This is a genomic window from Bacteroides sp. 1_1_30, assembly GCF_020982715.1.
GTDB lineage: Bacteria > Bacteroidota > Bacteroidia > Bacteroidales > Bacteroidaceae > Bacteroides > Bacteroides xylanisolvens.
The window spans coordinates 1-57,671 of sequence record NZ_JAJKHN010000042.1 but is presented as its reverse complement, the minus strand read 5'-3'; the positions used below and the strand labels follow the sequence as shown (position 1 = coordinate 57,671).

The 57,671-nt window shown below is 40.6% G+C and carries 44 protein-coding genes (1 of these 44 running past the window's edge); 16 read left to right on the top strand and 28 right to left on the bottom strand.

The features are described 5' to 3' along the window. The 11 genes from LPH68_RS13880 to LPH68_RS13830 all read right to left on the bottom strand — a co-directional run. A protein-coding gene (locus LPH68_RS13880) for a ClC family H(+)/Cl(-) exchange transporter (protein ID WP_118194740.1) crosses the window boundary here: on the bottom strand, window positions 1–1,493 show its 5' portion. 79 nt of this gene lie to the left of the window's left edge; the window shows 1,493 of its 1,572 coding nt (coding positions 1–1,493); the start codon lies at window positions 1,491–1,493; the stop codon falls past the left edge of the window. Between the two features lie 173 nt (window positions 1,494–1,666). After that, window positions 1,667–3,985, bottom strand: a complete 2,319-nt coding sequence (locus tag LPH68_RS13875; protein ID WP_225450368.1) for a glycoside hydrolase family 3 N-terminal domain-containing protein — start codon at window positions 3,983–3,985, stop codon at window positions 1,667–1,669. Further along, on the bottom strand, window positions 3,975–5,558 hold the full coding sequence (locus LPH68_RS13870) for a sulfatase (RefSeq protein WP_118194738.1): 1,584 nt from the start codon (window positions 5,556–5,558) through the stop codon (window positions 3,975–3,977). The genes LPH68_RS13875 and LPH68_RS13870 overlap by 11 nt, the downstream gene beginning before the upstream one ends. A gap of 34 nt (window positions 5,559–5,592) precedes the next feature. Next, window positions 5,593–7,080 (bottom strand): sulfatase, encoded by a 1,488-nt coding sequence (locus tag LPH68_RS13865; protein ID WP_118194736.1) that lies wholly within the window; start codon window positions 7,078–7,080, stop codon window positions 5,593–5,595. An 11-nt stretch (window positions 7,081–7,091) separates the two neighbouring features. Further along, on the bottom strand, window positions 7,092–8,756 hold the full coding sequence (locus LPH68_RS13860; RefSeq protein ID WP_134985106.1) for a RagB/SusD family nutrient uptake outer membrane protein: 1,665 nt from the start codon (window positions 8,754–8,756) through the stop codon (window positions 7,092–7,094). Window positions 8,757–8,782: 26 nt separating this feature from the next. After that, a complete protein-coding gene (locus tag LPH68_RS13855; RefSeq protein ID WP_134985107.1) occupies window positions 8,783–11,902 on the bottom strand; it encodes a TonB-dependent receptor in 3,120 nt (1,039 codons plus the stop codon). Window positions 11,903–11,914: 12 nt separating this feature from the next. Then, complete coding sequence (locus LPH68_RS13850) at window positions 11,915–13,075, bottom strand: endo-1,4-beta-xylanase (protein ID WP_192918773.1); 1,161 nt, start codon at window positions 13,073–13,075, stop codon at window positions 11,915–11,917. A gap of 402 nt (window positions 13,076–13,477) precedes the next feature. After that, the gene (locus LPH68_RS13845; protein ID WP_134985110.1) at window positions 13,478–14,977 is read right to left on the bottom strand and encodes a sulfatase; all 1,500 of its coding nucleotides are present in this window, start codon (window positions 14,975–14,977) and stop codon (window positions 13,478–13,480) included. Between the two features lie 10 nt (window positions 14,978–14,987). Continuing rightward, a complete protein-coding gene (locus LPH68_RS13840) occupies window positions 14,988–16,490 on the bottom strand; it encodes a sulfatase (protein ID WP_151936493.1) in 1,503 nt (500 codons plus the stop codon). A gap of 31 nt (window positions 16,491–16,521) precedes the next feature. Beyond that, window positions 16,522–18,120 carry a sulfatase gene (locus LPH68_RS13835; RefSeq protein WP_134985111.1) on the bottom strand — a complete coding sequence of 533 codons (1,599 nt, stop codon included), beginning with the start codon at window positions 18,118–18,120 and terminating at the stop codon, window positions 16,522–16,524. Between the two features lie 36 nt (window positions 18,121–18,156). Further along, window positions 18,157–19,776 carry a sulfatase gene (locus tag LPH68_RS13830; RefSeq protein ID WP_225450365.1) on the bottom strand — a complete coding sequence of 540 codons (1,620 nt, stop codon included), beginning with the start codon at window positions 19,774–19,776 and terminating at the stop codon, window positions 18,157–18,159. A 190-nt stretch (window positions 19,777–19,966) separates the two neighbouring features. On the opposite strand from LPH68_RS13830, the gene LPH68_RS13825 reads away from it, so the two are divergent. Then, window positions 19,967–23,908 carry a two-component regulator propeller domain-containing protein gene (locus tag LPH68_RS13825; RefSeq protein ID WP_151936494.1) on the top strand — a complete coding sequence of 1,314 codons (3,942 nt, stop codon included), beginning with the start codon at window positions 19,967–19,969 and terminating at the stop codon, window positions 23,906–23,908. On the opposite strand, the gene LPH68_RS13820 is transcribed toward LPH68_RS13825, so the two are convergent. The 9 genes from LPH68_RS13820 to LPH68_RS13780 all read right to left on the bottom strand — a co-directional run bounded on the left by LPH68_RS13820 (window position 23,877) and on the right by LPH68_RS13780 (window position 32,985). Continuing rightward, window positions 23,877–26,627 (bottom strand): TonB-dependent receptor, encoded by a 2,751-nt coding sequence (locus LPH68_RS13820; protein ID WP_151923228.1) that lies wholly within the window; start codon window positions 26,625–26,627, stop codon window positions 23,877–23,879. The two genes, LPH68_RS13825 and LPH68_RS13820, sit on opposite strands and share 32 nt — an antisense overlap. Window positions 26,628–26,675: 48 nt before the next feature. Further along, a complete protein-coding gene (locus LPH68_RS13815; protein ID WP_049703159.1) occupies window positions 26,676–27,239 on the bottom strand; it encodes a hypothetical protein in 564 nt (187 codons plus the stop codon). A 33-nt stretch (window positions 27,240–27,272) separates the two neighbouring features. Then, window positions 27,273–27,617 carry a hypothetical protein gene (locus LPH68_RS13810; RefSeq protein ID WP_004316888.1) on the bottom strand — a complete coding sequence of 115 codons (345 nt, stop codon included), beginning with the start codon at window positions 27,615–27,617 and terminating at the stop codon, window positions 27,273–27,275. 4 nt (window positions 27,618–27,621) lie between these two features. Beyond that, window positions 27,622–28,161, bottom strand: coding sequence for an RNA polymerase sigma factor (locus LPH68_RS13805; RefSeq protein WP_004302175.1), 540 nt, complete (start codon window positions 28,159–28,161; stop codon window positions 27,622–27,624). A gap of 304 nt (window positions 28,162–28,465) precedes the next feature. After that, entirely contained in the window at window positions 28,466–28,642 is a 177-nt protein-coding gene (locus LPH68_RS13800; protein ID WP_004316890.1) for a DUF4250 domain-containing protein, read from the bottom strand. Between the two features lie 61 nt (window positions 28,643–28,703). Further along, window positions 28,704–30,248, bottom strand: a complete 1,545-nt coding sequence (locus tag LPH68_RS13795; protein ID WP_120144197.1) for a carboxypeptidase-like regulatory domain-containing protein — start codon at window positions 30,246–30,248, stop codon at window positions 28,704–28,706. A gap of 21 nt (window positions 30,249–30,269) precedes the next feature. Beyond that, window positions 30,270–31,124, bottom strand: coding sequence for a FecR family protein (locus LPH68_RS13790; protein WP_120144199.1), 855 nt, complete (start codon window positions 31,122–31,124; stop codon window positions 30,270–30,272). Beyond that, on the bottom strand, window positions 31,124–31,675 hold the full coding sequence (locus LPH68_RS13785; protein WP_008021410.1) for an RNA polymerase sigma-70 factor: 552 nt from the start codon (window positions 31,673–31,675) through the stop codon (window positions 31,124–31,126). The genes LPH68_RS13790 and LPH68_RS13785 overlap by 1 nt, the downstream gene beginning before the upstream one ends. Window positions 31,676–31,725: 50 nt before the next feature. Further along, the gene (locus tag LPH68_RS13780; protein ID WP_087318559.1) at window positions 31,726–32,985 is read right to left on the bottom strand and encodes a carboxypeptidase-like regulatory domain-containing protein; all 1,260 of its coding nucleotides are present in this window, start codon (window positions 32,983–32,985) and stop codon (window positions 31,726–31,728) included. Window positions 32,986–33,152: 167 nt separating this feature from the next. Here LPH68_RS13780 and LPH68_RS13775 point away from each other — a divergent pair, with 167 nt between their 5' ends. From LPH68_RS13775 to LPH68_RS13710, 14 genes are all read left to right on the top strand, one after another. Further along, on the top strand, window positions 33,153–33,599 hold the full coding sequence (locus tag LPH68_RS13775) for a GNAT family N-acetyltransferase (RefSeq protein ID WP_151923226.1): 447 nt from the start codon (window positions 33,153–33,155) through the stop codon (window positions 33,597–33,599). Window positions 33,600–33,683: 84 nt separating this feature from the next. After that, window positions 33,684–34,115, top strand: coding sequence for a hypothetical protein (locus LPH68_RS13770; RefSeq protein WP_074635570.1), 432 nt, complete (start codon window positions 33,684–33,686; stop codon window positions 34,113–34,115). Window positions 34,116–34,262: 147 nt separating this feature from the next. After that, window positions 34,263–34,898, top strand: coding sequence for a DedA family protein (locus LPH68_RS13765; protein ID WP_151923225.1), 636 nt, complete (start codon window positions 34,263–34,265; stop codon window positions 34,896–34,898). Window positions 34,899–34,975: 77 nt separating this feature from the next. Further along, window positions 34,976–35,623 carry a DUF47 domain-containing protein gene (locus LPH68_RS13760; protein ID WP_004316899.1) on the top strand — a complete coding sequence of 216 codons (648 nt, stop codon included), beginning with the start codon at window positions 34,976–34,978 and terminating at the stop codon, window positions 35,621–35,623. A gap of 15 nt (window positions 35,624–35,638) precedes the next feature. Beyond that, window positions 35,639–36,655 carry an inorganic phosphate transporter gene (locus tag LPH68_RS13755; protein ID WP_151923224.1) on the top strand — a complete coding sequence of 339 codons (1,017 nt, stop codon included), beginning with the start codon at window positions 35,639–35,641 and terminating at the stop codon, window positions 36,653–36,655. A gap of 127 nt (window positions 36,656–36,782) precedes the next feature. Next, window positions 36,783–39,029, top strand: coding sequence for a cation:proton antiporter (locus tag LPH68_RS13750; RefSeq protein WP_151923223.1), 2,247 nt, complete (start codon window positions 36,783–36,785; stop codon window positions 39,027–39,029). A 420-nt stretch (window positions 39,030–39,449) separates the two neighbouring features. Then, entirely contained in the window at window positions 39,450–40,196 is a 747-nt protein-coding gene (locus LPH68_RS13745) for a hypothetical protein (RefSeq protein ID WP_016272795.1), read from the top strand. Window positions 40,197–40,293: 97 nt separating this feature from the next. Next, window positions 40,294–40,500: a helix-turn-helix transcriptional regulator gene (locus tag LPH68_RS13740; protein WP_016272796.1), complete on the top strand. Its 207-nt coding sequence runs from the start codon at window positions 40,294–40,296 to the stop codon at window positions 40,498–40,500. 9 nt (window positions 40,501–40,509) lie between these two features. After that, window positions 40,510–42,834, top strand: a complete 2,325-nt coding sequence (gene hsdR / locus LPH68_RS13735) for an EcoAI/FtnUII family type I restriction enzme subunit R (protein WP_016272797.1) — start codon at window positions 40,510–40,512, stop codon at window positions 42,832–42,834. A 2-nt stretch (window positions 42,835–42,836) separates the two neighbouring features. Continuing rightward, entirely contained in the window at window positions 42,837–44,345 is a 1,509-nt protein-coding gene (locus LPH68_RS13730; protein ID WP_016272798.1) for a class I SAM-dependent DNA methyltransferase, read from the top strand. Window positions 44,346–44,360: 15 nt separating this feature from the next. After that, window positions 44,361–45,377 carry a hypothetical protein gene (locus tag LPH68_RS13725; protein WP_016272799.1) on the top strand — a complete coding sequence of 339 codons (1,017 nt, stop codon included), beginning with the start codon at window positions 44,361–44,363 and terminating at the stop codon, window positions 45,375–45,377. Then, the gene (locus LPH68_RS13720) at window positions 45,370–45,843 is read left to right on the top strand and encodes a Fic family protein (protein ID WP_016272800.1); all 474 of its coding nucleotides are present in this window, start codon (window positions 45,370–45,372) and stop codon (window positions 45,841–45,843) included. Before LPH68_RS13725 ends, LPH68_RS13720 begins: the two co-directional genes overlap by 8 nt. A gap of 12 nt (window positions 45,844–45,855) precedes the next feature. Further along, window positions 45,856–47,628, top strand: coding sequence for an AIPR family protein (locus LPH68_RS13715; protein ID WP_016272801.1), 1,773 nt, complete (start codon window positions 45,856–45,858; stop codon window positions 47,626–47,628). 3 nt (window positions 47,629–47,631) lie between these two features. After that, complete coding sequence (locus LPH68_RS13710) at window positions 47,632–49,257, top strand: restriction endonuclease subunit S (RefSeq protein WP_122205799.1); 1,626 nt, start codon at window positions 47,632–47,634, stop codon at window positions 49,255–49,257. Here LPH68_RS13710 and LPH68_RS13705 read toward each other — a convergent pair. Together LPH68_RS13705 and LPH68_RS13700 are read right to left on the bottom strand one after the other, a co-directional pair. Next, the gene (locus tag LPH68_RS13705) at window positions 49,237–49,659 is read right to left on the bottom strand and encodes a restriction endonuclease subunit S (RefSeq protein WP_032600056.1); all 423 of its coding nucleotides are present in this window, start codon (window positions 49,657–49,659) and stop codon (window positions 49,237–49,239) included. The genes LPH68_RS13710 and LPH68_RS13705 overlap by 21 nt on opposite strands. A gap of 62 nt (window positions 49,660–49,721) precedes the next feature. Further along, the gene (locus tag LPH68_RS13700; RefSeq protein WP_122205798.1) at window positions 49,722–51,143 is read right to left on the bottom strand and encodes a restriction endonuclease subunit S; all 1,422 of its coding nucleotides are present in this window, start codon (window positions 51,141–51,143) and stop codon (window positions 49,722–49,724) included. Window positions 51,144–51,188: 45 nt separating this feature from the next. Here LPH68_RS13700 and LPH68_RS13695 point away from each other — a divergent pair, with 45 nt between their 5' ends. After that, a complete protein-coding gene (locus LPH68_RS13695; protein ID WP_032600157.1) occupies window positions 51,189–51,995 on the top strand; it encodes a tyrosine-type recombinase/integrase in 807 nt (268 codons plus the stop codon). 40 nt (window positions 51,996–52,035) lie between these two features. On the opposite strand, the gene LPH68_RS13690 is transcribed toward LPH68_RS13695, so the two are convergent. The 6 genes from LPH68_RS13690 to LPH68_RS13665 all read right to left on the bottom strand — a co-directional run bounded on the left by LPH68_RS13690 (window position 52,036) and on the right by LPH68_RS13665 (window position 57,380). Beyond that, window positions 52,036–52,614 carry a hypothetical protein gene (locus LPH68_RS13690; protein ID WP_016272806.1) on the bottom strand — a complete coding sequence of 193 codons (579 nt, stop codon included), beginning with the start codon at window positions 52,612–52,614 and terminating at the stop codon, window positions 52,036–52,038. A 26-nt stretch (window positions 52,615–52,640) separates the two neighbouring features. After that, on the bottom strand, window positions 52,641–53,840 hold the full coding sequence (locus LPH68_RS13685; RefSeq protein WP_016272807.1) for a relaxase/mobilization nuclease domain-containing protein: 1,200 nt from the start codon (window positions 53,838–53,840) through the stop codon (window positions 52,641–52,643). Window positions 53,841–53,844: 4 nt separating this feature from the next. Continuing rightward, on the bottom strand, window positions 53,845–54,219 hold the full coding sequence (locus LPH68_RS13680) for a hypothetical protein (RefSeq protein WP_016272808.1): 375 nt from the start codon (window positions 54,217–54,219) through the stop codon (window positions 53,845–53,847). A 295-nt stretch (window positions 54,220–54,514) separates the two neighbouring features. Further along, a complete protein-coding gene (locus LPH68_RS13675; protein WP_016272809.1) occupies window positions 54,515–55,534 on the bottom strand; it encodes a DUF6371 domain-containing protein in 1,020 nt (339 codons plus the stop codon). Between the two features lie 113 nt (window positions 55,535–55,647). Continuing rightward, on the bottom strand, window positions 55,648–57,021 hold the full coding sequence (locus tag LPH68_RS13670) for a DUF3987 domain-containing protein (RefSeq protein WP_016272810.1): 1,374 nt from the start codon (window positions 57,019–57,021) through the stop codon (window positions 55,648–55,650). After that, window positions 57,021–57,380, bottom strand: coding sequence for a helix-turn-helix domain-containing protein (locus tag LPH68_RS13665; protein ID WP_016272811.1), 360 nt, complete (start codon window positions 57,378–57,380; stop codon window positions 57,021–57,023). Before LPH68_RS13665 ends, LPH68_RS13670 begins: the two co-directional genes overlap by 1 nt. Window positions 57,381–57,671 lie beyond the last annotated feature (291 nt).

Here is a 57,671-nt window from a genome sequence, read left to right as displayed (position 1 = left end):
TCTCCAGGCATTAATTTCTGTCCTTTGGGAGGCCAATTCTTACGGTCACGATGCACATTTATAATTATGCAACGTTCCGGTAAACGAAGTTCATCTACAATCTTGCCATCTAAATAAGACCCGCTCATTACTTCTACAGACAATGTATAACGGGGCTCTTCCTTAAAGGCAGGTGAATGAATCATATCATCATATAAAATTACATTGAACGGTTTTATCTGAAGCATTTCCGTAAAGTAATAGGTTAATCCACCTACAACAATGGAAGGATAAAAGACTTCCAAATGTCCCGTAATCTCGGTTATTAAGACAATAGCCGTCAGAGGTGTACGAATGACTGCTACAAGAAATGCCGACATACAAATCAACATGATATAACTGATATTCTCATAAGCAATCACACCCTGTTGAACCATAATCAATCCCACTATTTGCCCTAAAAGTCCTCCTGTCACCAGCGTAGGGATAAAACTTCCTCCCGGTAAACCCGAAGAAAAAGAAAAGGTACTAAAAACGAAATGCAGCAACATCATGCCGACAATCCAAAGAATATGTGTATCCGGATGTATGGCCTGTGATAGCAAGAACTGTTCTCCTCCTCCCGTCAGATTAAACTCGGCCATAGAAATCAGAAAAGCGATAAAAAGCAAATACAGCATCTTCACGTATTCAGGATGCTTAATAGCGGGATAAATACGTTTCATCTGAAGAGTAGTGACAGAAAAGAATTTTCCAAAAACAGAAACTACTGCCGCCAACAAAAGAAACAGTTTCACCTGTCCCCAAAAAGTCATTCCAGGCACAATGGCATCAATATGAAAATAGGGATTGATAGGGAAAATCCAACTGGCAACCCCGCCTGCCACGACTCCTGCCAAAAGCGTGGTAATGGCTGTTTTAGGTGCATCGAACCGCTCGATAGATTCGATAACCAACAATGAGGAAGCTAATGGGGCAGCAAAAGCAGCCGCCAATCCGGCACCTGCACCGGCAGACAATAATTGTTTCCGTTCGCCACTAAGCACCCTCCCCCATTTTGATACCAAATATCCGACATACGAACCTATCTGTACGGAAGGTCCTTCACGCCCCAAAGACAATCCGGTACTTAATGCAAGTATCCCACCCACAAACTTCGCAACCAATTCCAGAAAAGGATGCTTATAATCAACCCTCCCATTAATAACCCCACGTGTTTGCGGAATCCCCCCGCCGGTAATAAGCGGCATTTTCTTCACCAGCCAGGATACAAATACAAGTATTCCCCACATCAACAGGAAAAGAGGGATATACCAATACCACTTGGGATGAGAATCAAAGAAATCATGGCGGAGATTAAAGAAGAACTGTAACAGGTAATGATAAGGCACGGCAACGAGTCCCGTCAGTAATCCTACGAAGATACTGACAAAGTAAAGTCGTGCATCAATCAACTTCAATTTAAAGATTCGCCAACGACCCTTATCCTTCAATTTACCAAAGAAATCAAACATCCGACAAAGTTTTCATTATTTCTATGCACGACATACAACAATGCAAACCCTGCCGAGGTTCCCGAAATTACAATAAATTAGGCACGGATTTCACGATATACGCGGTTCTAACTAAATAAAAGCCGTGTAATCTATGAAATCCGTGCCTAATTTACATGCGGAATGTGCCTTATCTAAAGAACCTCCATTTTCACTTTCTTCAAATCTTTATCTTGCGAAGAAGAACCAATCATAATTTCAAATTCCCCTTTCTCTACTCCATACTGCATATTTCGATTCCAGTAAGCCAGTTTATCGGGAGTAACTGTAAAAGTAACCGTTTTCTTTTCCCCCGGTTTTAAAGTAACCCGGGCAAAATCCTTCAATTCCTTCACCGGACGAGTAGCGGAACTATAAATATCACGAATATAAAGTTGCACAACTTCAGTACCTTCACGGTCTCCTACATTCGTCAGTTCAATACTTGCGGTAAACGAATCTTTATCTGAAATCCTAGTATGAGAAAGTTTCAGGCTGGAATAAGCAAAACGGGTATAGGACAAGCCAAAACCAAACGGGTAAAGAGGAGTACTCGGACCATCGATATACTTATGGAAGTATTGCGATGGTTTATGATTGTAAATCATCTGAATCTGTCCACTGTGACGGGGAATACTAATAGGAAGTTTTGCCGACGGATTCACCTTCCCGGCCAGGATATTGGCTAAAGCACGCCCTCCTAAAGACCCCGGTTCCCATGCTTGAACCAATGCCTGCACATTTTGCGCAATCCAATTTACACTTAACGGACGTCCGCCAACCAAAACAACGATTGTAGGCACACCGGTTTCATGTATTTTTTGCACCAATTGATTCTGTGTACCCAATAAATCAAGTCCCATACGATCAATATTCTCGCCACAAGTCTTGCTTTTCTGATAACGTAAGGGATTCTCCCCTACCACTACAATAGCCAAATCCGACTTCTTTGCTATTGCAGCCGCCTCGTTCACTTTATCCATGGAATTTTGGCGGACATCATCACCATAATTGTAATAATTCACTTTTGCACTACCAGCAATTTCCCTGATACCATCCAAAATAGTCACTACATTAGCATCCGGTTGTTGAAGTGTCCAATCTCCTAAAATAGTATGATTATTCGCATTCGGCCCTGTCACTAAAATATTCTTATAGTCAGAGAAATCAAGTGGCAACAAATCATTTTCGTTCTTCAACAAAACGATAGATTCCTCCGCCATTTCAAGAGCACTCTGCAGGTGCTCCTCATTAGATAGAGTTTGAGCGGTCTTCTCCAAACAGACAAAAGGATTTTCGAACAATCCGAGACGGAACTTTGCTTCGAGGATTTTAGAACAGGCGCGATCAATCTGCGCTTCAGAGAGCCTTCCCTCTTTTACTAATTCTACAACCTTCTCCAAAAAATCAGGTCCGTGCATACGCATATCCAATCCTGCATCGATCGTTTCATAAAAGGCATCCTTTAAAGTAGGCGCCGCATGATGCAGGTCGTGGATTCTATCCACGTCCATCCAGTCACTTACAATAAACCCGTTAAATCCATACTCCCCACGCATTATATCCGTCATCATCCACCGATCCGCATGACAAGGGATCCCATTCAGTTCGTTGTGAGCGGCCATCAGCGTAAAAACATTCGCTTCTTCAACCGCCGCTTTATATGGTGGAAGATACACCTCACGCAATGTACGTTCCGATACGTCCATCGGAGCCGCATTTGTTCCGTTCGAAGGTTCGCTACCTGCAATAAGATGCTTGGCACAAGCCAAAGCCACTTCCGTTCCTTGACAGTCTTTCCCCTGAAATCCCTTGATGGTAGCCACCCCCATGCGGGTCACCAGATACGGGTCTTCTCCAAAAGTTTCACCTACACGCCCCCAACGGGCATCACGCGCTACATCAATATTCGGAGTAAATGTCCAATGAGCTCCTGTTGCACGGACTTCCAATGCCGCTTCACGGCTGATTCGTTCTACCAGCTCCGGATGGAAGCTGGCAGCCTGACCGATAGGCGTGGGATATACAGTAGCCCCACTGACTAAAGCATTGCCATGTATGGCATCAATGCCAATAAGTAAAGGTATCTGCAAACGACTTTTCATAGCCAGCTTCTGCAAATCATTACTTTCTTTAGCCGTCACTACATGCAGGAAAGACCCTACCAATCCTTTTTCCGTCAGTTCCAACAACTGATTGACCGAAAGATTCGGATAAAATCCATTAGCATCATCTCCTTTTGCTATCTTCTGCCCCTTAAAACGTTTTTGTGTTTCACGAATATGTCCGGGGCCGACATACTGGCACATCTGTGCAACTTTCTCCTCTAAAGTCATACGCCCCATCAGGTCCGTCACCCGTCGTTCAACAGGTTGGCCGGGCTCCTTATATATTGGTTGCTGTGCCTTACCAAGCAATGTAAACGTAAGCATTGCCATCATCATCCAAACTTTCATTGTCAGTTTATTCCTCATATTTAAGCATATATTTATCTGTCAGTTTTCTTCTTTCTTCCAACGACATCGTATCGTTATACTCCTTCTGCAATTTTACAATCTCTTTTTTAAGTTCTCTGATAATCTTGGCATACGCCGGATTATCATACTGATTGGTAAGCTCGTTCGGATCCGCCTGCATATCATAAAATTCCCATTGGTCGATATTATAATAGAAATGAATCAATTTATAGCGGTCTGTACGGACTCCATAGTGTGGCTGCACATTATGCCACTTCGGATACTCAAAATACTGGTAATAAGCAGACTTGCGCCAGTTCTTTTCCACCGTTTTATCACCTTCCAGTAATCCTTTCATACTGACACCTTGCATATCAGAAGGAATCTTCACACCAGCATAATTGAGCAATGTAGGAGCAATATCCACATTTAAAGTAAGATTCTTCAAGCGCTGTCCTTCCGGGATATGCCCCGGATAGCTGATAAGGCACGGCATCTGCAAAGACTCTTCATACATCCAGCGTTTATCATACAAGCCATGCTCTCCCAGGAAAAACCCCTGATCGCCCATATAAACAATTATCGTGTTCTCGTAAAGTCCATTTTTCTTCAGATATTCCACTACACGCCCTACCTGATCGTCCACCGAACGCACCACTCGCAGATAATTCTTCAAATAAGTCTGAAACTTCCATTTCTTTAAATCTTCCCCTTTCAGGTTTGCATCCGGTGTCCAATACTGATTCTTGCCGGAACCTCCCCACCACAGCCATTTATTCTTTTCTTTCTGCGAAAGTCCTGTAGGAGGAATCTGTTTCAAATCCCCTCTCGACAAGTGGTTTTCAATGGTAGCCATTGACTCGCCAATGGTCTTTTCGCGGGTACGGTAATCATCGTCGAAAGTTGCAGGATATGGAAACTCCACATCTTTGAATAAATCGAGATAACAGGAATCAGGTTCCCATGGACGATGCGGTGCTTTGTAATGCAGCATCATACAAAACGGTTTATCTTTGTCACGCTGGCTTTCCAACCATTCCAGTGCATAATTGGTGGTTAGCCGGGTAGCATAGCCTTTCTCTTTTTTCTTCTTTCCGTTTGTACTGTAAACAGGATCCCAATACGTGCCCTGCTGACTTGGATTAGCATGAATTTTGTAATAATCGAATCCGGCAGGGTCAGAGAACAAATGCCATTTACCAAACAAAGCTGTCGTATATCCATTCTCTCTCAATATCTTTTGATACTGTTGCTGTGTATTATCAAAAACGATTCCTCCCTCATTCTGATAGAATCCATGAGTGGTGCTATACTTTCCGGTCAACAGACAGGCACGGCTCGGACCGGAAATAGAATTGGTGCAAAGCATATTCTCCATAATCGCACCATTATGTCCAATCGCGTCAATGTTAGGAGTCGGCGCCAGTTTTGCATTAATCCCACCATAAGCACTGACTGCCGTACGTGCATGGTCATCCGACAGAATAAAAAGAATATTAGGACGTTTATCCACCTTCTGCTGGGCTACGACCATAGAAGGCAAAGCAGCCAAGCTACACCCCAGCAGAGACAATAACTGTTTATTTTTCATTGTATTTATTATTTTACTAATTATAAGAATATTATCACTTTCTCTTGTGTGCCTGTGTGCCTTTCCTTTCAGGTTTATCCGCTTTCGGCACTTGTTTCATAAAGTCTTTTCCCCGGCGGGCCAATATCTCCTTCTGAAGCTGTGCGACAATCTCCTTATTCTCCGGTGCATCCGCTACATTCTTCGTTTCCAAATGGTCGTTACGATACAGGAACAGCATGTGCCCTTGGAAATTCCCCGCTTTGTCATTCCATTGAGTATAACCATAATCGCGGTCGAAATAAGTCACCCCGCTATGCCATTTGATAATAGCACAATCCTTCCATGATTTATCCTCGCCAGTCATCAACTTCATCATGCTTTCTCCTTCCGTATGATGAGGAACAGGCAATCCGACCGCTTCACAAAGAGTGGGATACACATCGACGAACTCAACCACTTTAGGTTCCGCCCCTTTCTTTTGATTACCCGGCACTTTGATAATTAAAGGAGCATTATTCACAATATTGAAGTTTGAATGTTTACACCACTGATTATGATCGCCCAAACTCCAGCCATGATCGCCCAACAAAACGACAACTGTATTTTTGTCCAATCCCAACTTTTTCAGTTCTGCCATTATCTTACCCACCTGCGCATCCGCATAGCTGACACAGGCACGATATCCACGAATCAGCTTCAACGCTTCCTCCTTCGGAATATCACTCTTAGCGGGAATGTTTTTATAATAACGTATCTCATTGTAAGCGTGAAAAGCCATATCCGGGAATCCCTCCCGATTGAAATCAAAAGTTTCGGGAACACGAATCTGTTTCGGGTCATACAAATCCCAATACTTCTTAGGCGCATTGAAAGGTAGATGAGGTTTCAGAATACCAACAGCCAGGAAAAAAGGTTGGCCACTCTTCTTCAACCGACGCAAGTCTTCCATCGTTTTATCCGCAGTCTTTCCATCAAAATAAGCGTTGTCCGCCACATCCAGACATTCAAAAGGTTCGGGACCACCTCTCTGCTTTTCTACTGACAGGTTCTCATCTCCCAAATAATCCCTCCATGTTTCCGATTTACCTTCCGGCATCCAGACTTCCGTCCAGGAACGCTCTTTCGCATCATTCTTGCCATGTATCACCTTGCTATTGGAAATCGTGACATATCCGTTTTCCCTAAAATACTGTGGCAGAGTCACCGTACCCGGTGCTTCTCTGTCGATTTCGGCATTTACATCCCAAAAGCGAGTCTGCCCCGGACGTAAACCGGAAAAAAGCGACGCACGCGACGCACCGGAAACAGGTACATTACAATATGCGTTTTCAAACATCACTCCCTGGGATGCCAAAGCATCCATATTAGGTGTTTTCATGTACTTTGCACCATAACAGTTGAGTTCCGTACGCATGTCGTCCATAATCAGAAACAGTACATTTTTCTTCTGTTCGCCCTTCTCTGCCTGGGCATGCATTACATTTGCATGCCCACACAGTAAAGAAGGGACTATAAATAAACTAAACCTATTGATATTCATCGTTTTTAATTTTAGTATCCGTAGTTTTGTTCTTCCTGACTAATATTCTCATTACGAATAATCTCATCTGCGGGAAATGGCATCAGTAGATTCTTCTTCACTGTTTCATCTGTAATCTTATACGTATATACAAACTTCACATTAGCAGGATCTAACTTCTGTGCTGCATACCACGCTTCCACTTGTGTATTATGTTCTTCCATTATTTTTCTTAAATATTCCGTTCCGCGGCGGCGGATCGTGTACCATTCATCACACTCTCCTGTCAATTCTTTCAAACGCTCACGGAAGATTCGTTCACGAAACAAAGCCTTGTCAGCTTCTTCCTCGGGAGATACGGCAAGCGGATAGACTTCCGTTGCCGGATCAATCACACCATTACCATCCGCATCACGTGCACGATCGAGCACCTCATTCAAGTAACCGGCGGCATCAGACGAACCAATTTCATTGGCAGCTTCGGCCAGTACCATCAACAAATCCGCATAACGGTAATATACAAAATTTGCATTAGAAGCAGAAGCAGTCATCATAGGATCATAATACTTCTTCCATGCCGGATATTCCGAGTCACCCTGTTTATAGACTAGTTTATTATCTCCTGTGCCACTTGTTCCCGCCTTTTTGGTAGTAGGATAAAGCAGGATATTTTTCTTTTTGGCATCTGCGATAAAGATATTAGTATAGCGCCCGTACACGAAACTAGCTTCCCTGCGTGGGTCCCCCTCGTCAAACTGATCGAAAGCACGCTGCGAAGGACGCGTCTTTCCCCAGCTTTTTCCTTCAGTTGCTATGTTGCTCATTAATTCGTGACCGACAGGGAAAGTAGTCTCCGTCAGGCGTCCGCTATTGACAGCCGAAGCAAACTGAATTTCAAAAATAGATTCTGCATTGTTCTTGTTGGCACTGCCAAAGAGTTTTGCATACGGACGAACCAGTTTGTACTCTCCATGATCGTACACATCTTTGGCAGCGTCATAAGCCTTTTGCCAGTATTCCGAACCTTCTGTATTGCCCGCCAGCGTCAGATATACTTTGGCCAATAAAGCCTGTGCAGCATATCTGTGCGGATGTCCTTCTACCTTATCTGCCGGTAAAGGCAACATCCCATACGCAGCTTTCAAATCATCAATAATCAGAGTATATACTGCGGAAACATCGGCACGAGGAGCCTGTGCTTCATTATAATCAAGTACAGGTTGCGTCACAAGAGATACTTTGCCAAAAAGACGTACGAGATTGAAATAAGTAAGTCCACGAATAAAATGTGCCTCTCCTGTAATCCGGTTCTTTTCCGATTCAACGCTGATCGTACTGGATTTCATTCCATCAATAATATCATTAGCTATACGGACGGTTTCATACATTCCATTATAAGCATTGGTCATATTTACGTCCGAAGGAAGAATGTTCATGGTGGTCAGATTTACGTCATTCGCCTTGATGCTGACTCCCATACCGGAAGTGACACTCAACACATGAAAATAGTTGAATGCATAGCCGTTATACCCCGCCATATTTCCATAACACCCGGCAAGAGCGGCCTTTGCTGAACTCAACGAATTGTAGACACCTGATTTTTCGACGGATGTATCCGGTGTTTCCACCAGAAAATCATCACATGCTACTGCACCGAGCACCACGCATGACAAAAGAATATATTTAAGTGTTTTCATCTTATACTACTTTTTAAGATATACATTTAGAAATTAGCTATCACACCAAAAGTGAAATTACGGGCAGACGGATAGGAAGTCAAGTCAATACCAATACGGTCTGCATCATTGGCAAACGTATTCACATCCGGATCATAACCACTGTATGAGGTAATCGTGAATACATTGGAAGCCGTAAAGTTGAAAGTAAGGCTCTGTATTGTTTTCACTTTCTTCAATTTAAGCAGATAGCTTAATGAGATGTGGGATAACTTCAGATAAGATCCACTCTCGATATAGCGGTCGCTCAACACACCTTTCGGTTCGTATCCGAGACGGGGATATGTATGGCTCTTATTTTCGGCAGTCCACGCCTGAAAGAAAGCATCTTTCCGTACATTCTTATTAGCATTCTTTACATCCGTTTCGTCTATCAGATTGGCATTGATGATATCATTGCCTACCACTCCGTTGAACGCCATATCCAAAGTCCATTGTTTATAATTCAGAGTCGTATTCAATGCATACGTAAAGTCCGGATTGGGATTACCGATTATCACCCGATCTTTATCATCAATCACACGGTCGCCGTTTTGATCAACATACCGCACATCACCGGGAAGCATTTCCGTACCTTTCATCGTGAGCGGATGCTGCTGATTCTCCGCACTGTTATATTCTTCTTCCTGCATAATACCGGCAGTCTGATACCCCATAAACAGGCCAATAGACTTTCCTACCAGAAATACGTTTGCCGGGAATTTGGTATATGTATTATTCCCTACATTTTCGCCCCAGTAACCACGCATATTCTTCAATACGCCGAAATCGGCAGGCGACATTCCCAGTTCCTTAATCGTATTCTTTACAAAAGCTATATTTCCTCCGATTGTCCAGTTCCATGATTTAGTAGCAACGGGAGTTCCTTCTATCGCAAATTCAAGTCCCTTGTTTTCGATCTTTCCATTGTTGACCCACATAGAGTTGTAACCACTGGCATAAGGCAAGGCTATCTGCTGAAGCAAATCTTTTGTCTTTTTAATATAAGCGTCCGCTGTAAACGTCAGACGTTGGTTGAACAAGCCGAGGTCGACTCCTATATTATATTGTTCGGAGGTTTCCCACTTCAAATCCGCATTTGGAATACGTGAAGGAACAATGCCGGGTTCCAAGCTTCCATCAGGTTTCGCTGAACTATTGCTGTTATAGCTTGCCAAAGTTTGATAAGGAGAGATGGCCTGATTGCCCACCTGTCCCCAACCCAAGCGTAACTTCAGATTAGATACTTTATCGAACTCCTTCATCCACTCTTCCTGATTGATTCGCCATGCCAATGCAAAAGAAGGAAAATAGGAGAAGCGGTTTTTCTTATCGAACTTACTAGAGCCGTCGGCACGGAAAGTAGCAGTTGCGACATAACGATTGGCATAATTGTACACACCACGCGCCAAAACCGAAAAGAGTTGTTCACCTGTTTTCGTCAACTGATAAGGGTATTGTCTCGCAGCCTGTGAAATTCCGTCAGCACGAAGGTCTTCAGTAAAAAAGTCCTCTCCCGTCACACTGGTTTGTTTCACTTGCTTATTATTGTAGACTACTCCTAGCGTTCCGTTCAAATTATGCTTCTTTGTAAAGGAATGATTAAACATCATCAGTGCTTCGGTGTTATACGAATAGGTTGTCAATCCGGCAATACCGGCTTTTCCATTTGTTTGTGAGCCATTAGAAGTCAATTTGCCGAACCACATGGCACGTTCCTTATTTCGATACACCAATCCGCCTTTCACTCTGAACGTTAACCATTTGAATGTTTTCACATCCAATGAGACGTTCGTATTAAATGTATTCTCCTTACTATCATCGTCATAATCAGTAAACCATGCTTCGGGAGAGGTCAGGTCTTCATCGTAATTGGCATAGTCATCACCGGAAGACACTCCTTTATAAGGTTTGAATGAAATCATGTGGCGAACAATACTTGTACGCGTATTTGCGAGCTTGTCCGTACCCGAAGTCATTGATGTGTTGATAGAACTAAATGCAGAAGTAGTCTTCAGGCTGATACGGTCATTAATCTCCTGGTCGAGATTGAGGCGGATGTCGTACTTGTCAACTCCGGTTTTACGAATGACTCCTTGCTGATCAGAATAACCGAGAGCGAGATAATAAGTCGTTTTCTGACTCTTTCCACTGACGCTGGCACGATAATTCTGCGAGACAGCCGTGCGGGTAGCCTCTTTCTGCCAATTGACCGAGAGTATACCGTCCATCGTCATCGGAGTGCCGTCTTCGCCTATGAATTCTTTGGCATTACGGAAATCAATATAGTCTTTAGTGCCCAACATTGGAATTTCACGAGCTAATGTAGAGAAAGTAACATTGGCACTTACAGTTACGCTCGGTTTCCCTGTTTTCCCCTGTTTGGTAGTGATAAGCACCACACCGTTGGCTCCCTGCGAACCGTAGATAGCCGTAGCAGAAGCATCTTTAAGAATCTCGATATTTTCAATATCCTGCGGACTGATAGCTGCTAACGGATTTTGTGCATCCGCACGCGAATTACCTCCTCCGGTACCGGCAGACATCGGATCAGCCGTATCTCCCAAATCGGAGATTATATTTCCATCCACTACATACAGTGGAGAATTGTTACCACGCAAAGAACTGGTTCCACGAATACGTACACTTACCGAACCGCCTGGAGCGGCACTGCCGGTAGAAACCATTACACCAGCAGCTTTTCCCTGAAGCATTTTGTCGAATGAAGTGGCACGGGCAGCTTCTTCAGCGCTGGCCTTTACGGAAGTGACCGAACCTGTCAGGTCACTTTTACGCATCGAACCGTAGCCCACTACGATTACTTCATTGAGTTCCGTAACTTCCGGTTCCAGTTCAATAGTTAATATAGAACGTCCCTTTAAAGCTACATGCTTGGTTTTATAGCCTACATAAGAAACGACAAGTATATCTTCTTTCACACGGTCAACTTTCAAGGTGAATTTCCCGTTCAAGTCTGTAATAGTCCCACTGGCAGCACCTTTCACTTGGACTGTTGCACCAATGACGGGTTGCTTCATTTCGTCCAGCACTGTACCCTCCACTTTGATAGCCAAAGCCAGAGCTGTTTGCAGAAGTAAGACAATCAAGAGCAAAAATTTTGTTTTCATAAGTTTTCAGATTTATTGTGTGATATGATTTATAAGTTCTTGTTTGATACGCTCGTATCCGGGACGGGCTCGTCCTGCATTATCCCATAGGCAGCCCATCCATTTTTCATTGGGTGTATCTTCATCACGTACATTCCAAAAGCTGATACCGACTACTCCTTCATGTACGTGTTTCAGCAAGGTAGATGTCACTTTTCCATACGTTTCTGCCTGTTCGGTTTCACGTGTTGTATCACCGTCTTTAATCCATACGTTCATTTCTGTAATATGAAACTCCAGCGAATGTTGATGACACCAGGAAATAAATTTGTCCAGTCGTTCCACATTGCCGGGTATTTTCTCCCAGCCGGTATCAATATGTGCCTGCCAACCCAGTCCGTCCACCCGGTAGCCTTTCTCGCGAAGATAACTGACTAGCTTTTTCATACGCTCCCACACTACTTCTTCAAAGTTTCCGTGTTGGTTAATGATTAGTTTCACCCCTGAAGGCGCATATTGAGTGGCTATCTCGAATGCCTTATTAATATAAAGAGGAGTACGGATTTCACTTTCTGCATCGAAACCGATAATTGTCCAGGGATTCTCCCAAAGGGATGTTCCTTGGCGGGCGCCAAACCATTCTCCCCGTTTTTGATCGCCGAATACCGGATCTTTCACGTTTTCTTTCGCAATCGTTTCATTCACTACATCTATCCATTGTACATTCGGTTGGTTAGCATATCGGATACATAGTTGTGTCATGTATTCTTCCAACATACGGGTCAGTTCTTCCGGAGTACGATTGTCTTCCTTCACCCACTTCGAGCATTGCGGACTGATAGGGCTATGTAGACGAAGCCGTATTTTTTTATCTTTGGCATAGGTAATCCAGTTATCCGGCAATTCCCACCGCCAGGAATCATAAGTAGGATGAATATAACTCTGCTTAAAGTCATTCGCCGGAGTCATATAGTCAAACTCACGGGCGGCTATCCGGCCGGAAAGTTCATCTATCAGTTTTCCATGATTGGCGGTTCCGATATAGAAATTACCATTATAATAATTGGTAACGATTTCTTTGATGGGAAGCCTCATCAATTCACTTTCCGGAATAGGGACTTTTTGAGGAATCTCCTGTGCACAAGAGATCCAATGGATGCACAACAAATAAATTACAGGAATTAGTTTTTTCATAAGCATTACATTAAAAATGATAGGGCAAAAGTAAGCCTATCAGCGTATCAAGAGGTTATTTTTCCGTTTTATAAGGTTTGATATCCGGTCATTCTATCTTATTCTTCATCTAATCTATTAATAGATAAGTTGTTCGCTCCTTAGTATAAACTTGTTGCCTACCTGTTGCAAAGTTCCTTTTCTCTAATTGTAATCTATAAACACAACTTGCGTTTATAAAAATGCAAGCTTTGTTTTTATAATTGCAAGCTTCATTTATAAAAACAAAAGTTGCGTTTATAGTTTATCAGTAAGCAAAAGCAAGTTATCTATTAATCAAATAGAAGTTTACCAGTAATGGAAAGGAAGTTTGTTATTAATGAAACAGAACTGATCTGACCGTATCTCCATGATACGCCCGCATCAATGGCCTTTCCGTTGTACTTTGCCGGTTTGCTTTTCAGTCCTTTTCTCGTTTTTTTCTACTTTCTCCTTCTTTACTTTCGCTGAAAGTGGTTTTAGTTTTTCAAGCGGGATAAAACTTTTCAGCGTTTGCGCTTTTGCTTCATTGCCGGAGATGATATTTTTTAGTTCACCATTATCCGACTTTACATCAATGTACATTTCCCCGCTGTTTTTGCCGTCAAACAGGGTATATTTGTTTGTACCGCTAATGACATTCAGGAATCCGTCTCCTTCTGTATATAAAGCTTTGCGCTGGGGAGCTTTGCCACGCCCCAACACACGATCGGCCAATGAAAGACCGTCGGTTTTAGCGGGAAGAGGTATGCCAGCCAACTGGCAAATGGTAGGAAGCAAGTCGGTTCCGTTACATACCAGTGAATTGTCACGTTCACCATGTGCTATTCCACGGCCACAGAAGATGAATGGTACCCGTTGACATTCGTCATAAGGTAGATTCTTGGTTACAGTGTGGTGGGCACCTTGCATTTCTCCATGATCGGAGGTGAAAACAATGATCGTATTGCGTTTCAATTCCGGATGCCGATCGAGAGCATCCAAAATATGACCGATATGGCTATCCACTAAAGCAACCAATTGCCCATAAGTCCAGCGATATTTGCGCCAATACCAATCAGGGAAGTCTTTATAAGGACTTTTCTTCATATCAGGAAAACCGTCAGTCTTTGCAAAATTAAAAGGAAGTGCGGGAGCATGTTCACGGTAAAACTCTACCGAATCGATTGCGGCAGCACGGGCACGCATCTGACGGACACATTGGGTTATCAGGCTTTTCTTACCTTCTTTTTTACCGATTATTTCGGAAGAAAGATTGGTCGATGATTCCAGGCAGATATCATGAGGATTAAGAAAAGAGGCAACCAGCAGGAACGGTTTACTTCCGGCTGTTTGTGGTTGTGTCGCCTTTTCTTCAATCAGTTTGCCGGCAGCCACTCCCAAGCCGTCACGTTCGTCATCGGTAAAGTAAGTTTCAAAACCATACCCTGCCGGAGCAGCAAATTTAGACTTGCCCTCTTTGGCGGAGAAAGGCAAATGTACTTTTCCACCGTAATAGGTTTCATATCCGCCACGATTGAATACTGCTCCCATTCCATTTTGAGCAAGCATCGCACGGACTTCGGTTTCGTCGGCCTCCGCACACTGATTCTCACGAATACCATATTGTCCGCCGAACATTCCGGTGAAAAGAGCAAAACGTGAGGGGACGGATACAGGATTAGCACAATAAGTACGAGTAAACGAAAGCCCTTCTTTGGCCAGGCGGTCTATATTAGGAGTGGAAAAATAGGAACCGCCATACATGTCAGCGTGTGCACTAATGGCATTATAAGATTGCTGATCGGTCATTATCAGAATGATATTGGGCTTGGTTGTTTGTGCTACAACCTGCATTGCCGGGAGCGCAAAAGCTCCGAGAGTTATTTTTGTTAATAGTTTCATAAGGCATTTATTATTTCAGAGTTTGTTTTTTCTTTCCGTATTTCTTATCTCCATTCGCATTATCTCCAGGATTCAGTTTATTATCATTATGGTTCATTGTCTTAGGGTCGGCCATTTTTACATTCATTTCTTTCCGCCAGTCATTCAGCTTTTGCATCAACTGACGGGTGATTTCCGGTTGCTCGATGGCCAGGTTATGGTTTTCTCCGGGATCAGATTGCAAGTCATAAAGCTCAATGCGGTTCTGCTGATAGAAGTCGAGTAGTTTATATCGGCCGCTACGGATAGCAGTCGAAACATAATCACCTGTTGAAGTGGGACGCTGCGAAGCTTTATGCCAAAAAAGGTCACGGGCAGCCAATGCAGGTGGATTCTTTCCAGTCAAGGCTGGTTTTAAACTCATTCCGTCAAGTTCGGCTTTCCCGTCTACGGGCGCATTGCAAAGATCGGCCAGCGTGGGAAGTAAATCGAAGCTCATTACGGGCAAGTCACATGTTTTGTTTTCCTTCTGTCCCGGAAGATGAACAAGCATTGGGACACGTAAGCCTCCTTCGTAAAGATGCCCTTTACCAGCCTTCAGAGGCGCATTGGTAGTAGCCAATTCACGTTTGTTTCCCCGGTTTGATAGTCCGCCGTGGTCGGAAATGAGTACGATGATTGTATGGTCATACTGTCCGGTGGTTTTCAACGCTTCGATCATCTTTCCTATTCCCTCGTCTACAGATTCAATCATTGCTGCATAGACAGGATGATCCTGCTGGGTCTTGCAGTCACCCGCTTCTTCCTTTTTCATAGGATCTTCTCCCAATTCCAATTTCTCAATCTTCGTTTCATAGCGGTTTATCATCTCCTGCTTTGCCTCCAAAGGGGTATGAACGGCATAAAAACTACATATTGCGAAGAATGGCTGCGAACGTGGTGTTTTGAGATAATCCACCATTTTACGGGTCATATAATCCGTTAGGTATTCACCCGGTTGAGCATCTTCCATACCGTAAATCAGTTTATCCGGGTTGGAAGTTCCCGGTTTGTTGAAAGGAGCAAAATACGTTCCTGTAGAACCGGCTTTTCCTGCACCGATATTTAAATCAAAACCTTTGTCTTCGGGCATCGTTTTACCGTCGCTTAGATGCCATTTGCCTATAATACAAGTGTTATATCCGGCTTCCTTAAAAGGCATAGCTATACAATAGCTGTCAGCATCTACTTTACGGTCATCGGTTTTGGCTCCTGTCTGCGGACGGGCACAATGCCGACCGGTTATGAGCGAATAGCGTGACGGTACACTTCGTGGATAGGCCACGTATGCCTGCGAGAAGTTGGTGGATTCCTGTGCCAGGTGATCTATATTCTTTGTTTCATATAGTTTAGAACCGGTAAGAGAAAGGTCGTGAGCCCCCCAATCATCCACCACAAGCATTAAGACATTAGGATGCTGCATTGTATTTTGAGCCTGCACGCACGCAAAAGGTATCACAGTGCTTGCCGCTACGAGTTTCAGAGTTAGTTTCATAAGTTATTTGTAGTCAATTAATGGTTTCCGATTATTTTTCATTTCTAACAATTCGAGTCTTTTTATATTCTTCCCAAAACCTCTTCATTTGCTGCAATGCGTCTGCATAATCACTATTTGCTGCAACATTAACAGTTTCATCCGGGTCTTTAGCATAATCATAAAGTTCTTCCGCAAGTATCTTTGTCGTATCTGTTTTCTTATCTTTCCAGTTTAGCCAGACTGTATAACGGTAACGGCCGTCTCGCAGTGAATATCCCATCTTACCTACTCTTGGATATTGGCTCACTGCATAAGGTTTAATGTTTACGACATCTTTCTTGCCTTTCACGACCTCTACTAAACTTTCTCCGTCCAAATTCAAGGGCTTTTTCAGTCCCGCCAAGTCGCACAAGGTAGGATAAATGGAAAGAAACTCTACCGGAGTCGTTACTTTTTGTGCAGGAGATGAAGGATCTATCAATAAAAATGGAACATGAGTAGCCTGTTCGAAATTGGTGTGTTTATTCCACAATCCATGATCTCCCAAATGCCAGCCATGATCTCCCCACAATACAATAATCGTATTATTCAGGCAACCGCTCTTTTCAAGAGCTTCCACTATCTTACCTATTTGAGCATCAATATAAGAAATGCAGGCATAATAACCATGCACCAGTTCACGAGCTTTCTCGTCGGGAATCTTCACATTTTCAATATCCGAAAAAGAAATAAGAGAGGGAATATCGGTGTACAATTGCAGTTCACCACATTTATGATAGGCAAACTCCGGACTCCCCACCGCTTTCTTCCGGTAGGTAGCCAAAGGCATCGTTTCACGATGATATAAATCCCAATACTTTTTGGGAGCACAGAAAGGCAAGTGAGGCTTTTTGAATCCTACCGCCAGAAAGAAAGGTTTATCCGAATGACAATTGGTCAGAAAACGAACGGCTCCGTCGGCAATAGCTCCGTCATTATAGGCATTGTCGGGAACATCCGTACACTCTGTGGTAGGTTTCACATATTTCTGAATGTATTTCTCTATTTGATTTTTCTTATCCATACCTTTCGCCTGCGCTTCTTTATGGTATTTATTATAAAGTCCACGTATTTCCGGACTTTGGTATTGCGCCATTACAGGTTGTTCGAATCCGGCATTTATAAACTGGGCATGTTCCATATATTCTTCCGACCAGGAACGGGCATCCTGTTGTTTATCGACCGAACGGGGATCGTAGATTTTTCCGATACCTGCTACTCTATACCCGTTCTCCTTAAAGTACTGCGGCAGGGTGACAACATCCGGATTCTGCGAGCGAATCAATGTTTTAAGATCCCACACACGGGTACGATCCGGACACATTCCTGTCAACAGACTGGCACGTGTTGCTGCCGACACGGCCTGCTGACAATAAGCTGACATAAAAACGGTTCCTCTTGTGGACAAACGGTCTATATGAGGAGTCTGTGCCACGGGATCACCATAACAACCAAGCAAAGGCTTAAGATCATCTACAGCTATGAACAATACATTTTTCCGGGACAGTTGCGTTTCATCAATAACAGTTTGTGCATTCATTACAAGAGGCAGACAAGTACTTGCCAAAGCGGAAACTGCAACTGAATAGGGTATTAGATTCTTCATCATATACTTATTTTAAAATTAACACATCATTATTTCACTTTACATAAATTGGAATTCTACCGGTTCGGAGTCCTTATAACCAATCCGTTCCAGCTTCAAGACAATGCATTCTCCTGCTTTCAGAGAAACCGGACTTGTATACAGATGCCAGTTACCTTCTTTATTCTTTATCCGGTAAATAGCTGAATAAATACTCAAATCATTCTCTACATATACTTTCCCATTTTCTGTTCTCAAATGAGGGCGTTCACAACAAGGTTTCGTTCCTTCCGGCCACATTTTATTCACGAAATATTCTTCCGTTCTCTGCTCCCAATCAATATTGAACGGCTTTATCCATTCTTTCTGATAGGCAGCGCGCATCTGTTTCAATACCTTTTGATAACCAGCATCATTACACAGATTATGAATCTGATGCGGATCTGCGGTACAATCATATAATTCTTCTTCAAAAGCCGGTGACATGAACCAACGTTCTTGAACAGTATCTAATTTTCCCTCCTCATGGAGCCGTAACATCTCCTGCATCATCGGCATATCCAAACGGAACTTCACAGGACGGTAAACCGACTGTTGAGACATATAATTCCGTATATAAAGATAACGTTCCGAACGAATGGACGCACGTTTTTCTATCTGTTCATCAAAGCGATCGGTTGCACCAAACACATATTTTCTTTTTTCAGTCGCTTTATAGGGGCCATACATCGCTTGTCCATGCATATAGGACGGAGGAACTATTCCTGCAAGTGATAATATCGTCGGAGGAATATCTACGAACATATTCAGAGATGTATTCTGTGTACCTGCCCCTCTTCTGTCCGGGAAACGAATCATAAAAGGAACATGAGTCCCCGAATCCATAATCTCACGTTTAGCACGCGGCAGAGGACCTCCATTGTCCGAATAGAATAAGACAATGGTATTTTTTGCACGCTCGCTTGCCTCCAGTTCCTCCAAGAGTCTTCGGAATTGTTCATCCATCTTTTTTATATTAGAGTAAAGAACGGCATGATCATGACGCACTATTTTAGTGTCAGGGTAATAGGGAGGCAAAACAATATCCTCCGGTGAAACCACCAAAGGCAAATCTGTATTTTTCCATATAAAAGACTCATGTGTGACATTCAAATTAAAGATAGAAAAGAATGGTCGGTCGGCAGGCGCCTTCTTCCAATGTGCCTTTCCTCCTTGCTCATCCCAGGCAGAAACAGGTGAAGTGAACTGATAATCGGTTTTTGCATTGTTCGTACAATAATATCCTTGTTGCCGCAAAAATTCGGTATAACATTTTACTCCTGCAGGCGGAACAACTCCAAACTCTTTATTAAAATAATTGGAACGCATATAATTAGCCCCATCAGCTGAAGCATACCGTCCGGTTATTAATGAATAACGGCTGGGAGAAGATACTCCCACGCATGTATACATATCAGTATGCAAGATAGCTTGAGCCGCAAAAGAATCGAGATTAGGGGTTACTGCAACTTTATCTCCATAACATCCCAGGTACGGACTGATATCCTCACAAACAATGACAAGAATATTGGGCCTTTCCTTCACCGGCTCCATCGGGTTTTGCATGGGTTGCCGGGCAATTCCACAGGTAGATACTCCTGCTAATAACAAACTGGAAATCATCTTATAATTAGTATCCATGTGCTACTGTTATTAAATAGTATTAAATGAAAAGTGTAAGGCAAAGATAGGCATTTGGACAAACTGGAAGGTTTCATATCCGATAAAATAGGTTTCATTTCCGGTTTATCTATACAGGAGGTATTCCTACTATGCTTAAATTCGCTATCTTTGTCTGAAAGTGATGACTACAAAAACCAATTTTGAAACCATGAGACAGACGCTACTACTACTGTTTTTGGCACTCATATTAATGCCGGATACAATCAACGCACTGCCGTTTAAAGAAATATCGACAGACAACGGTTTGAGCAACCGTCGTGTGCAAGAATCAATTTTGGATGATAACGGGTATATATGGTTTGCCACCCGGTCTGGGATTGACAGATACAATGGAGAGTTTTTTGTGCATTATACTTTATCAATATCTGCTGAGAATGAGGTAACAGAGCATCCCAGAGGCATCCTAATCAACGATCAAAAAGAAATTTATGCTTTTAGTGAAGCAAATATCTATAAGTTCTCCTATGAAACGGACTCTTTTCACCAAGTGAACAATGTCAATCTCACGCAACGTGAAGCTATTAATGCAATTACCTTCGACCCGACAGGACATTTATGGATTGGTACTACTGAACATTTATACAGATTCAATACAAACGATTCCACCTTGCAATCCATCAAACAGAAAGTGGCTGTTCACTGCCTGCTTTTCGAAAAAGAAAAACATGGTTGGGCAGGAACATCCAAAGGGGTTTTCCACCTTGTCGAACAGGAGGATGAAAGTTATCTACCCAGAAGGGAGAAATATCTTTCCGCACTCAACGATAAACGGATACAATCATTGTATCACGACTCATTGACTCATCATCTATGGATTGGTACTTTTTCTCACGGCATTTATATCTATAACAAACCACAGAAAGAACTGATTGCAGACAAGGCTGTTCACCAAGCTGTTCCGGTACGAAGCATCACCTCCGTAGGAACAGACCGTATCTGGGCAGGAGTAGACGGGGCTGGAATTTATGAATACAACAGATTTACCGGGGAACGTGAAACAGAATATTCTCACAATGCCACCGGATACAAGTACCTGAAGGCAAATACGATCTATCATATCTTAGATAATAAAAACTCTATCTGGGTATGCACACATACAGCCGGAGTATTTGTGTACAATAAAAACCGACTGGTAAGCACCACTTATCACCACATAGAAAATAACTCCCAATCGCTAGCCAACAATCATGTGAACTGTTTACTGGAGGACGACCGCAACCGCTTATGGATAGGAACCAACCAAGGTATCAGCCGATATGATCAAACAGATGGTCAATGGCGTCATTTTTTTCAGAATGACCAGAAAGATAATGCCGTCATTCTCTCACTTTGTCAGGATAAAGAAGGGAACGTATGGGCAGGAGGCTATGCCAGTGACGTAATCAATATCGACCGTAACGACCGGATTCACATCATCGATCTTCCCAAAAAGGAAGGAAGCAAACCAACCAAGAATTATATTTATGCCATTACGCAGGATCAGGAAGGCAACATTTGGTTAGGTGGAATCATCAACGAACTGATGAGATATAATCCTACCACTCACAAGGTGGATTATTATCCCATCAAAGGTATTAACCAACTTCTTACTTACGGAAAAGATACACTATTCGTTGCTTCTACCAAAGGAGTGATTATCTTCAATATCCAAACAGAGAAAGGTGATTACCTGCCCGTCGGAGAAAAAGAGAAGAGTATGCAATTTATTACTCAAAGCCTCTGTATTCCCCCTTCCACCCCACAGCAACTTTGGATTGGAACAGAAGGAAAAGGAGTACTCTGTTATCAGTTGACTGACGGAACAACCAAACAATACACACAAGCGGACGGTCTTTCTTCCAACAATATTTGTGGAATACAATATGATGGACAAGGACGTATCTGGGTCAGCACCGAAAACGGTTTGAACTGCCTGCATCCCAAACATGGACGGATCGATGTGTTTTATGAAGCGGACGGACTGCCCGACAATATCCTCAACTTCCGTTCCTTTTCACAGTTCCGCAATAACCATATTGTATGGGGAACTCCCGAAGGAGCTTTTGAACTGAACCCTGATGAATTTGCCCAAAAGGATGAGACTTCTTTCAATCTCCGTTTTGAAGAATTCGCCCTGTTCAATGTGCCGGTTCGCCCCGATACAAAAGATTCTCCCCTGCATACTGTGATTGACCGCACCGAACAGATTGCCCTGACTCACGGACAACATTCCTTTTCTTTCCGCTTCCTGAATTTAGGATACTTGAATGTATCCAAGAATCTATATAGTTGGTATTTGGAAGGCTTCGACCATGCATGGAGTTTACCAACCGACCATCATCATGCCGTATATACGAATATCCCCCCGGGCAATTATACGTTCCGTGTCAAAGTATTTAGCGGAGGCGATGAAAAGAATTATCAAGAGAGAAGTATTCACATCACTATTGCTCATCCGTGGTGGAATACCCCGTTTGCATGGGTGTTATATCTTTTACTTACCGCACTATTAGTCTATTTCCTGATTAAAGCATATAAAGATCGTATGGATGCGCGGGATTCAGATCAAAAGATTCGTTTCTTTATCAATATAGCTCATGATATACGCACACCGTTAACACTCATTAAGGCTCCTTTGAATGAAATTGAGAATGAGCCTTTGACAGATAACGGACACTCCGCTCTTACCCTAGCACAACGCAACACGGAGAAGCTATTGAATATGGTAACTCAACTGTTGGATTTCCAGAAGATAGAACGCGAAGCGATGACGCTGCAAGTGGAAGAAACAGAAATGTCCGCTTTCATCGGCAGCGCGGTAGGCAACTTCGAACCGCTTGCACGTGAAAAAGGAATCAGCCTGCACACGCAAATCTCCCCTGAAGGAGAACATCCTATTTTTATCGATCGCCGGAAAGTATCTCTTATTTTGGATAACCTGATTTCTAACTCAATCAAATATACGTGCCAGCACGGGAATGTATGGGTGAAATGCTCACTCACTGATGAGAAATTAGTACTTGAAGTAGTAGATGACGGAATAGGTATATCTACCCAGGCGCAAAAGAAATTGTTCAATCGTTTCTACCGTGCCGAGAACGCTGCCAACTCCAAAGAAACCGGCAGTGGCATCGGGCTCTTGCTTACCAAGAAAATGACGTTATTGCATAAAGGCAGTATCGACTTTTCCAGTACGGAAGGAGTCGGAACGACTTTCCGTATCCAGCTTCCTGTATCACAGAGTGACTACAACAAAACAGAACTTATACAGAAAGACTTTCACCCGAAAAAGGAAGTACAACAAGAGAAACAACCAGATGAAGCGGGGAAAATCAAGATCTTGCTGGTAGAAGACAACGAAGAATTACGGGAATACCTCGCCCGTTATCTGAAACAGGATTATTCTATTGTAGAAAGTGCAGACGGACAAGCGGCTTTGGAAGTTGTACGTAAGGAAAATCCCGATTTTATCATCTCGGACGTAATGATGCCACTTCTTTCGGGAACTGAACTCTGCAAACAACTTAAATCGAATATTGAAACCTGCCATATCCCATTGATTCTATTGACGTCACTCGCCGAACGCGAAGACATCATCAAGGGGCTGAATGCAGGAGCCGACGATTATATCACAAAACCGTTCGATCCTGCGGTATTGAAAAGTAAAATTGCTTCTATAATCAATAACCGTAGCTTGTACAGAAAGAAATATATCGACAAGTCTGCTTTCAATGATGAGTCGTTGCTTGTAAACGAACTGGATAAGCAATTTATGGAACAGGTAGTGGAATACATTGAAGAAAAGATGATGAATGAAGACTTTTCTATTGATACACTAGCCATAGAGATGGCTATGAGCCGGTCTGTATTTTTCAAAAAAATAAAGTCTCTGACAGGACAAAATCCACAGGAGTTTATCCGTGATATTAAGATGAAACGTGCTGCCACGCTTTTGCGTGAACACAAATATAGTATTGGAGAGATTGCTTATCTGACAGGTTATCCGAATGCTAAATATTTCAGTACAGCATTCAAGAAATACTATGGTTGTACTCCGAGTTCATTTGTAGAAGATGAAATCAGTGCCCCATCATATTCAGACGAAGTATAGCGTGTACCATAAAGTATGAACCTAGTGCATTATAATCTGTGTCGCGAATGGCAGTAGCAGTAATTGTGCGTATCATTGAAACGTCCTGACGAAGAATATCGTATATTTTGAAGCGGAGAAGGATTTGTTTCCGCTTTAGGAAAGCTTTCGACAACTGACAGTTCCACATCAGGTTTTCGCGAGCATAGCCACTATAACCATAACCGGAACGTTGAAAATACGTAAGATCACTGAACAGTTCTATGTTCCACGGAAAATAATACTGTATTTCTGTTCCGAAACGATAATCATAAGTCTCCGTACGTGTCTCTTTTACATTATTATGGGAATTATTATAAAGTAACTCCGCACGGGCACTGATTTCCATTTTTTTTGTCCGGTAAGTTAATTGCAAGCGTTGGCGGGCTGTCAAATGTTTCACAGTGCTTTTCACAGGAGCTTCTTTGTTTATTGTGCTATAGCCGTTCTGATTTCTGTATTGCAAATATGAATAAGTACGGAACCTCCAATTCCGGTTCTTGAAAGGAGTATTAAGAGAAAAAGAACCCATAATACGCCAGTTTCCGTTCATATTAAGGGGAGTGGTGGTCCGCACGCCGGATTCACTGTCATAAGTCACCTGATTGGTAACACTATTAATGGTGTTCTCTGCCAAAACAGCAGCAACCATATTCCGTTGATGCTTGGCATTATATGAATTGAAGTTCAGCGTAAACGTATTCGTATAGGAAGGTTTCAATGAAGGATTACCAACCTTGATATTTAACGGATTGGTGCGGTCTGTTATCGGTTGAAGATCGCGTATATTGGGCTGGCGACTTTTCCCCCGATATACAATCTGCAAACGGGTACGCTTGGAGAACTTATAGCGGAAATTGACGGTAGGAGAAACATTAAAGACTGATTTTTCCAATGGTTCTTCCAACGATTCTTTTTTCTCTAAAAGAGAATGGCTGACAGACTTTTGGGGTTCAAAGTCAGCACCTATATTATAGTTGTATTTCTTCCGGGAAGTGCGGATAGCAAGATTAAACAGGTGATTGCTGTACTGATTCTCAAAACAGTTACTTGCGTCTTCGTCATAATCAGGAGCAAAATCTTCCGCCTTCTTATCCCAGTTATAAACAAACCGGTCGGAATTGTTAATCCGATGCTGATAACTGTAACGAAACTGAAGAAAATGAAGCCAGGGCAAGGGTTCCACGTACACCAGTTGCAGTCGGTAGTTATAACCGTCCACCTTATCTTCAATCCTTTGATTCTTAACATTCTTCGTGTTATTCTTAAAGTAATGCGTAGTAGAAAGATTCGTTCTATCGGTTGAAGAAGCATTTGTTCCATAATCAACCTTCAAAGCGATGTTTCTTCCCATCCGGCTAAGTTTCCGGCTAAGCTGAAGCATCATGGTCATGTTATAAGAAGAGCTATGAGTGGTTCCGGATGATTTCCTTTCATTCAGCAATACGTCATTGCCCCACCCTTGCTGGAAGCCACTACTACCTCTGTCATTAACAGCCGTACGATATTGAGGACGGAAAATCAATGTTGTAACGGAGTCCATTTTCCATTCTAAAAAAGCATTTGCTACGAGATTATCATTTCCCTGACGATTGTGTCCGGTACTTTCAGTAATAGATTTGTCTTTACGAAGATAATTATCAACTGTAGTACGACTATCCTCCAGCCGGTCTGTTCCCACATATTGAATGTTCGACCGGAGTTTGACACGCTGCCAGTCATAAGTGACGTTCACTCCCAAAGAACGGGAAGTGGTCAGTCCTTTTTGAGTGCGAAGATTACCGGAGGAACTAGCAGATTCTCCTTGCATCTCCGAAAAGCCCTGATTGTTTGTATTATTCAGATTCCCGATAACCGTCAATTGAGAGTTACTCCGGAAACGATTTAAAGTATTAGCAAGTTCATAACGATCTTTGCTTCCATATCCGCCCATGAAATTCTCCATCCAACCCCGTTTCATATTTTTCTTGACCGACAGGTCGAGAATCATTTCCTCTTCACCATCATCAATACCAGTAAGACGGGCAAGATCGGACTGGCGTTCGTAAGCTTTCAGTTTTTCTACCATCTCTACAGGGAGATTTTTAAGTGCTGCCTTCGGGTCGTCGGAAAAGAACTCCTTCCCATCCACCAGAATCTTTTTCACTTCCTTTCCATGAATCAACAGTTTGCCATCCTCGTCTATTTCGCCGCCGGGAAGTTGTTTCACCAATTCTTCCAGCATAGAGCCTTCAGGAGTACGATAGGCCGAAGCATTAAAGACAGTAGTATCTCCTTCGGTCACAACCATCGGTGCTTGTCCCACAACAACGGTTTCTGTTAATGAAATGCTCTCCGGAGTCAAAGAAATATCGCCTAAAATCGGTGTTTTGTTATCTGTTGAAGCTGATATAGTCCGAAAAACAGGGGTATATCCGATATAAGAAATATGTAACAGAATGGATTTACTTTTAGGAATAACGACGGCTAACTGAAATTTGCCTTGTGCATCTGTTGCCCCACCCGCCAGTAAGGTACTATCCGGTAAAGCCAAAAGCCGGACCGTAGCAAACGGTACCGGCTGATTGGTTTCAGTATCAATCACACGACCGGAAAAACGCTCTTTGCCGGACTGAGCAAAAACAGTCAAACTAATCAGTAACAAGACATAACAAGTAATCAAACGGTACTGAAAAGAATAAATATGGCTGCCTATGTTCAAATTGTGTTGATTTAGTAAAATAAAACTATAATAAAATAAACCTAATCTTTATTTCTGGGCTTGACGCGGAGCACGAGTTTTTTGTCCCTGGTGGTGTCCCTGTCCCGGTTTCTGACCTTTTCTGCGGTCAAATTCCTTTCTGAATTTATTAGCATTCATCTTTTCCTGCTGATAAATCTTCAAAATCTGCTTCTGCGAAAGTATCTTGCTGAATTCATTGTAATACTTTTCACGAATATCCAGCATTTTACGGCTTTGAGTAAACTGGTTCCGCAACATGGTTGCAATCTCGTCGTCAGTCATGGACGGACGTTCTTTCTTAGCATTAGCGTCTGTGCCTTGTGCTTTAGTTTTCTCTGTTCTCGCCTTATGAGTCATCATACGACATTCACGCAATTCTTTCAGATACTTCTCGTATACCGGAGTAAATTTAGCTGCCGTTGCATCATCCAACATCAACGTATTTACTATTTGTTTAGTCTGCATCTGCACCATTTGTTCCGGTGTAGGACGCTGTTTTTTTTGTTTGTTATCCGTATTCTGTGCAGACAAAGTCATCTGGCTTCCCATCAGGAGAACGGCCAAAATTACATAAATAAATTTAGTCTTCATAATCTTCACGTTTAAAATAATTAATTGAGTTACTTAATTCAAAAATATATCATTTTCAGAGAAGCTGACGAGCTCTTCCAACTCCTCATCTGATAGTTCTTTAATCCATTTATCTACCGGTTCCGTACCATTGGCTAATACTTTTGAAGAAGATGTTGTCACCTCATCTGCCTGTCGCAAAGACGGAACAAACAGAAATCCGACCCATACGGCTGCTATGGTAATCACCGTAGAAATAATCAGCTTCGTATGAGACTTCCGCTGTTGCTTCACTCCGGCACGTTCCATCACCTTTCGTTGCACGTCCTCGAAGAATCCATCGGGGGTACGGTAAGGTGTCCGTTTTCCAATATCATCAAAATCAAAATCCTTTTTCATCGTTCTATCTGTTTAATATATATTCCTTTATCTTCTCTTTCGCATAGTGGTAATTCACTTTTAGTGTATCCACTTTACTATCCAGTACACGGGCGATCTCTTCATATTCAAGTTCATCGTAATAACGCAAGTTGAATACCAGCCGTTGCTTTTCCGGCAGACTTAGAATGGCTTCCTGAAACTTTACTGCCAACTCATTCTCATAATCAATGTAATCGGAAGCCTTCAACTTGCCCATCAACTCTTCCTGAACATCTTCCGCGGAAACAACTCCTTCATCTTTACGTCCGTTGAGCAAACGTAAACTCTCATTCGTCGCAATCCGGTAAATCCAGGTTGACAATGAACTTTCTTCGCGAAACTGATCGATATGCCGGAATACCCGGATAAAGACTTCCTGAAGCACATCTTCCGCATCTTCATGAGATACAACCAGTCTACGGATATAATTATATATCGGCACCTGAAAAGAGTCCATCAGCATCTTGAATCCCCGTTCGCGATTCGAGGCACAAGCTTCACGAATTTTATTCTCGTTTATCATCAATTCTTTTTCTGAGCTTTATTAGTTAGAACGCGGAAGGCAGGTGAAGTTAAATAGGAGATTTGGTATTTTGCTTTTATTAACAAGAGAGGGAGAACTGACGGAAATCATTGTTGGTATATACGATAGGAATAAACGCATGATTCCTGATGACGTTTTGATGAAGGTAGAAAATTATAGTGACGCTATATGCTTGGGATAGTGACGGCATCATTGTCTCATACCGTCACTATCTTTGCCGGATAGCGTCACTATGTTTTTTTAGTAGAAATACTCTATTTATAAGCTGTAAACAAGGAGATGATTACCAGAACTTATTGTGTTCCGCACTATATTCAAAGCCTGCGGCTTTCAACTGATTCACTAATTCATCCTTGTTCACATTCATATCTTCACAAAGTTCGTCAAGTGAAGAATAGCAATCGCGCAACTTCATATTGATGACGCTGAACAACATCATCGGATCTTTCGGTAATTCCATAACATACAATCTTTTAAACCGGGTGCAAAGGTACAGCAATCCCGTTGAATGGCAAAACAAATCAATCACCTATTTCTTCTATCTTCAAAGAGATTTTTTCTATTAGTTTGCTGATTTCTTCTTCCAATGGGATCACATTGAAGTCTTTCCAAAAGTTCTCATCGTATTTGAAATATGTGTCGGAGAAGATTGTACGAGTAGGCAATCTTTCTGTACGGGGAAACGCGACTACCTGTCCGGTTTCCACCTTGCAAGTAATCATCTCAAACCAGATATGAAGATCGCGACTGCCAAACAGCATTTTTGTACGTTTCACTTTGAAATGAAGATCGCCCCGGATATGATGTATGTAATAAGTTCCTTGCCACGGTTTATAAGAAATGGTATATACCACTTTTTGAGGAATCATCCGTACGTTGCGTGCGCGCCTTTCGACGAACATACCTGCCGCATTTTTCACATATACAGGATGAACTTCCAGACGGGCTTGCAATAAGGCGCTCGTTTCAGAATCAAGGAATAGTTCTCCGCAAAAAAGAGGTTCACTGATTCCTTTTTTCTGTTCAAAATGCACCACATTTACAAACCGGTCTTCTAAAAATGTCACGCCCTCCGAAGTATAGGTATAAATGCTATTCTCGATACTGGGAGTCAGGAATTCGGGCATATCTTTTATAATATCCATCTGGATACAAGCCTGGATTCCCGACTTTACTTTTACCAATAAGCTATCTTTCGCTTCCACATTGCTTAGTCGACTCATTTTCAACAGCTTCACTTGATCTGGCACTGCTGAATGTGAGGATGTCTTATAAACCTTGAACACTGCTTCCGACAAGTTTTGAAATTTATTTTTCAACTGAACTCCTTCACGATAAAAGGTAGTCAGATACACGGGAGTATGCGAATAGTTCTGTTCCCTCCGTTCAATCATTTCCCGCAAAAGTTTCTTTGGTTCACTTCGACGAATCACTACTTCCTGCAAAGGAACCACTTTAGGTTCGAGACTAAGTATATTGTGCCGTCCAATCAACAAAGCAAACTCTATATCTTGTGAAAGATAACCTATATGAGAAAAGGTAATCGAATCGTTTTTTAAAGAATCGGGTAAGGACAGTTTAAAATCTCCATTCTGATTTGTTATGCTGCCGATAGATGTCCCCCTCACTCCAACAGTAGCTGAAGAGATGGGCACACCCGTCTCCTTATCCAGCAAAGTGCCGGTAATGGAAAAGTTAATAGGCTGCTTCGGAATGGAATCCTGTTGTATATGAATCTTTTTCTCCGAAGGGAGAGTAATCAGAATATGAGTACCAATCACCTGAAACTCCAAACCGGTATCTCCCACTATATCGTACACCGCTTGGCGAATAGATCGTTCTCCTCCCTTTATCTTCACGACAGCATCATTATCAATAACTTTACTGTCATAAATAAACATATATCCCGACTGTTGGGAGACATTACCTAATAATGAATAAACAGTGCCTTTTGTCTTTGGAAGCCGAACTATCCGTTCCAATACATCGCCCCCATCCGCTCTCATCGTATCGACTACGAAAAAGAGTATGAATAGAATGGATAGATAGCGATAAGCCTGTTTCATTTTCTCAAGTTGAAATGAGTTTTATTCTGATAACAAAAGAATATCACCTTGCCGGACACATTGCAGACCGAGTGCGCTAGCTATCAGAGTAGCTACGACTTCAGAAAACTCATCAGAAAATTCAACCGTCAGTCTGCGTTCCTCCAATGCAGGTGAAGCCACTTGAATCTGCAAACTATCCGAATTCAGGTTCATCACTTTCAGAATGTTCGCCAAAGATTCATCTTTAAAACGTATGTGTTTAAAAAAGCTCCCCCACTCTTCATTCTCTTTATCCGCATCGAGAACGACTAATCGTTGCGATTGCACCACTACTGCCTCTCCCGCTTTTACATAACATTCCTGATTTCCTTTTTTTAGAGTAACTTTCACGATCCCTCTTTGTACAGATAAGCGGAACGGAGCATGTTCATCGCTCTGTACACTGAAAGCGGTTCCCAAAACTTCAATTTTAGCTTGTTCCGTATCAATCCAAAAGGGTTGTCCCTGCTTCTTTGCTACGTCGAAGAAAGCATTTCCCTGCAAACTCACTTCCCGTTTATCAGCAATAAAGTGCTCCGGATATAATAAGGAGGTTTCCTTTGCCAAAAGTACCACAGAACCGTCTTCAAGAGTCGTTGCCAAAGTGGAAATGCCTTGATTTTCCTGTGTAAGAAAATTCCGTGCCGGTTCTCTTTCAGAACCGGTCATCCAATACAAAGCTCCCCAGATGACGCCTATCAAAACGGAGGCAACTGCTCCGTATCTGATCCATTGTGAATGTTTGCGTATAGAACGGCCTTCATCAACTTTCGCAAGTAAACGGTCATTGTCCAGGCGATTATACAATCGGTTCCATGCCTGATCTGTCTTTATTTTATAAATTTCTGTTTTCATCACTTCATGTGAATATAAGTTTCAACTTCTTCTCGTAATGTCCGGAGGGCTTTTGTCATTTCAGCTTCTACTGTTTTTACTGAAAGAGAAAGCTGTGTTGCTATCTCCACATATTTCCGCCCCTCCAAACGGTGCATCTCAAAAATCTGTCGTCTGCGGACTGGCAGCTTTTCAAGAGTGTTATTTATGAATTTCTGTAATTCCTCATACTCCATCTGTTGATGAGGATCTGTCGACTGCTCCGGATTGGAAGTGTTCAATACTGCTTCACGATATCTGTTCCTAACTTCTTCGTGTTCACAATACTGCAAAGATTGATTGCGAGTCGCCCTGTACAGATAGCTTTTAACGGACTGGAAAATCTGTAAGCGCACCCTTTCTTTCCAAAGTACATAGAAAAGCTCTTCTACAATCTCTTCCGCTACCGCCATCTGCCCGGTAATGCCTGCCGCATAACAGCAAAGAGGAAAATAGTAACGGCGAAAGAGTTCCTCAAACGCTTTTATGTCACCTTCCTTTATCTTTTTTAGTATGAGCAGTTCATCCAGCATACTTGCTTTTCTTTATGATTGACTTCAAATATAAGAAAACTATCCCTGTTTCAATTCGATTGCTTTTTCAATTTATCCACTGCGTGCTCTAAAGATTCCGTAGGTTCGATAATATTGTAGTTTCCCCAAAAATCCGGATTCCAGTATTCGTCTACCTTATCATAAAATATTTGATTCAGGCTGAAAGCTTCTTTGTTGGGTATATTCTCCAATACTCCTTCTTTTCTATCAGTCACTACCATTTCGGAAGCTACCGTATAGCTTGTGGAAAATAACTTCCGCTTCCAGTCACATTTAAAACGGATCGTGTTACGAATATAGTTCAGATACGTTTTTCCATCTACATCTTTATAAGTGACCAGGTAAGAGAGTTCTTGCGGTTTGAATCTTAGACCGAGAGGTTTCTTATACAGAATAGCGGTAGTTGCCTTCGATTTATTCTGCATATCCAGACTCATTTCTATGCGGGTGAATGACAACCGTTCACGATCGATATACAATTTACCGTATAATAAAGCGTACATAAGAATGACTTTCGGGCGGAAATTAATAACATACTGCATACGATTATCTATAAGCATGGATTCTGCCATCCAGAATTCGTAATTATTCAATTCTTCAAAATCGAGTAACGCTCCCTTGTTCTTCACGACATCCAAAGTGACGCCCAGATTAGGTCCACCCACAACTTTGACAGCTAATGTGTCACTCGCTTTCTGACTAAGCAGACGACGTCCCTTCTCCACCCGCACTTTGTCATAGTTTATATTTCTATTGGTATAGGCTGTTTTAGACACATCGAGCACTGCTTCCGATATACCGATATATCGACGCCCTTTCTGTACGGTTTCCCGGTAAAATCCTGTCAGCATATCACGCTTATCACTATAATTTAAAGGAATCTTATTGATTGCTTTCTCTACAATCATACGTGGATTTTCGGCAAATACCACCACTTCATTCAACAGATTGGAATGAGGCGTCAGCCAAACTGTCAACATAGCGGCTGTTTCTTTCTCCAAAGAGATATGAGTATTTACATAACCGATATGTGAAATGTCCAGTTCACGCGGGGTTTCCGTTTTTTTAATCTTCAAAGCAAATTCTCCTTCCGCATTGGTCACAGTACCGATATTGCTACCATGCACCGATACATTTACGTTCTCCAGAGCTTTTTTATTTTGCTTGTCTTTCACCATACCAACAATCGTAAGATAATCTCCGGCATCTCCTTGCGCCCACACAGGATAGCTACAAAGCAGCAAACAAACTGATAGCCATCCAACCAAGTGTTTTTCTACATTTTTCATACTGATGCTTTTTAAAGGTAAATAAATTGCGTTTCTACTAATAAGAGCGCTCAAACCGGAAATACCCTACAGCTTTTACAAAAAAAAGAAAAAGAAATCTGATTTCAATACCATATCCGGAAATTAATAGTAATTTTCCCGGCAAATTAATGATAAAAGCAATCACTATGATACGCAAATTAGACAAGACCGAATACGCCCTGGCTACATCGTTAGCATTGGAGGTATATATACAATGTGGAGCGGAAGACTTCGATGAAGAAGGTTTGAATTCATTCAAAAGCTTTATCTCCAACGAGCAACTGATGAATGAATTAGTGATTTACGGTGCTTTTGAGGATAAGAATCTGGTCGGCATCATGGGGACAAAGAATGAAGGAAAACATCTTTCTTTATTCTTTATCCGAAAAAAGTACCAATGCAAAGGTATCGGCAAACAGTTATTCTGTTTCGCTATCAATGATTGTCCGGTAGATGAAATGACTGTTAATTCATCCACGTACGCTATTCCTTTTTATCAAAGTCTGGGTTTCGACAAGATTGCCGGGAAACAATGTACCAACGGGATAACCTATACTCCGATGAAATTTACGATGAGTTGCCTCAAAGAATAATTCCCGGTAGTCACTGATATAATTGTTAATTATGCTTGTGAATATGTATTTCATATAAAAATAGTTTCTACCTTTGCGGCCGTTATGATGAAGTACATATTCTGTATACTATTAGGCGTATTTCTGAATTGGGGATTCCATCTGATTTCCGATGAAGCACAGGAGGCATACCGGTTAGAAGCCGGTAGTACCAGCATACAAACCTATACCAATTCATACACCTCCAAAACCAGCATCATACAGCTGGATAAAGAACAGAAACTAGTCAAAACAAAAGAATACACCGGAAAACAAGATTACAATAACGATAATGGCGTTTTAAATCCATTCTCCTTCCGACACCTCTCTCCTTTAAAGATACTACGATTCAATATTCCTTCTGTCACTATCCGTATACTAAGCTCTCTGAAGATTCAGCTTCCTCAAAACCAATGGACAGGTTTTTCATATTATACCAATCTTTTTAAATATTCTGATAGATATCATATCTATTCATTAGGTCACATACTCATTTAGCCATTTTATATTTTTCCGGCATAAGACTATTCCAGTCTTTGATGCCTCACTTTCTGTTTGCATCCTCCATTTAAGTGAAAAGAGTATTCACTATGGTCTGGAAGCCAATAACATTCTTTTTTTACCATAACAACCAAAGTATATAAAATGGACTTTTTATTGGATTTCATCCTTCATATCGATCAATATATGGTTATGATTGTGCGTGATTATCATGCCTGGACGTATGCCATTTTGTTTTTTATAATCTTCTGTGAAACCGGATTAGTGGTCACTCCTTTTCTTCCAGGTGATTCTCTGCTCTTCGTTGCAGGAGCTATTTCTGCCTTACCTGACATGCCTATCAGTGTGCATATACTCGTTATCATTTTATTTGCCGCTGCCGTATTAGGCGATTCCTGCAATTACATGATCGGACATTTCTTTGGTCGAAAGCTTTTTAATAATCCCAATTCCAGGATATTCAAACAAAGCCATCTGGAGAAGACACACGAGTTTTATAAGAAATATGGTGGGAAAACAATTATTCTTGCCAGATTCGTCCCGATAGTACGCACGTTTGCTCCCTTCGTGGCAGGAATGGGAAAGATGAACTATTACTATTTTATGATGTATAATTTAGCGGGTGGTGCGGCTTGGGTTGGCATATTCTGCTACGCCGGTTATTTCTTCGGAGACCTTCCGTTTGTACAAGAGAACTTGAAACTGCTGATCGTTGCCATCATATTCATCTCTATATTACCTGCAATCATAGAGGTAGTACGGGCCAAACTAAAGTCTTAAAACGCCAAACTATAATCTGTATTCATTTGTTACTAATATAAATAGAGAAGAAAAAACAATTTAAAGTTTTTACACTTATGAAAAATTCTTTTTTTAGCCGGTTTACTCCAAAGGAGCCCAAATTTTTCCCATTGCTGAAACAACTTTCAGAAGTACTTTGTGAAGCATCCGTTGTTTTAACAGAAAGCTTGCAACATGACTCACCAACAGAACGTGCAGACTACTACAAGAAAATCAAAGAGCTGGAACGTGAAGGGGACAAACTGACGCATCGGATTTTTGATGAATTGGGCACTACATTCATCACTCCTTTCGACCGTGAAGATATTCATGACTTAGCTTCCTGCATGGATGATGTCATCGACGGAATAAATAGTTGTGCCAAACGAATCTCTATTTACAATCCCCGTCCTATCTCGGAGAACGGAAAAGAATTGAGCCGTTTAATTCAGGAAGAAGCGACCTACATCTGTAAAGCCATGGACGAACTTGAAATATTCCGTAAGAAACCGACTCTTCTCCGGGAATATTGCTCAAGATTACATGAAATCGAGAATCAGGCAGATGACGTATATGAATTCTTTATCACCAGGCTATTTGAAGAAGAAAAAGACTGCATTGAACTTATCAAAATTAAAGAAATCATGCATGAACTGGAGAAAACGACCGATGCCGCAGAGCACGTAGGCAAGATTCTGAAAAACCTGATTGTAAAGTACGCATAAAGTAAGCCGGAACACATGGAATTATTAGTAACTATCATTATTCTGGCTCTGATATTCGATTATATCAACGGCTTTCACGATGCAGCAAACTCAATAGCTACAATCGTCTCTACTAGGGTGCTTACGCCCTTTCAAGCTGTACTATGGGCTGCTTTCTTCAATTTCGTTGCTTTTTTCATTGCCAAATACATAATAGGCGGATTCGGTATTGCCAACACAGTATCCAAAACGGTGGTAGAACAATATATCACTTTACCTATTATATTGGCAGGAGTCATAGCAGCCATCACCTGGAACCTGATAACATGGTGGAAAGGTATCCCGTCTTCATCCTCACATACGCTTATCGGAGGATTTGCAGGAGCTGCCATTATGGCAAACGGGTTTGAAGCAATTCAACTTAATATCATTCTTAAAATTGCAGCTTTCATCTTTCTGGCTCCTTTTATCGGAATGGTGATTGCTTTCGGTTTCACTCTGTTTGTGCTTTACATCTGCCGCCGTGCACATCCTCATACAGCTGAAGTCTGGTTTAAGAGGTTGCAGCTCGTTTCTTCCGCTCTCTTCAGCGTCGGACATGGATTGAATGATTCACAAAAAGTAATGGGTATCATTGCCGCTGCCATGATAGCCGCCCATTCTATGGGATTGGGCATGGGTATCAACAGCATCAATGACCTTCCCGACTGGGTTGCTTTTTCGTGTTTCACCGCCATCTCACTCGGCACCATGTCCGGAGGTTGGAAAATAGTAAAGACAATGGGAACCAAAATCACCAAAGTAACCCCATTGGAAGGAGTAATTGCCGAAACAGCCGGTGCTTTCACTCTCTACATCACGGAAATGCTGAAAATCCCCGTTAGTACTACACATACTATCACAGGTGCAATCATCGGAGTAGGTGCAACCAAACGCCTCTCTGCCGTTCGCTGGGGAATAACAAAAAGCCTCATGACTGCCTGGATTCTTACAATTCCGGTCAGTGGACTCTTGGCAGCAACTATCTATTATATTGTTTCCCTCTTTTTGTAGAGGAAAACAATATAATGAATAATTGACTGCCGACACTCTCGCAAAAGAAAAGAGCTGAACATCCATGTCCCTTGTCTCTTTTCTGTCTAACTATCAGGAATATAAAAATGAATAAATCCATCACTAAATGTCACATTTGCCAACTTTGATTGCCGACCTTGCGCTGATATTAATATCGGCCAGTGTAATAACCTTGCTGTTCAAATGGATGAAACAACCTTTAGTCTTAGGTTACATCATTGCCGGATTACTAGCGGGGCCTTATATAAATATTTTCCCCACCGTGGGAGATATCGAAAATATCAATATATGGGCGGAAATAGGTGTTATTTTCCTGCTCTTCGCACTTGGACTGGAGTTTAGTTTTAAAAAGCTCATGAATGTAGGTTCCACAGCTTTTATTACGGCCACCACCGAAGTCGTCAGTATGTTGCTCATAGGTTTTCTGATAGGACAATTGTTAGGATGGGGTACAATGAATTCCATCTTTCTTGGGGGAATGTTGTCTATGTCGTCTACCACAATTATTATCAAGGCCTTTGATGATTTGGGGTTACGCAACCAGCGTTTCACGGGCATCGTATTCGGTACTCTGGTAGTGGAAGACCTGATTGCCATTTTAATGATGGTACTTCTTTCTACAATGGCGGTAAGTCAGGACTTTGTGGGTGAAGACTTATTGATTAGTGTTCTCAAAGTCGTTTTCTTTTTAATCCTGTGGTTTCTCATCGGTATTTTCGTTATTCCGGCTTTTCTTAAAAAAGCAAAGAAGCTGATGAATAATGAGACGCTTTTGATTGTTTCAATCGGTCTTTGTCTGGGAATGGTGGTATTGGCCACCTATACAGGCTTTTCAACGGCGTTAGGTGCATTTATCATGGGATCTATTCTTGCCGAAACCATCGAAGCCGAGCACATCGAACATATCATACAACCGGTAAAAGACCTCTTCGGAGCTATTTTTTTCGTATCAGTCGGTATGCTGGTGAATCCGGCTATATTGGTAGAATATGCCTGGCCTGTTATCATCATTACTCTGGTTACCATTATCGGTAAAGCCATTTTCTCTTCATTTGGCGTACTCTTATCCGGAGAGCCACTGAACACTTCTATCAAATCCGGATTCAGCCTGGCACAAATTGGAGAGTTTGCTTTCATCATTGCCGGACTGGGTGTTTCGCTCAAAGTGCTCGATCCGTTTATTTCACCTATTATTGTGGCTGTATCTGTTATCACCACTTTCACGACTCCTTATTTTATCCGTTTAGCCAACCCTTTTGCCGAATGGCTTTACAAAATATTGCCTACTAAAGTACAGGAAACATTAGATCGTTATGCTTCCGGCAAGAAGACCATGAACCACGATAGTGACTGGAAGAAATTACTAAAAAACATGATTGGCAGGGTTATTATTTATAGCGTATTGCTCACTGCTATCTGGCTGCTGTCTATACAAATCATTTATCCCGCCATCAGTGAAATGTTTGCTCCTGTTACCCTATGGATTAAGCTGGTGATGTGTCTGGGCACTCTTTTGCTTATGACTCCTTTTTTGTGGGCACTCATCTCCAACAAATACAACTCTTCCGAATTATTCCTGAAGCTATGGAGAGATGAGAATTACAATCACGGACGACTGGTTTCTCTCGTTCTAGGCCGTGTATCTGTTGCTCTTTTCTTTATCACTAGCGTAGTTATCAGCTATTTCAAGCTGAACTGGGGAATAAGTGTGATTATTGCCATAGCTGTTGTGGCATTGATTCTTATTCTTAGGGAAGACCTCACGCAATATTCACGATTGGAAACAAGATTCCTAGCCAATCTTAACCGACGGGAAGAGATTGCTAAAAAACGACACCCGCTAAAAACAAGTTTCAATAGCGAGTTCAATGACAAGGACCTTGATTTGACGTCTGTCGTGGTATCGCCTTATTCCGATTACATCGGCAAGTCTTTAGGAGAACTTTCATTCAGGCAAAATTTTGGAGTGAATATAGTTGCAATCACGCGTGGTGATTTGAATATATACATTCCGAAAAGTTCTGAACCTATTTATCCGCAGGATAAACTGACTGTAGTCGGTACGGATATGCAATTGCAGGAGTTCAGAAATAGAATAGAAGATGTAAAAAACACAATAGATACGGATGCAGTAGATAAAAAGATGACGCTCCACTCTTTCACTGTAGATGATGAATTCCGTTTCTTAAATAAAACCATTGCGCAGTCTCATTTGGGAGAAAAGTACGACGGTATCGTTGTGGCTATTGAACGGAATAATGAATTGATCCCTCTGGATAAAGATACGGCTTTCCAATTAGGAGATCTCGTTTGGATTGTGGGGAACCGCGAGAAGATTAGAGAAATACTGTAATAAAGTCCGGGTTCAAATAAATCACATTACATATAAAACAAAAGAGAGCTGTAAACATTTAATCTACAGCTCTCTTATTTTAATTTATTGTATATTCAGCGATCTTTACTTCACTTCCTCAAATATAATCACAATTGTATATCAGTTTATTACATTATGCTTGGTACAAATATGGCTATTTTATAACCAAAGCATAATCTTATGGGGTGTTTTGTATGCTCAATAAACGCATAATATAACTTTAACTTTATTTAAGTATTTTCTTTTGTTTGCAGATGCTTTCATTTCGCCTTGGATATTTGCATTTGTTTGGATTTTCTTTTCATAAACCATTGATTTGCAAAATTGTACCTATTTTTATCTTTCGTTTTCTATGAAAATGTGTTGTATCTTTGCATTGCGAAATAAACAACAATAGGTATGAAGCAAAAACAATATATACTTCACTCTCTGATAATCGAGGTTACTATGGTGCTATTAGCTTCGATGGTAGCGTTTCAAGTATGCAATATGCTTGGAATACGAATGAGTTTGATTCCATTAGTTATGGTCATCGGATATGTCATACAAAAACTACTATACCATCTTTGCTGTATCTCAGCAAGGTATATTGTTGATGCAATTCCTCCATCACTTCTAATATCTATCAAAAAGTGTGTGAGTAAAAAGATACAGCCTTTAGCATATTCACCTACCTCAAACTGTAAAGAAGTCCAGAAGAAGCGAATGGAGCTATTTCATTATGAATACCAACGTGAGCAGCAACAATACCAATGGCAAAAAGAACGAGAAGAAGATGAAAAGTTGAATGCTATCCTAAGATACACACGAGATATATTTAAGCGTTTTGATTTGGAGGAAACAGAGATTTACCAAATATGCGAATCTGTCCGCTATTTTGCAGCTAACCGTCAAGTGCTTTCTGCAACCGAAATTCATATCAAGAAGCGTACCTCCCTCACTCAAATCTCGTTGAAGAACTTTGCTTGGAATATCGCTTTTCAATATAATATAGGTGGAGATATGACTACATCATTCGTAATGGTGACATTCGCAGAGTGGTTTACTAATTCAACATTTGATACTATTAGGAAGAATCTGCGTACAACCACAGGACGGCACAAGATTGAAATTGATGAGAATATCTTATCAAAATACATTGTTTGAGCCTCTTTTCCACTTCCTGATAATAATTATTATAGGAAGTAGTGCTGATGTCGGATAAATTATATAATTTTGCTCTGTGATTAAAACATTTTACCTCATGGCTAATTTAAACAGATTAAAAGTGGTACTTGCAGAGCAACAGAAAACAGGAAAATGGCTTGCAGAGCAAATTGGGAAGTCCAACTGTACTGTAAGTAAATGGTGCAGCAATTCGGTTCAGCCAGACCTTAAAACGCTTAATGATATAGCCAATGTTCTTAATATTGACGTGAAAGACCTAATTGTCAGCAGTAATCATAACTGATTTATTGTCATGGAAGTAAACAAGAAAGAACTCAAAGAACAAGAGATACGCACTCTGTTCATTACTCCTGCGCTCCAACGAAAAGGTTGGGCTGTAAGTGTAAATATGCGTGAAGAGTACTATTTTACAGATGGTCGAGTACTTGTTATTGGCAATCAACATTCAGTAGCGGAGGGCAAAAAAGCGGATTACCTATTATATCATAAAGGTAAGCCCATTGCGGTAGTTGAAGCTAAAGATAATAAACATGCGGTTGGGGGGGGCATTCAACAAGCTATGGATTATGCCCAAATCCTTGACCTTAAATTTGCCTACTCCAGTAATGGCGATGCGTTCTTGGAACATGACTTTATCACGGGGAAAGAAACAGAAATTAAGTTAGAGGACTTTCCGACAGAGGAAGAACTATATAACCGTTATCTTGAATCCAAAAGCTACACATCGGAGGAGCTCAATATAATAGAAACACCTTTCTACTATGATGCTCATAGCCATGAACCAAGATATTATCAACGTATAGCAGTTGACCGTACAGTAGAAGCTATCGCAAGAGGACTACAACGTGTCCTTGTAGTAATGGCAACTGGTACTGGTAAGACTTTTACTGCATTCCAGATTATCCATAAACTTCATAAGAGTAAAGCAAAGAAAAAGATACTTTATCTTGCAGACCGCAATGTTCTTATAGACCAAACAATGGTTCAGGACTTCAAACCTTTCAAGAAGCAGGGTATAATAACTAAAATAATCTCACCTAAAGAAGGAGAAGCTAAGATTAATTCTGCGTTTGAGGTGTATATGGCTTTATACCACCAATTAGTCGGGAAAGAGGGTAAACCAGACCCATTCTTGGAGGTGCAGCCAAATTTCTTTGATTTAATTATTGTCGATGAGTGTCATAGAGGAAGTGCAAAAGACGATTCCGCATGGCGCAAGGTATTGGAATATTTTAGTGCGGCTACCCAAATTGGTATGACAGCCACACCGAAAGCTGACGAAGGAGCAAACAACTTGGATTATTTCGGTGAACCAGTATATACCTATTCACTTCTTCAAGGCATTCAAGATGGTTTCTTAGCTCCATACAGAGTTACAGCAGACTTTATTAATATTGATTTACAAGGATGGACTCCAGAAGAAGGTGAAATAGATTTATTAGGCAAGGAGATTGAACAGAAACTATATCAAAGACAGAATATAGGTCGTGATCTTGCCATCAAGTTAAGGCGTAAAGTAGTAGCACATAGGATAACCCAAATGTTACATGACATTGGTCGTATGACAAAGACAATCGTATTCTGTTCTGATATTGAGGAAGCTGCCGAAATGCGGACGCTGCTTATCAATATGAATAGCGATTTATGTAAAAAGTCGCCTTACTATGTTACACGTATTGTTGGCGAGGATAAAGAAGGTAAGAAACAACTGGACAATTTCATTAGTGTAGATGAGCCTTATCCTGTAATTGTTACCACATCTGAACTTTTATCTACAGGAGTGGACTGCAAAACTTGTGGTTTAATCGTCATAGACAAAGAAATTGGTTCTATGACTGAATTTAAGCAAATCATTGGACGAGGTACACGACTTAGAAAAGACAAGGGCAAATGGCATTTGGAAATCCTTGATTTCCGCAATGCTACCGCAAAATTCAAAGATCCAGCATTTGATGGCGACCCGGAACCACCAAAAGGAGGAGGGAAAAAGCCCAAGCCTTACAAAATCATAGATGCTCCAGAAATTCCAATAGTATCTGAGCCTCGTGAGAAATATCTTATCAGCGGTAAGAATATTCGCATTGCCCATGAAATCGTTTCAGTGTTAGGAGAAGATGGCAAGACGATGAGAACGGAAAGTGTTCAGTCGTTTGCTAAAAAGCAATTATTACGCCATTACCAAACTTTGGATGATTTTATCCAAACGTGGACGGAGGCAGAACGCAAACAAGCCATTATGGATGAATTGAAAGAATATGCTATTCTGATAGATGCTGTACGTGAAGCTAATCCGGCATTGAAGGATGCCGACATCTTTGATGTGATATGCCACGTTGCGTTTGACCAACCGCCATTAACAAGGAAAGAGAGAGCAAACAATGTAAAGAAGCGTAATTACTTCGGGAAGTACGAAGGTAAAGCCCGTGAAGTATTGGAGGCTCTTCTTGACAAATATGCAGAGAATGGTATTCTCGACTTTGAAAAGGCAAATATTTTGGAGATACCGCCGTTCAACAGCATAGGAAAACCAACAAAAATCATAAAGTTATTTGGCGGTAAGGTTGCTTTTGAGCAAGCCATCAGAGAACTAGAATATCAAATTTATAAATCAGCTTAAAAATGGCAGTAAACAACATCATAAAGCGAATCCAAAATATAATGCGCCAAGACGCTGGTATCAATGGTGACGCACAGAGAATTGAACAAATGACTTGGATGTTTTTCTTGAAAGTCTATGACACTCAGGAAGAAACTTGGGAATACAAAGATGAAAACTACAAGTCTATCATCCCCGAAGATTTGCGTTGGCGTAAATGGGCAGTAGATGAAAAAGACGGTGAAGCATTAACAGGAGAAGCATTGCTCTCTTTTGTCAATGAAAAACTGTTCCCTACTTTAAAGAATCTTCCGATAGACGCCAATACACCAAGAGCCAAAAGCATTGTTCTAGAAACATTTGCTGACTTAAACCAGTATATGAAGAATGGAACGCTTTTGCGTCAAGTGGTCAACATCGTAAATGAAATCGAATTTGACGATGCTGATGACCGCCACACATTTGGAGATATTTATGAGGGAATCTTGAAAGACTTGCAATCAGCAGGCAATGCAGGTGAGTTCTATACTCCACGTGCTTTGACAGACTTTATCGTGATGATGCTTGACCCGAAATTGGGCGAGACCTTTGGTGACTTCACCAGTGGTACAGGCGGCTTCCTTACCTCTGCTCTCAATTATATGAGTAAGAGCGTCAGTTCTGCCGAAGATGGAGAAAAACTGCAAAATGCAGTCGTGGGACAAGAATGGAAACCGCTACCTTATCTTTTGAGTATAACAAATCTGTTACTCCATGATATTGAAGCTCCCAATATAGCTAACTGTGATTCGCTTGGAACAAATATCACTGATTTCAAGGAAAGCGATAAAGTGGATGTTATCGGTATGAATCCTCCGTATGGTGGTAGCACAGAAGATAGTGTAAAAAGCAATTTCCCGGTGCAGTACCGTTCAAGTGAAACAGCGGATTTGTTCATAGCCCTTATCATGTACCGCCTCAAAGTTGGTGGTAGATGCGGTGTGATTATCCCAGATGGTTTCTTGTTTGGTACGGATGGAGCAAAACTTGCACTTAAAGAAAATTTACTCCGCAAGTTCAATCTGCATACCATCATCCGTTTACCGGGCTCGATATTCTCCCCATATACCTCTATTGCAACCAACATTCTTTTCTTTAATAATGAAGAAGCAGAGGGCTGCGAAGAAGGATTCAAGACTAAAGAGATATGGTTCTATCGCTTGGATATGCCGGAAGACTACAAGCACTTCTCAAAGACCAAACCAATGAAGGTGGAGCATACCCTACCTATTCAGGAATGGTGGAAAGACAGGAAAGAAATTATCAGTGATGAAGTGGGAGAAAAGAGCCGTGTGTTCACTGCCCAACAGTTGATTGATTTGGATTGCAACTTCGACCAGTGCAAGTTCCCGAAAGAGGAAGAAGAAATACTCCCTCCGGCAGAACTGCTCAAACAGTATTTTGAGAAACGTGCTGCACTCGACCATGAAATAGACAAAACCCTTTCTGAGATTCAAAAAATTCTCGGCATAGACATAAAATCGTGTAACTGATAATAGTGAAGTGATATGAAAGATTTGACCATCTCAAACATAGAACGGCAGAATGTACTTAACAATCGTTTTGCGGTCAGTAAAGTACAAGAACATCTTGATATAGAAGGAATGCTCTTTGAGGGAGAATACCGCTTTACAAAAAAAATGGTTGCCGACTTTTATCAAGTTGACACATCTACAATAGATCGTTACCTGCAATCAAATTCTGATGAATTGAAGCATAACGGATATATTTTATGTAAGGGTAAACAGCTGAAAGAGTTTAAGTTAGAATTTGCTCACCTTATTAATGAGGCGAGCAAAACAACACAACTTGGACTGTTTAATTTCCGCTCTTTCTTGAATATGGGTATGCTACTTACAGAGAGTGAAAAAGCCAAGAAAGTCCGTAGCCTTATCTTGGATTTTGTGATTACTACCATCAATGAAAAGACAGGTGGAGGAACAAAATATATCAACCGCAGGGATGTGCATTACCTTCCTGCCGCAATAACAGAGGAAAACTATCGTAAAAATCTCACTTCTGCCATCAATCAATATGTGGACGGACATCCCACATACAAATATTCTCAAATTACAGATTTCATATACAAGGCTGTATTCAAGGAGAATGCTAAGGAATACCGGGAAGTGTTGAAGTTGGATTCCAAAGACAATGTTCGACACACGCTGTATTCAGAGGTTTTATTGGTTATTTCTTCTTTTGAAAACGGTGTGGGTGCAGCTATCAATGAACGATTCAAGGAAAACGGTGGTAGAAAACTTACCATTGACGAAGTGGAGCGTATTGTAAACGAACTTGCCGAACATCCCATGCAGAAACCTTATCTGAATGATGCCAGAACAAAAATGGCTTCAAGGGACTTCAGTTTCCGGGATGCGTATCATGGTAACATTGCAGACTATCTGCAAGCTGTTACTCCTGAAGAGTTTGAACGATTCATCGGTGACCAGTCTATTGATTTTGACCGTATTTTAGCGGACAATAAAGATGTACTGAAACGCTTAAAACAGGCAGAGGATGAGTAAGGAAATTATTTACATAGATTACGATGAAGCCCTAAACATCTATGGCAAAATGATTGATGCCAGTGATGGTGGCTTTGAAGGAGTGCGTGATGAAGGCGGTATTCGTGCTACATTGGATTTTGTGCAAAACGATTTATACTATCCTACCTTTGCCGACAAACTGACCTATTTGATGTATAGATTTTGTTCCGGGCACTTCTTCAATGATGGGAACAAGCGTATTGCACTGACTTTGGGTGCGTACTTCTTACACAAAAATAATTACTATTGGCACGCTTGTATCTGTATGCGTACATTGGAATCTATCATTTATCACGTGGCAGCATCGAACATCGACCAAGATTTGCTGCTACGCATCGTCAATAGCTTTTTGACCAGTAAAGATTATGACGAAGAACTGAAAATAGATATTGCCAATGCCATGAGCAAAGGTGAGTTAGGAATACAAAGCGAAGATTACGAATAAATGAATATAATTATGGCGAATGTACTTGAAATCATAAAAAACGAAATTACGCAAGATTATTATAAAAATAATTTTCCAAATGATGGTCAACGTTTCATTGCGTGGTATATGCGGAATATACATCTTCTGGATCAAAGACAAGCTAAAGATGCCATCACAGACGGAGCCAATGATAAACAAATTGATGCCGTATATATTGATGAAGACGAGCAAAAAATATATATTGTACAAGGGAAATACTACCTTGGTGAATCTGTTGATGCAACTCCTGTGAGAGAAGTTATATCTGCTTGGAGCCAGTTTAGTAACTTAGCTCAATTACAGGAAAATGCTAATTCTAAATTAAAGACTAAAATATCAGAAATAGCAACAGCATTAGAAGATGACTCTTACTGCGTATGTTTTGAATTAATAACAACATCTATCTTTACGGATGCGGCTATGGATGATATACATTCATTCCAAACCAAATTATCAGAGGAAGATGATGCTGAATTGAATTATAGTACACAATTCTCCGTAGTTGATAAACAAGGTTTGGAAGATGCTTATAGTTGTGTTATTGAACAAACGAATCCAACTTTAAACCATACTATCAAGCTTGAAGCTGGTAAATATATGACGACAGAATTAGGGGCGACAAGCGTAATAGTTGCAGCCATGCCTCTGAAAGAATGTATAAAACTCCCTGGCATTAAAGATGGGTCTTTGTTCCAGAAAAATGTACGACAGAGTTTAGGCATTAACAATACCGTAAATAAAAAGATCAAGAAAACCATAAACGATCCGAATAAATGTGGTGACTTCTTCTTTTTTCATAATGGAATCACTGCCATTTGTAACAAAATTGAAGAATGTGGCAATGGTGAGTTTAAACTTTATGGATTGAATGTTGTAAATGGATGTCAATCATTGAATACTATTTTAAGTTGTAGTGAGAATGTACGAAAGCGTGATGATGCTTATGTTCTATTCAGATTTTATGAAATTCCACAAAGAGACAGGGCTGATTCTATTAGCATTAACACAAACACGCAAAGTGCTGTAAAGGCAAGAGATTTACGCAGTAACAGTAAGCAGATATTAAAACTCAAAAAGGCATACGAAGCAAAATATTCTAATGGATTCTTTGCAACCAAAAGAGGTGAAATTATTCCAGCCGACAAGGACAAACAGTACTGCATAGAGTTATCATATTTAGGAAAGAATCTTACAGCTTGGTACATGCAAAGACCTAATTTATCTTATGGTGAAACTAAGATTTTTGACAAGTATTTCAATACATTGTTCAAGAACGACTATTTGCCTGAAGATGCTTATGCTCTATCGTTTTGGATGAGAAAAATAATGGATGCATGGACTCAGGAAAACCCATTAGGACTGGAAGAGGAACTACTAACAATGAAGGCTTATGCTCCATACCATCTTCTTTTTGCCATATCAATGGTTTTTGCTAAATGTAACAATCAAACAAATGTACCATCACCGAGTGAGTGCTTAAAAGTTGCTTCTGAAAACAATCTTGTTGACAGCATAATTAATATTGCGGCAAACTGTTTAAACAGTGCTATTTCGGCAGAAAAAAACAATTGCGAGCAGAATAATAAAAGTTTCATTCCTCAAAATTGGGTAAAAAACAAGAGTTGCAATGCAGGTATTATGTCTGCTATTCAGAATTATTTTTCTTTCCTCCCAACAATGAATAAGGAGATGGATTCCAAACTTAAAAATGGAGTAAAAATAGACTCAAAGTATTTCTCATATAGAGTACAAGCAGAGGATTAAAAAATGAACGGAAAGCAATTAAAAAACAGCATACTTCAGTGGGCGATACAGGGGAAACTTGTACCGCAAGATCCTAATGACGAACCTGCATCTATGCTTCTTGAACGCATCAGAGTAGAAAAAGAAAAACTAATTAAGGAAAAGAAAATCAAGAAAGACAAAAACGAATCAATCATTTACCGTGGTGAGGACAATTCCTATTATGAGAAGTTTCTCGCGACTGGTGAGGTGAAGTGTATTGATGAAGAGATTCCGTTTGAGATACCGCAGGGCTGGGAATGGGAACGAATAGGCAATGTTTTTTTCGTTACAAAGTTAGCTGGATTTGAATACACTAAGTTTTTTACCAAAGAAGCACTATCAGCATCTAATCCAATTCCAATAGTACGTGCTCAAAATGTTCGTATGGGATTTTTTGAAGAAAACAAAAATGAAGCTATTTCTGAAATGTTGTCAAATCAGTTAGAAAGAAGTGCTTTGAACAAAAAATGTTTGTTAATGACATTTATTGGTGCAGGTATAGGTGACACTTGCATTTTTCCTGCTGAAAGAAAAAACCACTTAGCTCCTAATGTTGCAAAAATAGAACCACTTGATGATAGCATTTCTTTAGATTATGCAGTTTTTGCGCTAATGAGTCCTTGTGGACAAAGAGGAGTAAATGCAATCAAGAAATCCACAGCTCAACCGAGCCTATCAATGGAGACTATTAGAAAATTGTTGATACCTATTCCACCTTTAAAGGAACAAAAATGTATTTCGTTAAAGTTGTCCGAAGCCTTACCATTGGTAGAAAAGTATTCAAAAGTACAAGAAGAACAAAATCAATTAAATGTCGAAATCCAATACTTATTAAAAAAATCCATATTGCAGGAGGCTATTCAAGGCAAGTTGGTTCCACAGATTGCAGAGGAAGGTACAGCCCAAGAATTGCTTGAACAGATTAAAACCGAGAAAGAAAAACTTGTCAAAGATGGCAAATTAAAAAAGTCAGCTTTAACAGATTCAGTTATCTTTAAAGGTGACGATAACAAGTATTATGAGCAGGTAGGAAAGAGTGACAAAGAAATTACTGAGGAAATAGCCTTTGATTTGCCTAATGGATGGAGTTGGTGTAGGCTAAAAGATATATGCTCAATCTTTACAGGAGCAACATTCAAAAAAGAAGAAACCGTTACAACAAAAGAGGGTGTCCGCATTCTGCGTGGAGGTAATATATCTCCTTTTGAATTGAGAATCAAAGATGATGATATATTTCTTACAAAAGATAAAGTTAAAGAGGATATTATATTGAAAGAGAATGACATATTAACACCTGCGGTTACAAGTTTGGAAAATATTGGTAAAATGGTAAGAGTAAATAGTGATATGCCAAACACAACTGTCGGTGGGTTCGTATTTATCATTCGCTTGTATCTGAAAAATCAATGGCTCTCAAAGTATATTCTCTATCTTTTAAGTTCTCCTTTTATGATTGATTTTATGAAATCTATAACGAATAAATCAGGGCAGGCATTTTATAACATTGGCAAAGAACGTTTATCAACGGCATTATTGCCAATTCCATCCTTGGCAGAGCAACATCGCATTGTTGCCCAAATAGAAAAACTATTTGAGCAACTGCGATAATTCATTTACCCGTTCTGCTATACGTTGCTGTTCAGCTAAAGGTGGAATACCAATAAGCAGGTTGTAGAATAACTCTTTATTGAGGTGCGGAATTGCTGCACCTCTTTTTGAATTTCTTAATTCCTCTTTATAGAACAAGATGAAAGCCAAGATATATGGTTTCCACATAGCCGAAGAAAGCCATAGCTGTTTGAATGTGCTTCCCACATATCCATCTTGTGGAACAGTAAAAACCTCACCTGAATTTTCTCCATCCACAAGAATGATATTGTCTCCAGCATAGACAAATTTTCCTTTCTCTACAATGGTAGCAGATGATTTTCCACGTAGGTATTTTGCATCCAGACAAATGTCCTTCCCGTTTCTCTTTTCACCGTCTATTAGTTGGCAAATATCTTTCAAACGTAGCACAGACCAATTGTTAGGATATTCAAAAGGAAGCTCTATTTCAATAATTTGCCCATTTATCCTCTCATAATACTTGCTAATTGCTCAATCTTTGAGATAATTCGGCTTTGCTCCATCAGAGGTGGAATCGGAACTAGATAAGTTTTTACTGTAGCAGTTGCAAGCTCCTTTTGTTTTGTGCTACCATCCGATTTATCTTCTATTACAGATTGTACCGTATTGCTTGTGAAATAGTAATAAAGGTATTGTGGCAGAACAAACTTTTTCATTGCTCTTATAACAGTAACATGACTATCTGCCACAGCCAATTCATACGGGTTTAAGGTACTACAATAAATTGCCATTCGTCCTAATGTTCCCAATCCTGTAGAGTTCCACATTAAATCTCCGTCCTGTAAAATACGTTCTTCACCATACGATGATAAAGTATCTGGATCTATGAATTGGGCTTTATCTATTGAGAAACCACTCCATTGATTACACTTTTGCGCTACAACAGGGTATTTCTTTATCAGAGAGTATTTAGGTGACTTCCCTCTTTGGATATAAGAACATATATCGTTAAGTCTTACCCAACTCCAGCTATCAGGTATTTCAAATGGAATCTCGTCAGTAATATTCATTTCCGTATTTCCATTCTTCTCGAAGTACTTGTTATCGTCACCTTTATAGATAACAGAATCAGACAGTGCAAACTTCTTTAGCTTGCCCTCTTTTACGAGCTTTTGTTTCTCCTGCCGTATCTGCTCAAGTAATTCTTGTGCAGTTCTTTCTTCCGGAATCTGAGGGACGAGTTTGCCTTGGATTGCTTCTTGAAGAATGGATTTTCTAAGCCTATTATGAATGCTATCGTTTAGTTGATTTAATTCTTCTTGAGATTTTTCGTATTTGACAGCGATTGGCATAATTGCTTCTATTTGAGAAATAATACGCTTTTGCTCGTTAATTGAAGGAGTAGGGATAAGAATATTGTGCAATGCCCCAGATGATAATCCTTGGATTCCAATTCCTTTGCCACCGATATAACCTATGCCCTTGTATAAATACATTACATAGTAGAAAAATCGTGTACACAATGGGATGTAAGACCGCAGTTTATGAATATGATTTTGAATCCTAATGTTATAGTCATAATTCCATATTGCACTTCTTCCAATATCTCCACCCTCGCATACCAATAAGTCGCCTTTAGTAGCTGTACATTTTCCCAATTCCTCTTCAGTAAAATACATTTCTTTTAAGGAAGATAATTCAAATCTATCCCAATAGAGATTCGATGTAGTAATATATGTGTATAAATTTCCTTTTCTATTAGTGCCGTTCAAAGCCTTTCCTGTGCAATGTGAGAAAATATATCCTAATCTACACCATTCCCAAGTAGCAGGTATTTCAAACGGAATCTCCTCGTCAATGCACTTCACCTCCCCAGTAGCGAGAAACTTCTCATAATAGGAACTCAATGAATTTGTAAATACCATACATTATTAACGATAATGAATTGTTTAACCAATAATGTATTAGACATGAACATTGAAAATTTTGAAACGTATCTTCGTCAAGGGAATATGGCGGAGAATACGATTGCAGCTTACCACTATGCCGTAAAAGAGTATTATTCTCGTCACAAGGAACTGAACAAGCGTAATTTGCTTGTGTATAAAACTTATCTCATTGAGAAGTTCAAGCCTAAAACTGTAAATCTACGTATTCAGGCAATGAACAAGTATCTTGACTATATGAATAAATCTCGTTTGAGATTAAAATCTGTCAAGGTACAACAGCGTAGTTATCTAGAAAATGTAATCAGCAATGCCGACTACGCTTTTCTGAAAAACAAACTAAAAAAAGAAGAAAACCAAGAATGGTATTTCGTTGTTCGTTTTCTCGCAGCCACAGGTGCAAGAGTCAGTGAACTTATACAAATGAAGGTGGAACACGTGCAGATAGGTTATTTTGACATCTATACCAAAGGTGGCAAGATACGCCGTATCTATATTCCTAAATCACTCCGCAAGGAAGCTACGGAGTGGCTCAATAGTACCAATCGTACAAGCGGTTATCTATTCCTCAATCGCTTTGGCGAGCGTATCACCACCAGAGGTATTGCGCAGCAGTTAAAAAACTATGCCACAAAATATGGTTTGAATGAGAAGGTGGTTTATCCTCATTCGTTTCGCCATCGCTTTGCCAAGAATTTTTTGGAGAAGTTCAACGATATTTCTTTGCTTGCTGACCTGATGGGACATGAAAGCATTGAGACCACTCGCATTTATTTGAGGCGTAGCAGTGCCGAACAACAAGAGATTGTTGATAAGGTCATAACATGGTGATGTATTTGGAAGGTTGGTCAGCCCATCCTTCCAAATTCCTCTAAAAGAACTTCATATAAATTATCAATCCTCCCAGTGTCAAACAAAAATACGCATACAATATCCAGAATCCGACAATGGCACATTTGGCTATCCTGCCATTAAGAGAAAACGAAGTGTCAGATTTTACATATTTATAGACTTCTTTCCAGTGATTAGTATGAAGTGCCTTCAATTCTGTTATCTGCTTCTCAAATAAAGATTTTTCTGCCTCAATCAATCTATGGCGATATTCAGCAAGAACAGCCTTATCCTCATCGCTAAGTTTGACATTTATAACAGTATTCTCCGTCTGAATAATTGCATGGCAAATAGTATCAGAGATATTGTCAAATGTTTTTACAGCAGCATTGAGAACCTGTGCCGATTCTTCAAAAGTTAACACTGAAGCATCTACAAATGCTTTTATCTGTCTCAATTCTTGGATAACATCTTTGATGTCCTTAATCTGATTCGTGAGATTTACAAGCTCGGTTTCAAAATCAACACGATTTTCAATTTTGCTAATGTTATCATCTTTATCTATGCACTTACTACCCTGCACTGGTAAAGGAGATTGGTCATATTTACTTTTACGCATGGTTCTATGTGATTATAAATGAAATACTATCTACCCCTGCTACGCTTAATCGGCTTACAGAGCCATTTTGCCATTTTTGCACAACGAATAGCCCAGTTACGCTCATCATCGTCCTTATCTTTGCCCCATCCATCACCGGGACTGCCACCACCTCCGCTTGAAGCCGCCATAGAAGTGGCAGCATCCAAATATCCGGCAAATAGTAAGGCGGCAACTTTGAATAAATTGGTCTGTTTGACTTCTTCATCAAGGCTTCCAAACTCTTCGTCAAAGACAGACTTAACCATATCTGGTATATCAACCTCAAATTGCTCTCCATCTACAGACATGGAATAGTGATGAGTTATAGGATTTGACAGAATAACCACTTCTTTATTATTATGTGCCTTTGTTTGTGCTTCTGTTTCTGTTGGTTGAATGGGAATTTGTTCCTTAGAAGCATGTAATCCAGCCCAAGTCGCTTCAATTTTTGATGGCATTAATTTTCGACTTTTACCCAATATTGAAGATTTATAAATGGAATTTCCTTTTCGTATAGCATAGCCTTTAACCACTCCCTCATCGTCTTTTGTCAACTTAATATCATACCCTTTGGCGTTTAACATCTGGCAATAAGTTTCCCAATCAAATTCTGGCATAGCTTTCAAAATGGCGATGCAGTCTTCACTGATTTGCTGAATATTCTCATCACGACGTTGCACGGATTGCACCCAGCCACGTCTCTCATTGATGATGTTGGCAGCATGAACGGCACGTTCACCAATATAGTGCGCATCGTTTGTTTTGCCCATATTGTCTATACGGTTAGCCACAATGTGCAAGTGAGGGATGCCACTTTTGCTGTCAGTGTGTAGTGAAACAACATACTGGCTATTTTTGATATTGGTCGGTTTAAGATGACTATCTGGTTTGCCACATCTTCTGTCAATGCTATCAAGCACGGCGATAAACTCATCCGCCAAATTCTGCCAATCCGTCATTGTCCACCCTGCCGATTCTTCTTTGGCTGGAGAAATCTCAAAGCGCAGTGCGTTCAGCGTTATGGGTTTCGGATTATATCTGTCCTTCATACATTGATGCTGGTGTTGCATCATTCGTGACCACATAGCCAAAGGTTCTATATTTTCCGGCAAGTCATTCACCTTAACGAGCCGGGCTTTGTCTTTATCTATGGAATACTCAATAGCTCGTGCTCCATGAGAAATTGCGTTTCCTTGTGCTATCATAATTTCAAATTTGATTTATACTATCTCGTATTTGTCCCCATCGGACAATAAGCCTATTTACTGCTTCTATCCAAGCACGCATATAATCTTCATCTCGGAAGTATCGTTTTTTAATCTCATCAGGTTTACTTTTGAGTACATTCTGAATGCGGATAAGGTCGGCTCGTGCATCCGATAAAGAGTTCAATCCTTGTACTTCCTTGTCTGAAAGTCGTTTGTTTGGATGGTGATTTTGCAATAATCTTCGTCCGTAGTTGCTAAGTGTCAGTCCACATTCGGCTGCTTTTTCTACTATCGCTTCATACTCTTTTTGAGTCAAACGAATGTCTATATGACGAGTACGAGCATTCTGTTTGCTATTGTCTTGTTGTATATTCATAAGCGTTTATAACTGGAATTTATTTCTAAAAGTGTTCTATCCATTGCGAGCCTGCGAGTAATGCAAGAAGCCTCCAAGACGACAAATGAGTGAAACTATTTTGTCGGACGGTGGTACTTCTTGCATAGAATACCCATTAAAAATGGGGCATTACATATCTTAAATGCAAGCATTGTCTTTGTCCGAACTATGCCATTTGTCTGTCAACTTTAAGAGTGGCTATTGTCACCTATATCTATTTGGATAATCAATAGTTTTACTTTCCCCTTAGTTTGGCTTCTCCAAAAACACATCACTAACCGGAATCTACCAGTTCCAAATGCAAGTAGTCAATCAAAGTTTGTAGGTTTGGATTTCGCTTTATCATCTTTTGAAGTATCATCGCAGGTGTTTCAGTCATCAATAAGAAATCCGCAATATCAAGTCCGTTCTTGCGCTGTTCGTCTGTGGCGCATTGTTCCAAACTATCACTCAATACAACTTTAGAACATACGGAAATGAGTAAAGCCATCTTGGTTTGCCAAACCTCTCTTGCACCCAAATCCGGGCATAGCATAACTGACCGACCTTTCAACACACTTACCACGTCAGAATTGAAGCATCCGTGTATTCCACCTGTTGCCAACCATATAAACTCCGGCATATAATGGGTAGCTACCAAAGCAGATTTTTCACTTTCCACAATAGCTACTGGTTTAGTCGGAATCTCAGACAACAGATGTTCGCCAAACAAACATTGCTTCAAATTGTAGTTTGGGAGATTCAGCTCTGTATGTACCCAACTAACATAACTTCTTGGCTCTTTTGTCCGATGTCCTGTTTCTGCATCGTACAACATTATCTTCCCTGTTCGTACATTACCCTGCCAATCAATTTGCCAATAGACAGTAGAACCGCCCCACTTCTTTGATGTGCCAATATGATATAGTTGGAATATCCGAGAAGTCTCGTCTTTGCCCAATATCCCTGACAGGTAAATGTACAATGGATTCATACCGTAGTTAGTAAGAGTTCGTTCCATTAGTTCTTTGTCAATAAAAGAAATGGGAGGTGGCAAGTATGGTTGGGATTTGCGAACTTCAACAAAACTATTCTTATTGCTGTCCGCCAACATTGGATTATCATGGAAATAATCTGATGGAGTGTAATGGTATTGACAAGATTGTTCATGGTCACATCTACCCACATAATCAGGAAAGGTTATTTCTCCTTGACTATCTATATACCTGACAAAGCATTGCTTCTTTCCACACTTCGGACATGATAGCTTTGTACCTCGTTTATATTTTTGAAGAGAAAATCTATATTCAGTCATACTTCATCGTTTTGTTATTGCAGTCCGTGCAGTTTGCACTTATTGCAGTTTTGCAGAAAGTTATATGGGACAATATGCAAACTGCAACAACTGCAAAGTGCAAAAGGTATCGTTTATTGCAGTTTCTCATATTCACCTCGCTTTACCTTCTTGATAATCTTATTCGTAGCAAGATTGACCAACGAATACATTACTGACCGTTCAGACAGCCCCACTTCTTTCCCGGCTTGAAGAGCATCGGCAGTAGTAAAATTTGCGGAAAGGCAATCAAGCAATTCTCTCTTTTGTGGTTCAACGCTCTCTCTCAACATATATTTCTGGATGTTGACGTAACAGTTCTCAAAGTATTCACTCAATGCAATAGCTGATTTGGCTGAGTCTATATCTACAAAATCCTTGTGGACTTCATCACAAGCCCAACGAAGAATTTGCAAGACTAAAGCCAAACGAGCAGTAATCATAGGAGCCTTAATCACTCTGCTATCCACGAGTCCATCATCTTGGATTTGATTGACAGCTCGAATCGCCTCGTTACGCCAGTTTGTAAAAAAGGCTTTGGCTTCCGAAGAAAAGTCCAATATTTTTTGTGTTAATCCATTATCCTCTGTCTCTGTAAAAGGTAAGCTAATTACTTTGTTAATGATAGATTCCCACATAGCAGAGTATTTATCAAAAGATGCGGAGGATGAATCTTCATCCAATTGCCAATCAGAAATTTCTTGTGAGGATGGATATACAAAAATTATCCTATCTATCAACCCATTGTCTTTATAACCTTTCTCTATTAGTTCGTGCATACGAGTTGTTTGCATTGTACCGACTATATTTATAAAGGGGTGTTCTATATGAATCGGTATAGGCATACTACACCTTGAAATATCCAGCGGTTTTCCGCTGAAGGCGGTCAATAGTTGCTCAATAAGTTGCCCTTTACTATATTGATTCACGGCATTAAACATTCCCATGATTTCATCTACATATACCACGATACCTCGTTGATTATCATCAAGCGCACGCATTAAAGCCTCCGGAGTAAAATCGGATATGATAGTTCTTCGTAAAATAGGTTTGTCTGGTAGTGGAGAGGAGTTGTCTTTTTTAGCTTTGCCGTTTTCAACCAAGCTATTATAATGCTCCATATCCAATTTGAATTGTTTGATGATTTTAGCATCATGCTTTCGGATGGGACGGAATGCGAAATCCAGAGGTGGAGTTTTACCCATTCCGGGACGACCTACCAATATCATATAAAGGGCAGAATTACTAATCCATCCACCACGAATACGGATATTGACAGCGTTGCCAATAGCGGTTGATACTGCCACCAAAAGAGAAGCCATCATGTACTCAATGGAATAATTTTCTTGCCGTGCTAAAGCCAATATCATATCTTGAATTTTGGCAGGAAAAGCATCCAAAGGAATCTTGCTTTCAAAGACCCCTTCAAATTCCATTCTGAGTGCATTGCATAAATTGGTTGCATCCATTAGAACCTGGTATTTCTTTTTGACTTTATGAATTGGGCAGCTTCATCTTCCAAATCTTTCTCAGATTTTATTTTGCCAGCATGAAGCCACTCATCTATTTCAGATTTAAGGAACATGATACGCTTTCCTCTTTTGTGAAATGGAATTAGATGGCAACTCGTCCAACCATACACAGTTTGTTCTGCCGGGTGACTGGGAATATAATCACACAGTTCTTTAAGGTTCATCCATTGCTCGGTTGGAACATTGGGACTTGGATTGTTCAGACTGTCAATCTTGGAATCCAATTCATTTAACTTATCCATCATCCACGACATTGCTTTGGGCAAATCTTCAAATGTAATGTTCTTCTCGCTCATATAATTACTTGTTTACTGTTTGATTTTTCGGCAAAGTAACAGCGATTTCAAATACTGATTTTGTGGTGTAATACATCACATAAAAATACAGCAACGAAACATCATCGTCATAAGTATTATATGCTGATTATCAATACTAGTAATGGAGAATATCAGTAGTAGATTTCTATTATAGTGCTTCTTATCATAAAGGAATCATAAGACAGTCACAAGAAATGACCATAAATAAAAGCCACTTACGTAGAAAATCTGTCTCTTATACACATCTCCGAGCCCACGAGACCATGGCTA

What these genes read in the sequence shown, in the direction of transcription:
- LPH68_RS13875 (WP_225450368.1), bottom strand. Translation starts at nt 3,985, where the DNA reads ATGAGGAATAAACTGACAATGAAAGTTTGGATGATGATGGCAATGCTT.
- LPH68_RS13870 (WP_118194738.1), bottom strand. Translation starts at nt 5,558, where the DNA reads ATGAAAAATAAACAGTTATTGTCTCTGCTGGGGTGTAGCTTGGCTGCT.
- LPH68_RS13865 (WP_118194736.1), bottom strand. Translation starts at nt 7,080, where the DNA reads ATGAATATCAATAGGTTTAGTTTATTTATAGTCCCTTCTTTACTGTGT.
- LPH68_RS13860 (WP_134985106.1), bottom strand. Translation starts at nt 8,756, where the DNA reads ATGAAAACACTTAAATATATTCTTTTGTCATGCGTGGTGCTCGGTGCA.
- LPH68_RS13855 (WP_134985107.1), bottom strand. Translation starts at nt 11,902, where the DNA reads ATGAAAACAAAATTTTTGCTCTTGATTGTCTTACTTCTGCAAACAGCT.
- LPH68_RS13850 (WP_192918773.1), bottom strand. Translation starts at nt 13,075, where the DNA reads ATGAAAAAACTAATTCCTGTAATTTATTTGTTGTGCATCCATTGGATC.
- LPH68_RS13845 (WP_134985110.1), bottom strand. Translation starts at nt 14,977, where the DNA reads ATGAAACTATTAACAAAAATAACTCTCGGAGCTTTTGCGCTCCCGGCA.
- LPH68_RS13840 (WP_151936493.1), bottom strand. Translation starts at nt 16,490, where the DNA reads ATGAAACTAACTCTGAAACTCGTAGCGGCAAGCACTGTGATACCTTTT.
- LPH68_RS13835 (WP_134985111.1), bottom strand. Translation starts at nt 18,120, where the DNA reads ATGATGAAGAATCTAATACCCTATTCAGTTGCAGTTTCCGCTTTGGCA.
- LPH68_RS13830 (WP_225450365.1), bottom strand. Translation starts at nt 19,776, where the DNA reads ATGGATACTAATTATAAGATGATTTCCAGTTTGTTATTAGCAGGAGTA.
- LPH68_RS13825 (WP_151936494.1), top strand. Translation starts at nt 19,967, where the DNA reads ATGAGACAGACGCTACTACTACTGTTTTTGGCACTCATATTAATGCCG.
- LPH68_RS13815 (WP_049703159.1), bottom strand. Translation starts at nt 27,239, where the DNA reads ATGAAGACTAAATTTATTTATGTAATTTTGGCCGTTCTCCTGATGGGA.
- LPH68_RS13810 (WP_004316888.1), bottom strand. Translation starts at nt 27,617, where the DNA reads ATGAAAAAGGATTTTGATTTTGATGATATTGGAAAACGGACACCTTAC.
- LPH68_RS13805 (WP_004302175.1), bottom strand. Translation starts at nt 28,161, where the DNA reads ATGATAAACGAGAATAAAATTCGTGAAGCTTGTGCCTCGAATCGCGAA.
- LPH68_RS13800 (WP_004316890.1), bottom strand. Translation starts at nt 28,642, where the DNA reads ATGGAATTACCGAAAGATCCGATGATGTTGTTCAGCGTCATCAATATG.
- LPH68_RS13795 (WP_120144197.1), bottom strand. Translation starts at nt 30,248, where the DNA reads ATGAAACAGGCTTATCGCTATCTATCCATTCTATTCATACTCTTTTTC.
- LPH68_RS13790 (WP_120144199.1), bottom strand. Translation starts at nt 31,124, where the DNA reads ATGAAAACAGAAATTTATAAAATAAAGACAGATCAGGCATGGAACCGA.
- LPH68_RS13785 (WP_008021410.1), bottom strand. Translation starts at nt 31,675, where the DNA reads ATGCTGGATGAACTGCTCATACTAAAAAAGATAAAGGAAGGTGACATA.
- LPH68_RS13780 (WP_087318559.1), bottom strand. Translation starts at nt 32,985, where the DNA reads ATGAAAAATGTAGAAAAACACTTGGTTGGATGGCTATCAGTTTGTTTG.
- LPH68_RS13775 (WP_151923226.1), top strand. Translation starts at nt 33,153, where the DNA reads ATGATACGCAAATTAGACAAGACCGAATACGCCCTGGCTACATCGTTA.
- LPH68_RS13770 (WP_074635570.1), top strand. Translation starts at nt 33,684, where the DNA reads ATGATGAAGTACATATTCTGTATACTATTAGGCGTATTTCTGAATTGG.
- LPH68_RS13765 (WP_151923225.1), top strand. Translation starts at nt 34,263, where the DNA reads ATGGACTTTTTATTGGATTTCATCCTTCATATCGATCAATATATGGTT.
- LPH68_RS13760 (WP_004316899.1), top strand. Translation starts at nt 34,976, where the DNA reads ATGAAAAATTCTTTTTTTAGCCGGTTTACTCCAAAGGAGCCCAAATTT.
- LPH68_RS13755 (WP_151923224.1), top strand. Translation starts at nt 35,639, where the DNA reads ATGGAATTATTAGTAACTATCATTATTCTGGCTCTGATATTCGATTAT.
- LPH68_RS13750 (WP_151923223.1), top strand. Translation starts at nt 36,783, where the DNA reads ATGTCACATTTGCCAACTTTGATTGCCGACCTTGCGCTGATATTAATA.
- LPH68_RS13745 (WP_016272795.1), top strand. Translation starts at nt 39,450, where the DNA reads ATGAAGCAAAAACAATATATACTTCACTCTCTGATAATCGAGGTTACT.
- LPH68_RS13740 (WP_016272796.1), top strand. Translation starts at nt 40,294, where the DNA reads ATGGCTAATTTAAACAGATTAAAAGTGGTACTTGCAGAGCAACAGAAA.
- hsdR (WP_016272797.1), top strand. Translation starts at nt 40,510, where the DNA reads ATGGAAGTAAACAAGAAAGAACTCAAAGAACAAGAGATACGCACTCTG.
- LPH68_RS13730 (WP_016272798.1), top strand. Translation starts at nt 42,837, where the DNA reads ATGGCAGTAAACAACATCATAAAGCGAATCCAAAATATAATGCGCCAA.
- LPH68_RS13725 (WP_016272799.1), top strand. Translation starts at nt 44,361, where the DNA reads ATGAAAGATTTGACCATCTCAAACATAGAACGGCAGAATGTACTTAAC.
- LPH68_RS13720 (WP_016272800.1), top strand. Translation starts at nt 45,370, where the DNA reads ATGAGTAAGGAAATTATTTACATAGATTACGATGAAGCCCTAAACATC.
- LPH68_RS13715 (WP_016272801.1), top strand. Translation starts at nt 45,856, where the DNA reads ATGGCGAATGTACTTGAAATCATAAAAAACGAAATTACGCAAGATTAT.
- LPH68_RS13710 (WP_122205799.1), top strand. Translation starts at nt 47,632, where the DNA reads ATGAACGGAAAGCAATTAAAAAACAGCATACTTCAGTGGGCGATACAG.
- LPH68_RS13700 (WP_122205798.1), bottom strand. Translation starts at nt 51,143, where the DNA reads ATGGTATTTACAAATTCATTGAGTTCCTATTATGAGAAGTTTCTCGCT.
- LPH68_RS13695 (WP_032600157.1), top strand. Translation starts at nt 51,189, where the DNA reads ATGAACATTGAAAATTTTGAAACGTATCTTCGTCAAGGGAATATGGCG.
- LPH68_RS13690 (WP_016272806.1), bottom strand. Translation starts at nt 52,614, where the DNA reads ATGCGTAAAAGTAAATATGACCAATCTCCTTTACCAGTGCAGGGTAGT.
- LPH68_RS13685 (WP_016272807.1), bottom strand. Translation starts at nt 53,840, where the DNA reads ATGATAGCACAAGGAAACGCAATTTCTCATGGAGCACGAGCTATTGAG.
- LPH68_RS13680 (WP_016272808.1), bottom strand. Translation starts at nt 54,219, where the DNA reads ATGAATATACAACAAGACAATAGCAAACAGAATGCTCGTACTCGTCAT.
- LPH68_RS13675 (WP_016272809.1), bottom strand. Translation starts at nt 55,534, where the DNA reads ATGACTGAATATAGATTTTCTCTTCAAAAATATAAACGAGGTACAAAG.
- LPH68_RS13670 (WP_016272810.1), bottom strand. Translation starts at nt 57,021, where the DNA reads ATGGATGCAACCAATTTATGCAATGCACTCAGAATGGAATTTGAAGGG.
- LPH68_RS13665 (WP_016272811.1), bottom strand. Translation starts at nt 57,380, where the DNA reads ATGAGCGAGAAGAACATTACATTTGAAGATTTGCCCAAAGCAATGTCG.